41 protein-coding genes (1 of these 41 running past the window's edge) are annotated in these 57,671 nt (G+C 72.4%); 20 read left to right on the forward strand and 21 right to left on the reverse strand.

What is annotated here, in order from left to right; all coding sequences use genetic code 11:
* Positions 1 to 706, reverse strand: a 706-nt coding sequence (locus tag ACIBAF_RS13755) for an RNA-guided endonuclease InsQ/TnpB family protein (RefSeq protein WP_399463382.1), incomplete at its 3' end; no start/stop codon positions are given.
* A gap of 27 nt (positions 707 to 733) precedes the next feature.
* Between ACIBAF_RS13755 and tnpA the strand changes: the two genes are divergently transcribed.
* Positions 734 to 1,195, forward strand: a complete 462-nt coding sequence (tnpA, locus tag ACIBAF_RS13760; protein WP_399463383.1) for an IS200/IS605 family transposase — start codon at positions 734 to 736, stop codon at positions 1,193 to 1,195.
* 137 nt (positions 1,196 to 1,332) lie between these two features.
* On the forward strand, positions 1,333 to 3,087 hold the full coding sequence (locus tag ACIBAF_RS13765; RefSeq protein WP_399463384.1) for an ABC transporter ATP-binding protein: 1,755 nt from the start codon (positions 1,333 to 1,335) through the stop codon (positions 3,085 to 3,087).
* Between the two features lie 73 nt (positions 3,088 to 3,160).
* Here the strand turns inward: ACIBAF_RS13765 and ACIBAF_RS13770 are convergent, their stop codons facing one another.
* A complete protein-coding gene (locus tag ACIBAF_RS13770) occupies positions 3,161 to 3,451 on the reverse strand; it encodes a hypothetical protein (RefSeq protein ID WP_399463385.1) in 291 nt (96 codons plus the stop codon).
* Positions 3,452 to 3,621: 170 nt separating this feature from the next.
* Between ACIBAF_RS13770 and ACIBAF_RS13775 the strand changes: the two genes are divergently transcribed.
* Positions 3,622 to 3,987, forward strand: coding sequence for a nuclear transport factor 2 family protein (locus ACIBAF_RS13775; protein ID WP_399463387.1), 366 nt, complete (start codon positions 3,622 to 3,624; stop codon positions 3,985 to 3,987).
* Positions 3,988 to 4,250: 263 nt separating this feature from the next.
* On the opposite strand, the gene ACIBAF_RS13780 is transcribed toward ACIBAF_RS13775, so the two are convergent.
* Positions 4,251 to 6,221: an RICIN domain-containing protein gene (locus ACIBAF_RS13780; RefSeq protein ID WP_399463388.1), complete on the reverse strand. Its 1,971-nt coding sequence runs from the start codon at positions 6,219 to 6,221 to the stop codon at positions 4,251 to 4,253.
* A gap of 228 nt (positions 6,222 to 6,449) precedes the next feature.
* On the opposite strand from ACIBAF_RS13780, the gene ACIBAF_RS13785 reads away from it, so the two are divergent.
* Positions 6,450 to 7,715 (forward strand): glycosyltransferase, encoded by a 1,266-nt coding sequence (locus ACIBAF_RS13785; protein WP_399463597.1) that lies wholly within the window; start codon positions 6,450 to 6,452, stop codon positions 7,713 to 7,715.
* Between the two features lie 36 nt (positions 7,716 to 7,751).
* On the opposite strand, the gene ACIBAF_RS13790 is transcribed toward ACIBAF_RS13785, so the two are convergent.
* Positions 7,752 to 8,426: a TetR/AcrR family transcriptional regulator gene (locus tag ACIBAF_RS13790; protein ID WP_399463390.1), complete on the reverse strand. Its 675-nt coding sequence runs from the start codon at positions 8,424 to 8,426 to the stop codon at positions 7,752 to 7,754.
* Between the two features lie 183 nt (positions 8,427 to 8,609).
* Here ACIBAF_RS13790 and ACIBAF_RS13795 point away from each other — a divergent pair, with 183 nt between their 5' ends.
* Positions 8,610 to 9,872 carry a YncE family protein gene (locus ACIBAF_RS13795; protein ID WP_399463391.1) on the forward strand — a complete coding sequence of 421 codons (1,263 nt, stop codon included), beginning with the start codon at positions 8,610 to 8,612 and terminating at the stop codon, positions 9,870 to 9,872.
* Between the two features lie 7 nt (positions 9,873 to 9,879).
* Here the strand turns inward: ACIBAF_RS13795 and ACIBAF_RS13800 are convergent, their stop codons facing one another.
* The 4 genes from ACIBAF_RS13800 to ACIBAF_RS13815 all read right to left on the reverse strand — a co-directional run bounded on the left by ACIBAF_RS13800 (position 9,880) and on the right by ACIBAF_RS13815 (position 15,838).
* Entirely contained in the window at positions 9,880 to 11,088 is a 1,209-nt protein-coding gene (locus tag ACIBAF_RS13800) for a glycosyltransferase (protein ID WP_399463392.1), read from the reverse strand.
* Positions 11,085 to 11,870: a MerR family transcriptional regulator gene (locus ACIBAF_RS13805; protein ID WP_399463393.1), complete on the reverse strand. Its 786-nt coding sequence runs from the start codon at positions 11,868 to 11,870 to the stop codon at positions 11,085 to 11,087. Before ACIBAF_RS13805 ends, ACIBAF_RS13800 begins: the two co-directional genes overlap by 4 nt.
* A 66-nt stretch (positions 11,871 to 11,936) precedes the next feature.
* Positions 11,937 to 13,802 (reverse strand): endoglycosylceramidase, encoded by a 1,866-nt coding sequence (locus ACIBAF_RS13810; protein WP_399463394.1) that lies wholly within the window; start codon positions 13,800 to 13,802, stop codon positions 11,937 to 11,939.
* 74 nt (positions 13,803 to 13,876) lie between these two features.
* Positions 13,877 to 15,838 (reverse strand): GTP-binding protein, encoded by a 1,962-nt coding sequence (locus tag ACIBAF_RS13815; RefSeq protein ID WP_399463395.1) that lies wholly within the window; start codon positions 15,836 to 15,838, stop codon positions 13,877 to 13,879.
* Between the two features lie 158 nt (positions 15,839 to 15,996).
* Between ACIBAF_RS13815 and ACIBAF_RS13820 the strand changes: the two genes are divergently transcribed.
* On the forward strand, positions 15,997 to 17,121 hold the full coding sequence (locus tag ACIBAF_RS13820) for an XdhC family protein (protein ID WP_399463396.1): 1,125 nt from the start codon (positions 15,997 to 15,999) through the stop codon (positions 17,119 to 17,121).
* Here ACIBAF_RS13820 and ACIBAF_RS13825 read toward each other — a convergent pair.
* Complete coding sequence (locus tag ACIBAF_RS13825) at positions 17,100 to 18,023, reverse strand: aminoglycoside phosphotransferase family protein (RefSeq protein WP_399463397.1); 924 nt, start codon at positions 18,021 to 18,023, stop codon at positions 17,100 to 17,102. The genes ACIBAF_RS13820 and ACIBAF_RS13825 overlap by 22 nt on opposite strands.
* Before the next feature lie 249 nt (positions 18,024 to 18,272).
* On the reverse strand, positions 18,273 to 18,773 hold the full coding sequence (locus tag ACIBAF_RS13830; protein WP_399463398.1) for a metallophosphoesterase family protein: 501 nt from the start codon (positions 18,771 to 18,773) through the stop codon (positions 18,273 to 18,275).
* Positions 18,774 to 18,940: 167 nt separating this feature from the next.
* Between ACIBAF_RS13830 and ACIBAF_RS13835 the strand changes: the two genes are divergently transcribed.
* Positions 18,941 to 20,875 (forward strand): glycosyltransferase family 2 protein, encoded by a 1,935-nt coding sequence (locus tag ACIBAF_RS13835; protein WP_399463399.1) that lies wholly within the window; start codon positions 18,941 to 18,943, stop codon positions 20,873 to 20,875.
* Positions 20,876 to 20,890: 15 nt separating this feature from the next.
* Here the strand turns inward: ACIBAF_RS13835 and ACIBAF_RS13840 are convergent, their stop codons facing one another.
* On the reverse strand, positions 20,891 to 23,362 hold the full coding sequence (locus ACIBAF_RS13840) for a SpoIIE family protein phosphatase (RefSeq protein WP_399463400.1): 2,472 nt from the start codon (positions 23,360 to 23,362) through the stop codon (positions 20,891 to 20,893).
* Positions 23,363 to 23,671: 309 nt separating this feature from the next.
* Here ACIBAF_RS13840 and ACIBAF_RS13845 point away from each other — a divergent pair, with 309 nt between their 5' ends.
* Positions 23,672 to 25,816, forward strand: a complete 2,145-nt coding sequence (locus ACIBAF_RS13845) for a SpoIIE family protein phosphatase (RefSeq protein WP_399463401.1) — start codon at positions 23,672 to 23,674, stop codon at positions 25,814 to 25,816.
* Positions 25,817 to 26,186: 370 nt separating this feature from the next.
* Here ACIBAF_RS13845 and ACIBAF_RS13850 read toward each other — a convergent pair whose 3' ends face one another.
* Positions 26,187 to 27,734 carry a S1 family peptidase gene (locus ACIBAF_RS13850; RefSeq protein ID WP_399463402.1) on the reverse strand — a complete coding sequence of 516 codons (1,548 nt, stop codon included), beginning with the start codon at positions 27,732 to 27,734 and terminating at the stop codon, positions 26,187 to 26,189.
* 189 nt (positions 27,735 to 27,923) lie between these two features.
* On the opposite strand from ACIBAF_RS13850, the gene ACIBAF_RS13855 reads away from it, so the two are divergent.
* From ACIBAF_RS13855 to ACIBAF_RS13875, 5 genes are all read left to right on the forward strand, one after another.
* Positions 27,924 to 28,337, forward strand: a complete 414-nt coding sequence (locus ACIBAF_RS13855) for a PaaI family thioesterase (protein ID WP_399463403.1) — start codon at positions 27,924 to 27,926, stop codon at positions 28,335 to 28,337.
* Between the two features lie 476 nt (positions 28,338 to 28,813).
* Positions 28,814 to 29,029 carry a hypothetical protein gene (locus ACIBAF_RS13860; protein ID WP_079657910.1) on the forward strand — a complete coding sequence of 72 codons (216 nt, stop codon included), beginning with the start codon at positions 28,814 to 28,816 and terminating at the stop codon, positions 29,027 to 29,029.
* Positions 29,030 to 29,116: 87 nt separating this feature from the next.
* Complete coding sequence (locus tag ACIBAF_RS13865) at positions 29,117 to 29,923, forward strand: HlyD family efflux transporter periplasmic adaptor subunit (RefSeq protein WP_399463405.1); 807 nt, start codon at positions 29,117 to 29,119, stop codon at positions 29,921 to 29,923.
* Entirely contained in the window at positions 29,920 to 32,142 is a 2,223-nt protein-coding gene (locus tag ACIBAF_RS13870; RefSeq protein ID WP_399463598.1) for an NHLP family bacteriocin export ABC transporter peptidase/permease/ATPase subunit, read from the forward strand. Before ACIBAF_RS13865 ends, ACIBAF_RS13870 begins: the two co-directional genes overlap by 4 nt.
* 1 nt (position 32,143) lies before the next feature.
* Positions 32,144 to 34,960 (forward strand): NHLP bacteriocin export ABC transporter permease/ATPase subunit, encoded by a 2,817-nt coding sequence (locus ACIBAF_RS13875; protein WP_399463406.1) that lies wholly within the window; start codon positions 32,144 to 32,146, stop codon positions 34,958 to 34,960.
* A 5-nt stretch (positions 34,961 to 34,965) separates the two neighbouring features.
* On the opposite strand, the gene ACIBAF_RS13880 is transcribed toward ACIBAF_RS13875, so the two are convergent.
* Positions 34,966 to 35,517 carry an SRPBCC family protein gene (locus ACIBAF_RS13880; protein WP_399463407.1) on the reverse strand — a complete coding sequence of 184 codons (552 nt, stop codon included), beginning with the start codon at positions 35,515 to 35,517 and terminating at the stop codon, positions 34,966 to 34,968.
* A gap of 166 nt (positions 35,518 to 35,683) precedes the next feature.
* On the opposite strand from ACIBAF_RS13880, the gene ACIBAF_RS13885 reads away from it, so the two are divergent.
* Both ACIBAF_RS13885 and ACIBAF_RS13890 read left to right on the forward strand, forming a co-directional pair.
* Positions 35,684 to 37,186, forward strand: coding sequence for an MFS transporter (locus ACIBAF_RS13885; protein ID WP_399463408.1), 1,503 nt, complete (start codon positions 35,684 to 35,686; stop codon positions 37,184 to 37,186).
* 145 nt (positions 37,187 to 37,331) lie between these two features.
* On the forward strand, positions 37,332 to 38,333 hold the full coding sequence (locus tag ACIBAF_RS13890; protein WP_399463409.1) for a Ppx/GppA family phosphatase: 1,002 nt from the start codon (positions 37,332 to 37,334) through the stop codon (positions 38,331 to 38,333).
* Between the two features lie 157 nt (positions 38,334 to 38,490).
* Here ACIBAF_RS13890 and ACIBAF_RS13895 read toward each other — a convergent pair whose 3' ends face one another.
* Entirely contained in the window at positions 38,491 to 38,925 is a 435-nt protein-coding gene (locus ACIBAF_RS13895; RefSeq protein ID WP_399463410.1) for a protease inhibitor, read from the reverse strand.
* Positions 38,926 to 39,271: 346 nt separating this feature from the next.
* On the opposite strand from ACIBAF_RS13895, the gene ACIBAF_RS13900 reads away from it, so the two are divergent.
* The gene (locus tag ACIBAF_RS13900) at positions 39,272 to 39,859 is read left to right on the forward strand and encodes a hypothetical protein (protein ID WP_399463411.1); all 588 of its coding nucleotides are present in this window, start codon (positions 39,272 to 39,274) and stop codon (positions 39,857 to 39,859) included.
* A gap of 127 nt (positions 39,860 to 39,986) precedes the next feature.
* Positions 39,987 to 41,162, forward strand: coding sequence for a lactate 2-monooxygenase (locus ACIBAF_RS13905; RefSeq protein ID WP_399463412.1), 1,176 nt, complete (start codon positions 39,987 to 39,989; stop codon positions 41,160 to 41,162).
* 737 nt (positions 41,163 to 41,899) lie between these two features.
* Here ACIBAF_RS13905 and ACIBAF_RS13910 read toward each other — a convergent pair.
* The 4 genes from ACIBAF_RS13910 to ACIBAF_RS13925 all read right to left on the reverse strand — a co-directional run bounded on the left by ACIBAF_RS13910 (position 41,900) and on the right by ACIBAF_RS13925 (position 46,900).
* Positions 41,900 to 43,534: an RICIN domain-containing protein gene (locus ACIBAF_RS13910; RefSeq protein WP_399463413.1), complete on the reverse strand. Its 1,635-nt coding sequence runs from the start codon at positions 43,532 to 43,534 to the stop codon at positions 41,900 to 41,902.
* 376 nt (positions 43,535 to 43,910) lie between these two features.
* The gene (locus ACIBAF_RS13915; RefSeq protein ID WP_319674145.1) at positions 43,911 to 44,288 is read right to left on the reverse strand and encodes a toxin Doc; all 378 of its coding nucleotides are present in this window, start codon (positions 44,286 to 44,288) and stop codon (positions 43,911 to 43,913) included.
* 3 nt (positions 44,289 to 44,291) lie between these two features.
* Positions 44,292 to 44,537, reverse strand: coding sequence for a hypothetical protein (locus ACIBAF_RS13920; RefSeq protein WP_399463414.1), 246 nt, complete (start codon positions 44,535 to 44,537; stop codon positions 44,292 to 44,294).
* Between the two features lie 122 nt (positions 44,538 to 44,659).
* Entirely contained in the window at positions 44,660 to 46,900 is a 2,241-nt protein-coding gene (locus tag ACIBAF_RS13925; protein WP_399463415.1) for a glycoside hydrolase family 9 protein, read from the reverse strand.
* Between the two features lie 224 nt (positions 46,901 to 47,124).
* Between ACIBAF_RS13925 and ACIBAF_RS13930 the strand changes: the two genes are divergently transcribed.
* Positions 47,125 to 47,691, forward strand: a complete 567-nt coding sequence (locus tag ACIBAF_RS13930) for a cysteine hydrolase family protein (protein ID WP_399463416.1) — start codon at positions 47,125 to 47,127, stop codon at positions 47,689 to 47,691.
* Positions 47,692 to 47,772: 81 nt separating this feature from the next.
* Here the strand turns inward: ACIBAF_RS13930 and ACIBAF_RS13935 are convergent, their stop codons facing one another.
* Positions 47,773 to 50,859, reverse strand: a complete 3,087-nt coding sequence (locus ACIBAF_RS13935; protein WP_399463417.1) for a glycoside hydrolase family 2 TIM barrel-domain containing protein — start codon at positions 50,857 to 50,859, stop codon at positions 47,773 to 47,775.
* A gap of 287 nt (positions 50,860 to 51,146) precedes the next feature.
* On the opposite strand from ACIBAF_RS13935, the gene ACIBAF_RS13940 reads away from it, so the two are divergent.
* Positions 51,147 to 53,519, forward strand: coding sequence for a SpoIIE family protein phosphatase (locus ACIBAF_RS13940; RefSeq protein WP_399463418.1), 2,373 nt, complete (start codon positions 51,147 to 51,149; stop codon positions 53,517 to 53,519).
* A 71-nt stretch (positions 53,520 to 53,590) separates the two neighbouring features.
* Positions 53,591 to 54,889 (forward strand): SLC13 family permease, encoded by a 1,299-nt coding sequence (locus ACIBAF_RS13945; protein ID WP_399463419.1) that lies wholly within the window; start codon positions 53,591 to 53,593, stop codon positions 54,887 to 54,889.
* Positions 54,890 to 54,901: 12 nt separating this feature from the next.
* On the opposite strand, the gene ACIBAF_RS13950 is transcribed toward ACIBAF_RS13945, so the two are convergent.
* Positions 54,902 to 56,905, reverse strand: a complete 2,004-nt coding sequence (locus tag ACIBAF_RS13950; RefSeq protein WP_399463599.1) for a ricin-type beta-trefoil lectin domain protein — start codon at positions 56,903 to 56,905, stop codon at positions 54,902 to 54,904.
* 317 nt (positions 56,906 to 57,222) lie between these two features.
* Positions 57,223 to 57,671 carry the 3' portion of a helix-turn-helix domain-containing protein gene (locus tag ACIBAF_RS13955; RefSeq protein WP_399463420.1) on the reverse strand. The gene runs 445 nt beyond the window's last position, so the window shows 449 of its 894 coding nt (coding positions 446-894); its start codon lies off the right edge, out of view; the stop codon is at positions 57,223 to 57,225.

Raw genomic sequence — 57,671 nt, forward strand, 5'->3', positions numbered from 1 at the left:
GGTTCTTCGATCCCTTGGCCTTGCGGGACAGCTCCCGCTGAAGGCGCCTGAGCTTCTTCTCGGCCCGGCGCAGGAAGCGCGGGCTGTCGATCTTCTGGCCGTCGGACAGGACGGCGAAGGCGGACAGCCCGAGGTCGATGCCGGCGTCGGTCTCCGCCTCGGGGAGGACGTCCGGCTCGGTGTCGACGACGAAGCTGAGGAGGTACCGACCGGAGCTGTCCTTGGTGACGGTCACGGAAGTCGGGGCGGCCGGAAGCCGGCGCGACCACTTGACCTTGAGGTTGCCGACCTTGGCCGCGTACACCGTGCCGTCGCCTCGGAGGGAGAAGGCGTTGGCGTTGAGGCGGATCGACTGGCGGGTGTCCTTCTTCGGCTTGTAGCGGGGAGGGCCGATCTTGCGGCCCTTCCGCTTGCCCAGAAGCGAGTCGAAGAAGTTCTTGCAGGCAGTGTCGAGGTCCCGCAGGGGCTGTTGCAGGACGACCGCGGAGACGTCGGCGAGCCAGGCGCGTTCCTCGGTGCGCTTGGCCTGGGTGATGCGAAGCCGGGACAGTTCGGCCGACTTCACATAGGGCTGCCCCGCCGCGTGCGCTTGCTTTCGGTCGCGCAGGCAGTCGTTCCACACCACGCGGGCGCACCCGAACGCTCTCGCCAGCGCACGGCGCTGGGAGGCGTCAGGGTAGGCCCGGTAGTTGTAGCGGAGCTGCATGGCCAAGATCTTACTACGATTGGTCTCATGGATGGGCAGAACGACTACAGGCGTGGCAGACACGTGGTTTCGGCGATGCACGTGCACTTGGTCTTCGTGACGAAGTACCGGTGCGGCGTGTTCGACGATGAGATGCTGACGCGCTGCGAAGAGATCATGCGCAAGGTGTGCGAGGACTTCGAAGCGGAGCTGAAGGAGTTCAACGGCGAACGCGATCACGTTCACCTCCTGGTCGACTACCCGCCCAAGGTCGCCGTCTCCAAGCTGGTCAACAGCCTCAAGGGCGTCTCCGCGCGGCGGATACGGCAGGAGTTCACCGGAAGGATCAACCGCGCCCTCATGCACGGACACCTGTGGTCGCCCTCCTACTTCTCCGCGTCGTGCGGCGGTGCGCCGTTGGCGATCGTCCGCCAGTACATCGAGCAGCAGAAACGTCCACTCCAAGGTGCACGTCAGAGCAGTCTTGAGATGCATTCATCCCCGGCGTGAACGCCGGGGCTTTCTGCAAGGAAACCGGTAAGGGCACCGGCGGCAGGCCCGACACGTGCCCTGAACACGTGCCCGCGGCCGCACCCCGCCTGCGCCGACGTAGCCTGAGGGCTCCGACCCGACCTCCGAGGAGCCTCGTGACCATCGCAGAGACCGCCGGCGGCCGGCCGAGCTGGCGACTGTTGCTCGACTATGTGCGGCCACACCGCTGGGCCCTGCTGGCGGGTGCGGCGCTCTCGCTGGTCACCGGCGCCACCGGGCTGCTGCTGCCGCTCGTGGCACGAGGGTTGATCGACGACCTGGGTCACGACCGTGCGATAACCGGGGCGTTGCTCGCGCTGACGGCGCTGGTCGTCGCCAACTCGGCGCTGGGCGCGCTGGGTTCATACGTGCTGCGGCGCACGGCGGAGTCGGTGGTGCTCGGCGCCCGGCGGGCGCTGTCCTCGTATCTGCTGCGGCTGCGGATCACGGCCGTGGACCGCAGCGAGCCCGGCGACCTGATGGCCCGCATCACCTCCGACACGACGCTGCTGCGCGAGGTCACCACCGACTCGCTGGTGGGTATCGGCACCGGCGGTCTGACACTGGTCGCCACGGTCGTCATGATGGGCCTGGTGGATCCCGTGCTGCTGGGGGTCACGCTGGCCGTGATCCTGGGCGCGGGGACCGTCCTCGGGGTGATCGTGCCGCGCATCAACCGGGCGAGCCGGCGCGCGCAGGACGCGGTCGGGGTGATGGGGGCCTCGCTGGAGCGGGTGCTGGGCGCGCTGCGCACGGTGAAGGCTTCGGGCGCCGAGCACCGTGAGGAGGCGACGCTGCACTCGGCGGCAGAGGAGTCCTGGCGGCAGAGCGTGCGCGCCGCCAAGTGGTCGGCGGCCGCGGGCAACACGGCGGGCCTGGCGATGCAGACCGCCTTCATCACCGTCCTCGCGGTGGGCGGGGCGCGGGTCTCGACGGGCGCGATCGAGGTCGGCACGCTGGTGGCGTTCCTCCTGTACGTCTTCTATCTGATGTCGCCGATCCAGCAGGTCGTCGGCGCGATCACCCAGTACCAGACGGGTTCCGCCGCCCTGAGCCGCATCCAGGAGGCCCTGCACCTGCCCGCCGAGCCGGCGTCCCGCCCCGCCCCCCTCCCCTCCCCCAGCGCCGAACCGGCCGCGCTCGCCTTCGCCGACGTCCGCTTCCGGTACGCCGACGACCTGCCGTACGTCCACCACGGGGTGACGTTCGACGTGCCGGCCCGGGGCATGACCGCGTTCGTCGGGCCCTCGGGCGCCGGCAAGACCACGGTGTTCTCGCTGATCGAGCGGTTCTACGACCCCGAGGCCGGCACGATCACCCTCGACGGCCGCGACCTCGGCGACTGGGAGCTGTCCCAGCTGCGCTCCTGCATCGGCTATGTGGAGCAGGACGCCCCCGTGCTGTCGGGCTCGCTGCGCGACAACCTGCTGCTGGGGAACGCGGAGGCCGACGACGACACGGTGCGCCGCGTGCTGAAGACGACCCGTCTCGACGGGCTGGTCGCTCGGCTGCCACAGGGGCTGGACACGCTGGTCGGGCATCGCGGGACGAAGCTGTCCGGCGGCGAGCGGCAGCGCGTGGCCATCGCCCGCGCGCTGCTGCGCCGTCCGCGGCTGCTCCTGCTCGACGAGGCGACGTCCCAGCTGGACGCGGTGAACGAGGCGGCGCTGCGGGACACCGTCGCGGACGTCGCCCGGACGACCACCGTCCTCGTCGTCGCGCACCGGTTGTCGACGGTCACGATGGCCGACCGGATCGTCGTCATGGACGCGGGCCGGGTCCGCGCGGTGGGCACGCACCGAGAGCTGGTGGCGGGCGACCCGCTCTACGCGGAGCTGGCGGCGACCCAGTTCCTCGCGACGGTGGAGTGACCCGGAGGCCCAGACGCGTGTGGGGGCCGTCCGGACGTCCGGACGGCCCCCAGCGGGTGGAGGGGTACGACGCTCAGCCCTGGATGCCGGGCAGCAGCCCGGTGACAGGGGCGACGAGGTCGGTCACCTGGTGCAGCTCGTTCAGCTTGTCGAGCTGGGTCACCTTGTTGAGCTCGCCCAACTGGCGCGAGGCCGGCGGAAGGTCGGCGCGGTGCTCCACGGGAATCTGGTTCGCGGCAAGCGAGTCCGGCGTGGTCATCGGGTTGAACCGGCCGGTGTGCGGGGCTTCGGCCGCGTTCGCCAGGGCCGCTGCGAGGCCCGTGACCCCGGCGGCGAGAGCGGCGATGCGTCGAGTGGAGATCATGCCCTCAGCAACGCCGGGGCGGGCCGCCGGACACGGGTGGGCGGCCGTGCTCACCCGACAGGTGGAGCGGACGGGCTGCGCTTGCCGAGCCCGGCGTGCCGGAGGAGTCTCGAAGGGAGGGCCCGGCGTTCCGTCCTCCCCATCGACCGCGGCCCTTCGAGGAGGTCACCATGGGCACCACGGCAGGCTCCGCATTCAACACCGAGACCCTGCGCAGGGGCGTGGAAGGACAGTCCGCGGCGGCGCTGCTGTCGCTCTACGCCGACGACGCCGAACTGCGCGTCATCGACCACAACACCCAGCCCAGCAGTCCCAAGGTGCTGCACGGCCGGGACGAGATCGCCCTGATGCTCGAGGACGTCTACGGCAGGGACATGACCCACAAGCTGGAGGAGTGCATCGTCCAGGGCGATCGCGCCGCCTACAGCGAGTCCTGCCGGTACGCGGACGGCGTGCGCGTGCTCGCCGAGTCGATGATCACCCTGCGGGACGGCAAGATCGTCGAGCAGACGCTGATCCAGGCATGGGACGAGTAGGAAGAAGGACCACCGGGGTCCGGGTCACCTCCCGGATGACCTGGACCTTCTCGGTCCGGGCAGGGTCGGGCCGGTCGCGTCCGGCTCGCTCTGCGCTGTGGGCGCCGGCGCTCGCAGCAGGGGGACGGGCGTCCGTCGCCCTGCTGCGGACCGCGCTGAGAGCAGCGCGGTCCCGCCCGCGTCCGCCGACGCCGCGTGCCGTGCGCACGCGGCGCGGTCGACGCCGGTGAGCCGCAGGGTCGTCTGCCCTGCGGCTCACAGCGTCAGGTCAGGGTCCACTTCTGGTTGTCGGCGGTACCGCAGGTCCACAGGACGATCGGGGTGCGGTTGGCCGTGCCCGCCCCGTTGGCGTCGAGGCACAGGCCTGCGTTGACGTTGGTGATCGTGCCGTCGCTGTTGACGTTCCACTTCTGGTTGTTCTGGCCGTTGCAGTCCCAGATCACGACCTTGGTGCCGTTGGCGGTGCCCTGGTTGTAGGCGTCCAGGCACTTGTTGCCGTACACCACGAGTTCCTTGCGGGAGGTGTACGTCCAGGCCTGGTTGGAGCCGCCGTTGCAGTCCCAGAGCTCGGCCTGGGTGCCGTTGGCGATGGTGTTGTTGTACATGTCCAGGCAGCGTCCGGACTGCTTGCCGACGACCAGGGTGCCGTTCATGCCGGGCAGTGGTTTGACCGTGATGTCGGCGAGGGTCGGCGCGTTCGTGAACGTGAGGGTGTTGGTCGACCCCTTCGACAGGGCGACCTGGAGGCTGATCGTGCCCTGCGCGGAGCCCGTGGGCGGGAAGGAGACGGTCGTCGCCGTCTGGCCGTTGACCTTGAGGGTCGCGCTGCGGGCGGTGGCGGCGGTGTTGGTGTAGGCGACGTCGACGACCTTCAGGCCGGTGTTCCCGGCGACCACGCCGGAGAAGCTCGACGTGCCGGTGTACGTGCTGCCCGACGCCTCGGCGCCGCCGGTGACGGTGAGCATGACGGAGCCGCCCGCCGGGACGTTCGCTGTGTAGCTCGTGCCGAACGAGCCGACGTCGGCGCGCGCCCACAGGTCACGGACGGTCGCGGAGGCGTTGGTCAGACCCAGGTCGGACCAGCGGGCGGTGATGTTCGCGGCGGCGGAGGTGCGGTTGAGCAGGACGACGGCCCGCTTGCCGGTGCCGGCGAGGACCTTGCCGTACACCTGGAGGCCGCTGCTGTCCTCGGCGACCTTGACGCCCTGGAGGCCGCGGGGGTCCTGGTCGACGGCGACGACCTCGGGGTTCTTGAGGATGTTCGCGGTCTCGGTCGTCATCGTGCTCAGGTCGTTGCCGGCGAGGAGCGGGGCGCCGGAGACGGCCCACAGGTTCATGTGGGTGCGGTTCTGGGCGGCGGTGAAGCCGTTCATGCCGACCATCAGCATGTCCGGGTCGTTGTAGTAGCCGGTGTGCTGGGCGGTGGGGTGCACGTTGCGGTCGAAGTTGGTCAGCAGGTTGGTCATGGACGGCTTGTTGCCGAACAGGATGATGTCGTCGTTGGTGCGCCACATCGCGCCCTGCCCCGGGGCCCAGTTCCAGGGGTTCTGCCGGCCCCAGTTGCACAGCGACAGGGTCATCGGGCGGCCGGTGGCGGCCGTGGCCTTGGCGATGGCGTCGCTGATCGACTGGTACGTCGTCGCCGCGTCGAGGCCTTCGGCGTCACCGCCGCACCAGTCGACCTTCACGAAGTCGAAGCCCCAGGTGGAGAACTGGGTCATGTCCTGCTCGTAGTGGCCCTCGCTGCCGCTGCCCGGGGCGGCGGGGCGGCCGGTCGGGAAGTAGTAGCCGCAGCCGTCCTTGCCCGCGTCGGTGTAGATGCCGGCCTTCAGACCCTTGCTGTGGATGTAGTCGGCGATGGCGCTCATGCCGCCGGGCCACTCGGACTGGTCGACGGTGATGTTGCCCGCGCTGTCGCGAGTGCCCTGCCACCAGCCCTCGTCGATGTTGATGTACTTGTACCCGGCCGCCGGCAGGCCCGCGGCGACGAACGCGTCGACCTGCTGCTTGATGACGTTGTAGTCGATCTTCGCGGCGAAGCTGTTCCAGGAGGCCCAGCCCATCGGGGCGGCGGGCACGGCGATCTGACGCGAGGTCGCGGCCTCGGCGGCGCCGGGCTGGGCGAACAGCAGGGCCGCGGTCGCGGTCAGCAGCAGGGCGAGCACGCGTGCGGCGGCGGATCTGCAGGCGGATCTGCAGCGCCGGACGAGGCTGGGGCGGGGTGGGGGAAGCATGCGGCGGCTCCGGAATTCGAACTTCGAAATATCGAACAAGGGTCGGCGAACCGAACGTATTGCGCGCCGAAAGTAGAGCCGCCCGAGAGGGAAGTCAACGGCTGCGACAGAAGTGATGTGACCGGTCACGAAAGACGGCTGCCACAGACGAAGTGGCGGCTTTCGTGGGGTCGTTCACCCACGACCGGGCTCAGCGCCGCCATACTGTCCGTCGTGCGAGTGGCGATCATGACGGCGGGATCCCGGGGCGACGTGGCCCCCTTCACCGGGCTGGGGCACGGCCTCGTGCGGGCGGGACACGAGGTCACCCTGGTCACACACGCCCGGTTCGCGCCTCTGGTGGCGGGCTCGGGGGTGGGCTTTCACGCGCTGCCGGTCGATCCGCGGGCCGAGCTGGAGTCCGAGCGGGGCCGGGGTCTGCACCGCAGCACCACCGGCCCGGGCAAGTTGCTGCGCGTGGCCCGGATGGCGCGGGCACTGGTCGGGCAGATGACCGACGACATCCTGACCGCCGCCCGCACGAGCGACGTGCTGCTGCTCTCCGCCTCGGTGGCGCCCCTGGGACACACCATCGCCGAGGGCCTGTCCCTGCCGAGCCTCGGTCTCTACCTCCAACCCGTGGCCCCCACACGGGAGTTCGCGCCGCCGATGCTGGGCGGCGGCTCCTGGGGCGCGGTCGGCAACCGGCTCGCCGGGCACGGTGTCGGGGTGGCCGTCGAGCAGATCTTCGCCCCCGTCCTGCCGACGGTGCGGGCCCGGCTGGGGCTGCCCGCCGCACGCCGTCCCGGCACCGGGCTGCGGGCGCGGCAACGGCCCGGCTGGCCGGTCCTGCACGGCTTCAGCCCGCTGGTGGTGCCCCGGCCCCGGGACTGGCGCACCGAGCTCGACGTCACCGGCTACTGGTGGCCGTACGACCGGGAGAGCCGGCTCCCGCCTGCACTGCGGGAGTTCCTCGACGCCGGGGCGCCGCCGGTCTTCGTCGGACTGGGCAGTGCGACCGTGCCCGACCCACGGCGGCTGAGCGGCGAGATCGTGCGGGCGCTGCGGCGGGCGGGCCTGCGCGGGGTGATCCAGCGCGGCTGGGCGGGCCTCGCGGCCGACGGCGACGACATGCTGACGGTCGACGATGTGCCGCACGCGCTGCTCTTCCCGGAGACGGCCGCGGTGGTCCACCACTGCGGTGCGGGCACCACGGCGGCCGGCGTACGGGCCGGGGTGCCCGCCGTGCCGGTGCCGATCCAGTTCGACGAGACCTTCTGGGCCGACCGCCTGGTCGCCCTCGGGGTGGCCCCGACCTCGCTGCCACTGCGCCGACTGACCGCCGACGCCCTCACCGCAGCGCTCGTGCGGGCCACCCGCGAGCCCGAGTACCGCGAGCGCGCGCGGAAGCTGGGGGGACGGGTGCGCGGGGAGGACGGCGTGGGGCGGGTGGTGGAGGCGGTGGCCCGCCTGTCGTCCGACCGCCCCGGCCCCATCGGCCAGGGCGGATCCTAGGCCGTCGTGAGCCAGGCGGGACTTTGCGGACGGGACTTAAAGATCAAGCCAGGGCTCCTCGGGCGTCCACCCCGGTGGGCGCAGTATCCCCAGCAGTTGGCGGACCAGTTCGTCGACGACCTCGTCCAGGGTCGCGTCCACCCACCCCGCGCTCCAGTCGTGGAGGAGGCCGTTGACGCTGCCGATGAAGGCCGTCGCCGCGAGCCGGTAGTCGCGGGGGGCCGCCTCGCCGCGGGCGGCGGCCGCGGTCGCCTCGGCGCAGATGAGGTCGACCCAGCTGGCGCGGCGGGCCAGGCGCTGTTCCTCCAGTCGGGGGCTGACGCCGACGATCTCGACGAAGGTGATCCGGATGCGGCACGGGTCCGCCGTGACGTTGGCCGCGTAGGCGCGGAAGATCGCCGTGACACGGTCGACGAGCGGCTGGCCCTCCGCGACGGCGAAGGCGGTTATGACCGCCTCCTCGGCCCAGGCGTTGACCTGGAGGTGCAGCGCCGCCAGGACGTCCTCCAGGGTGCGGAACTCCTCGTAGAACTGACGGGTCGACAGACCGGCCGCCTCGCTGAGCGAGGCGACCGTGGTGCCGCGGTAGCCGGGCGCGCCCCCGAACAACTGCAGTGCCGCGTCCAGAAACCTCCCGCGCCGCTCGGCCTGCCGCTGCTCGGCGGTCTTGCCGCCGTATCTGCCGGTCGGCGCTCTGAGCCTGCCCGTCACTGACCCTCCCTCGTCGCTCCGTGCTCCCCCGCCGCCAATTTTGTCGTGTACGGACTCTTGTGGCGAAGGGCACCCCTTCCTTACTTTCCAGTAAGTCAACTTTGAACGCACCCGTGTTCAGATTCGGTCGGGGCGCTTTGCCCTGCCTTGTCCTTTCCGCCACCCCCAGAGGAGAGAGCAGCCATGCCTGCCTTCAGAACCAGGCACCTTTGCTCCGTAGCCGCCGCCCTCGTCCTGACCGTCACCGCTCCCGCGACCGCCGCCACCGCCACGGCTGCCTCCGACGCCTCGACCGCCGCCGCCCTGCGCGAGGTGCTCTTCGTCGGCAACAACTGGGAAGGCACCGCGGACGTCATCAAGTCCAGCGGGGACTTCGCCAAGGTCGGCCGGATCAACGTGATCCCCGACAAGGCCGCCCGGATGGCGGAGATCAACGCCGACCCGATCAAGTGGATCTACTTCCAGGCCATCCGCAACGGCGTCGGCGAGGGCCACGACCAGTTCGTCGACGACATGTACACCACGCCCGACGGCGCCTCGGTAGTCGTCTCCCGACCGAGTTTCGCCGACGTCGTCTCCATCGACCTGGCCACCGGGAAGATCAACTGGCGTTTCGCCGTGTCCGGTTACCGCTCGGACCACATGGCCGTCTCACCGGACGGCAAGCGGGTCGCGGTCTCCGCGTCGATCTCGAACACCGTGCACGTCCTGGACATCGTCACCGGCAAGCAGGTCGGCTCGTTCAAGACCGGCGACAAGCCGCACGAGAACATCTTCACCAAGGACGGCAAGTACATCTACAACATGTCGATCGGCGACGTGAACACCTCGATGGACGCGCCGTGGCAGGACTTCACCAAGGGCGACCGGCGCATCACCGTCGTCGACGCGAACACCTACCAGCAGGTCAAGATCATCGACATGCGGCAGCGGCTGGACGCCATCGGCCTCAAGGACTACTCGGACGCGGTGCGCCCGGCGGTCTTCTCACCGGACGAGTCCAAGCTGTACTTCCAGGTCTCGTTCTTCAACGGCTTCTTCGAGTACGACCTCGCCACGGACAAGATCACCCGGACGAAGACCCTGCCGAAGAACCCGGCGACCAGCGACGACCGCACCACGTTCGTCAACGACTCACGCCACCACGGCCTGTCGATGAGCCCCGACGGCAGCAAGCTGTGCGTCGCGGGCACGATGGACGACTACGCGACGGTCGTCAACCGCACCACCCTCCAGGAGGGCCCGCTGGTCACCGCCTCGAAGCCCTACTGGGCCACGGTCAGCGGCGACGGCAAGGACTGCGTGATCTCCGAGAGCGGCGCCGACCAGGTCACCGCGATCGACTTCGCCACCGGGCAGAAGGTCGTGTCGGTGCCGGTGGGCGACCACCCGCAGCGCGTCCGGCTGGGCCACGTCGCCGCCGACTGGACGGGCACCGGCAGCTGACGCTCCCTCAACCAGCCTGCCGCTCCACCGCCTTGAGCACCGCGCCCGCTCCGTCCTCCGTCGCCAGACGCTTCGCGGCGGCCTGGGCGGAGCGGGCGTATGCGGGGTCGCGGACGGCTCGGTCGAGGGCGTCGGCGAGCAGTTCGGCGGTGAGGGACCGGAACGGCAGGGGTGCGGTGGCGGCGCCGAGCACCGCCAGCCGCCGCGCCCAGAACGGCTGGTCCGCCGTCACCGGCACCGGTACCGCGGGCGCCCCGGCGCGCAGTCCTGCCGCCGCGGTGCCCGCTCCGGCGTGGTGGACCACCGCGGCCGTCCGGGGGAACAGCAGCGCGTGGGGCACGTCCCCGACGGTCAGGACGTCGTCGCCGGCGGCGGTCAGCCCGGCGCTGCCGGTCTGCAGGATGCCGCGCAGACCGGCGGCGCGCAGGGCCCGTACGGCGATCTCGCTCAGCCGCTCCCCGTGACCGGCGGCCATGCTGCCGAAGCCGACGAACACGGGCGGCGGACCTGCCGTGAGGAAGTCCTCCACCTCGGGTGGCAGCCGCTCGGCCGGATCGACGTACGGCCACCAGGTTCCGGCCACCTCCAGGCCCGGGCGCCAGTCGCGGGGGCGCGGCACGAGGGCGGTGCTGAAGCCGTGCAGCACCGGCCAGTCGGCCCGGTCCTGACGGCGGCGGGTCGCGGCGGGCGTCAGCGCGGGCAGCTCCAGGCGGTGGCGCAGTGCGGTGACGGCCTGGGTGTAGAGGCGGTCGGCCATGCGCAGGGCGAAGCGGCCGGCGGCGCGGTTGGCGGGGCGGCCCAGGGAGCGGGCGCCGGTGACGACCGGCGGGAAGTCGCCGGTGGGGGCGGTGGGCTGGAGGTAGACGCCCAGGCCGGCCACGCCGGTCGCCTCGGTGAGGTGCCAGCCGAGCGGGGCGGTGGTGGTGGACAGCAGCAGCAGCTCCGGACCGCTCTCGGTCACGACGTCGGCGAAGCCCTGCCCCAGCTCGGTGACGAACGCGGCGGCGGTGCGCATGAGCGCGCGCCGGCCGTCCGCCTCCCCCTCCGGACGGCCTGGCAGGCCCCGGAACTCCAGCCCGGCCGCGCGTACCAGCGGCGCGTGGGACTCGGTGGCGGCGAGGGTGACATCGTGTCCGGCGCCGCTCAGGTGCGCGCCCAGGCCGGTGTACGGGGCGATGTCGCCGCGGGATCCGGCGGCGGCGATCAGGATTCTCAAGGGTTCTCCTCGGCAGCGGTGCGGGCCGCGTTGGCATGGACGGCCTTGCACAGGTAGGCGGCGAGGCCGGGCCGTTGCTGCGGCGGGGGCACGACGAGGGCGAAGGCGCGCGGGTCGGCGGCGAAGTCGTCGGCGACGCGCCGGTGCATGGCGGGCGGGCAGTCGGTGAACCACCGGGCGACATGGCGGCGGTGTTCCTCGGCCAGGTCCATGGCCCGCTCACCGTCGGCCGGCTCCTGCGCGTCGAAGGCGTCGAGCAGTTCGGCGCGCCAGTCGGCGGCCTCGGCCATCAGCCTGCGCCAGTCCTCCTTGGTGTGGGCGGCGGCCCGGGCCATCGCCGCGCGCTGCCCCGCCGAGTCGGCCCACTTCAGCCGGGCCTCGGTGGCGTAGCTGAGGTCGAAGGCGATGTCCCCGAAGACCTCGAACCGTTCCTCGGGCGTGAGCCGCACCCCGGTCTGCTGGACCTCGATCGCCCGCTCGGCGACCTCCGCCAGCCGCTGCAGCCGGGCGATCTCCTCCTCCAGCTTGCGCTGCCGGGCCCGTAGCCGCTCCAGGGCGTTCGCGTGCGGGTCGGCGAGGATGGCGGCGATCTCGTCGAGGGAGAAGCCGAGTTCGCGGTAGAAGAGGATCTGCTGGAGCCGGGCCAGATCGGCGTCGTCGTAGAGCCGGTATCCGGCCCGGCTGCGACCGCCGGGCTTCAGCAGTCCCGTCCGGTCGTAGTGATGCAGCGTGCGCACCGTCACTCCGGCGAAGGCCGCGACCTGTCTCACGGAGTACGTCATCCACCTGCCCTTGCGTCGAGGTCAAGCCTCAACCCTGACGCAGGGGAAGGGTCAAGCGGCGGGCGGCTACCCCACCTTCTGCGCCACCCACGCCGACAGTTCCGTGCGGGCGGCGGCCAGCAGGGTCGCGGAGGGGGCGGTGGCGCCGTTGGTGACCAGGGCGTAGTGCACGGCGCCCGAGTCGGGGGCGCTGAGCAGCAGGCGTCGGCTGCCGGCGCCGCCCGGCTCCGCGGCCGCGGCGATCTTCGTGGTCGCCGTGTACGCGGGCGGCCCGTACACCGTGCCCAGGTCGGAGACGACGGTGGTGGTCGCGGTCGGGAAGGAGGCGGGCAGGTGCATTTCGGTGGGGGCCGTGCCGCCGTTCGAGCGCCACACCAGCAGCCCGTACTGGCCGGAGCCGACGAGCTGTGCCGTGTTGGGCAGGGTGCTGGGGACCGGGTTCCAGGTGAGGGTGGTGGAGCCGTCGCGGGAGCGGTCCTCGTAGGTGAAGGCGACGGTGGCGCCGGAGGTGGCGCTCGGGTAGATCCGGTCGAGGAGACGGGCGTCCTGACGGAGGGTCGCCGTGCCGCTGCCGTCGAGGCGTACGGCGGAGAGGTCCTCGTCGTTCCAGGCGTCGCCGGAGGTCTGCACCTTGTCGGCGTTGCCGTTCATCAGCTCGTGGTGACGGCCGTTGTAGATGTCCCACTGCCACTGCGAGCCGGACAGGACCGGACCGGAGACGGCCGGGGTGCTCCACCAGTTGGCGCCCTTCACCCGGGAGTCGAGGGCCTGGTACATCGCCTTCAGGACGGTCGGAGCCTTGCCGGCGGTCGAGCCGTTCAGCGGGTGCCCGAACTCGCTGACGATCGCCGTCGTGCCGAGCGCCGAGGCGCGGTCACGGACGTTGCCGAAGTCGGTCACGTACTGGCCGTTCTCCGCGTTGCCCCACATCAGGATCCCGGAGATGGCCTTCTGGTCGTAGAAGTGGGTGTTGAAGACGTAGCGGGAGCCGAGCGTGCCCGCGTCGAGGAGGCCGCCCTCCTCCTTGCTGACGTTGCCGTTCCAGAAGAGGTTCGGCTCGACGAAGGCGGGCTTGTCGGTCCAGCCGGCCGCGTCCATCCGGGCCCGGAACTTCACGTAGAACGGCCACAGCACGTCGCGTTCCCAGGTGCGGCTGTTCTGGCCGGAGTCGTAGCTGCCGGCGTAGGGCTCGTTGTAGGGGTCGAAGCCCAGGACGCCGGTGAACTCCTCGGCGGTGAGGTTCGCCTTGACGTACGCCATGGTCTTCTGGGCGGTGGCCAGGAAGTAGTCCTGGAGGCCGTGGTCGTTGTGCCAGAAGTCGTACTGGGCGGCCTTCACCGCGCCGTTCTGGGTGATGTTCTGCCCCCACGTGAAGCAGATCCCGCAGGACTCGCTGGGGTAGCCGCCGAGTGCCACCGCCCATGCGGGGGCGCCGTCGCCGGTGTACCAGCTGCCCGAGTTGAACAGGTGGCGGGAGTACAGGTCCTGGTGGAAGTCGGGGTACACCCGGATGCCGGCGTCGAGGAAAGCCCGCATCTGCTCGGTGGCGGCGGCGAGGTAGGCGGTGTCGACCTGGCCCTTCACCGGTTCGGCGTAGGCCCAGGAGAGCAGGAAGCGGACGGAGTTGCCGCCGCCGAGGGCGCGCAGGGCCGTCGCCGACTTCTTGGCGTCGGCGACGGAGGCGAAGGGCAGGCCCTTGTTCTCCGCGAGTTTGGTCTCGCCGGAGACGTTGTAGCCGCGCAGCACGACCTCGCGGCCGTTGCCGTCGACGAAGCGGCCGCCCGACACGGTGAGCGCCGTGCCGTCGAAGGAGAGGGAGTCGGGGAGCGTGGCGGCGGCGGTGGCGGTCGGAGAGCCCGCCACCGTCAGGAAGCCACAGAGTCCGCAAAGGACTACCAGAACAGCGAGCAGACGAGCCCGGACATTCGGCATGTCCACTACAGTCCGGTGATTTCCGGACACCGTCAATACCTTCTGACCCTCCAGTAAGTTCATTCCCCGTCAGCTCAGTTGGACACCCGGCTCGTCACGTTCAACAGATACTCCTTGCGGTTGAGCGGGTTGTGGTCCGTGCGCGGCCGCTGGGGCGGGGCGCCGTGGGCGACGGGCGCGTAGTGGTCGAAGCCGCTCTCCCACTCGCCCTCACCCCGCGTCAGCCCCGGAATCCGCTGTTCGAGGCCGTGCACCCGCGCGGCCGGCACCACCCCTTCCAGCACGCACCGCGCGCCCCTGGTGTCCGTCGTGCGCGGTACGGCACGCAGCGCGGCGAGCACGGGCAGCAGCGCGCCCAGGGTGTCCGCCGGGGCCTCGACGCGGAAGCGGTGCATCGGCTCGTACACCTGCGTCCCCGCCCGGCGCAGTGCCTCGGTCAGGACCAGCGGGGTCAGGCCGCGGAAGTCGTGCCCGGTGCTGGACATGCTCTTGTCGAAGCCCTGGTGGGCATGGCTCTGGCGGGGCCAGTAGCCGGAGTGGGTCATGGTGACGGCGCAGTCGGTGACCTGCCAGCCGTGCAGTCCCTGGCCGAGGGTCTCGCGGACGGTGTCCTCGACCGCCTTGAAGAACGCGTACGGCATCGCGCCCAGCTCCACCTCCAGGCCGAAGGTCACGCCGCAGCCGGGCGGGGCCGGCTCGACGCGCAGACCGACGGTGGCGAGGAACGGGTTCGCGTCCTTCTTGATGAACTCGGCCGCCGCCCCGGCGCCGGCCGGGCGCTCGACGCACAGCGGTGTCGTCTCGCGGAACGTGACGTGGAGGCCGTACTCGTCGTCAAGGGTCGCCTGTACGACCTCCTTCTGCACCTCCCCGTACAGCGACACGGACGTCTCCTGGCGGACCTCGTCGTGCCGCAGGCCGATCAGCGGGTCCTGTTCGGCCAGCCGGGTGAGGGCGACGTGCAGGGAACGCCGGTCGGTCCCGGGACCGGGCACCACGACCGTCTCCAGGGTCGGCGGTGCGAAGAAGTGGCCGTGTTCCCTGCGGGGTGCGCCGAGGCTGTCGCCGACGCGGACGTCGGCGAGCCCCCACAGCCGGGCGATCCGGCCCGCGGACACCGCCTCCTGCCGTACGTCCGTGCCCTGGTCGAAGACGCTGATCGCGGTGACCTTGGCCGCGCCGGCTCCGTACGGGACCTCGTCGCGGGTGCGCAGGGCGCCGGAGAACAGGCGGGCGTAGGCGATCTTCTCGCCCGCCGGGCCCCGCTCCACCTTGAACACCGTGCCGGAGAGCGGCCCTTCGGGATCGCCGTCGGCGGCGGGCAGCAACTCCCGGATCCCGGCGATCAGTTCGGGCACCCCGGCACCGGTCGCGGCGGAGCCGAAGTGGACCGGGTGGACGAGGACGTCGCGGGTCTGGGCGAGCAGGGCGGCGCGCACGCGCTCCAGTGTGACGGCGGCGTCGACGTACGCCGACAGGAGGTCGTCGTCGTGCTCGGTGAGGACGTCGAGCTCGCGCACCGGCCCGGGGCGGAAGGCGGCCTCGGGCGTGCCCAGTCCCGTGACGGCGCCCATCGGGACGACCGGCGCGGACAGCCGCTCGGTCAGTTCCCGCAGGACGCCCTCGTCGCGTGCGCCGCGCCGGTCGATCTTGTTGACGAAGACGAGGGTGGGGATGCGCAGCCGGCGCAGGGTCCGCATCAGGATCCTGGTCTGCGCCTGGACGCCCTCCACGGCCGAGACGACGAGCACGGCCCCGTCGAGCACCCCGAGGACCCGCTCCACCTCGGCGATGAAGTCCGGGTGACCGGGGGTGTCGATCAGGTTGACGGTGACGTCGTCGACCCGGAACGAGACGACGGCCGACTTGATGGTGATCCCACGCCGGCGCTCCAGCGCGAGGGTGTCGGTGCGGGTGCTGCCCGCATCGACGCTGCCGAGCTCGTCGATGACGCCGACCGAATGCAGCAGCCTCTCGGTGAGGCTGGTCTTACCGGCGTCGACATGGGCGAGGATCCCGAGGTTGAGCAAGCGCACGACGTGTCATGTCCTTTGAAATGGGGGTCATTCCTTCCTGGGGGGACATGAACGAAGTTCGCATCTCTGCTCCTGTTTCCTGCGGTGGATCTTCCGGGGCGGTACCCGCGCAGTGCAGCAGAACGGCGGGCGGAGCGGCAACGGATTAACGTTCAAACATGCACGAGATTCTCCCGGCGCTGAACGGGTGGTACGCCTCCGGTGTGCCGTTCGGGCTCGCCACCGTGGTCGCCGTCAGCCGCAGCGCGCCGCGCGATCCGGGCGCGGCGATGGCGGTGGGGCCGGGCGACGAGGTCGTGGGCAGTGTGTCCGGGGGCTGTGTGGAGGGCGCGGTGTTCGAGCTGGCTCAGCAGGTCGTGGCCGATGGGAGCGCCCGGCTGGAGACCTTCGGGTACAGCGCCGAGGACGCGTTCGCCGTCGGGCTGACCTGCGGCGGCGAGATCACCGTGCTCGTGCGTCCCGTGACGCCCGCCCTCGACCCGTCGTTCGGGGCGGTCGCGGCCTCGGTCGCCGCGGGCGAGCCGGTGACGGTGGCCACGGTCACCGACGGCCCGGCCCCCCGCGGGGCAGCCCTCGCGGTCTGGCCGGAGCGGACCTCCGGCACGCTGGGCTCGCAGGGCCTGGACGCGGCGGTCACGGCCGACGCACGCGGTGAGCTCGCCCTCGGCGTCACCGGCGTCCGGCACTACGGGCCGCGCGGCCAGCGGCGGGAGGACGCCGTCTCGGTGTTTCTGCACTCCTTCGCGCCGCCGCCGCGCATGCTGGTGTTCGGCGCGATCGACTACGCGGCCGCCGTCGCCCGGATCGGCGACTTCCTCGGCTACCGGGTCACGGTGTGCGACGCCCGCCCGGTCTTCGCCACCCCGAAGCGGTTCTGGCCGGGCGTGGAGGTGGTCGTGGACTGGCCGCACCGGTATCTGCGCGGCACGGACACCGACGGACGCACGGTGATCTGCGTGCTGACCCACGACCCGAAGTTCGACGTGCCGCTGCTGGAGGTGGCGTTGCGCCGGCCGGCCGCCTACATCGGGGCGATGGGCAGCCGCCGCACCCATGACCAGCGCCGCGCGCGACTCGTCGAGGCCGGGCTCACCGACCGCGAGCTGTCCCGGCTGCGCTCACCGGTCGGACTGGACCTGGGGGCCCGTACGCCCGAGGAGGTCGCCGTGTCGGTGGCCGCCGAGATCGTCGCGCTGCGCTGGGGCGGCAGCGGTGCTCCGCTGACGGCGACGGCCGGGGCGATCCACGGTGCGCCGGGAGGTCAGGCCCCGTCCGCCCGGTAGTCCGCGATGATCTGCTCCAGGTGGTGCAGGGCCGCGGTGACGCGGGCCGGGTGGTCGCGGAAGAACGGGTCGTCGGGGACCGGCAGCGACCCGGCGAGGGCCCAGCCCCGGGCGCGTGCCCAGGTGGCGTCGTCGGCGCCGACCGCCTCGCGGAACACCGGGCGGGCCTCGGCGGGCAGGAACTTCCACGCGGGCTGCAGGTCCACCGCCGGGTCGGCCACGGCGAGCGTGCCGAAGTCGATGACCGCGCCGAGCCGCCCGTCGCGCAGCAGCAGGTTGCCCGCGTCGAGGTCGCCGTGGACCCACACCGGCGGTTTGTGCCAGGCGGGCGCGGCGAGCGCCGCCTCCCACACCTGCGTGAGCGCGCCGGCGTCGGCCAGACGGGCCTTCTTGAGCGCCTCGATCTTCGGTCGCACCCGTGCCTCGTGGGCAATCGAGTCGCGGTCGTCGCCCAGCGGCACGCCCCGGAAGGCGTTGCTCTGCTGCGGGCCGGGTCCGCCGGTGGGGTCGGCGTCCTGGAGGGCGCTGAGGAAGCCGGCCAGGTCGAGGGCGGTGCGCACCGGGTCGGCCAGCGCCTCGGGAGTGGCCGTCTCCCCGTCCAGCCAGCGGTACACCGACCACGGGTGGGGGTAGCCCTCGCCGGGGGCGCCCTGGGCGACCGGCTCCGGCACGGGCAGCGGCAGGAGCGGCGCGAGGCGGGGCAGCCAGCGCTGCTCCCGGGTGACCTGCCCGGTCCAGTGCGCGTAGCGCGGGAGCCGTACGGACAGCTCGTCGCCGAGCCGGAAGGTGGCGTTGTCCATGCCGGACTTCGGGACGGGGGTGACGGGAAGGTGGGCCCAGTGCGGGAACTGCGCGGTGAGCAGACGGCGTACGAGCGTGGTGTCGATCAGCACGCCCTCCATGACAGCGGCACACGACGGCGGCGTCCACCGAATTCGGCGTCCGTCGGATGCGGTGGGCAAGGGAGGTGTGAGGCGCGCGCAAAGGGGTACGCGCCCACAACGGACAGGCATGCATGTCCTCTGTCCTTCGTCTCGCGAAGGAAGGAGGTCCGTTGAAGAAACGCACACTCGCAAGTCCCGGGCCGCCTCCGGCCGCATCTGCCGGGGCGGCCCGGCTCTGCGTGCGCGTCCTGAGCCGCGACGTCGCGTTCAGCGCGGCGGGAGCCGGTGCAGGACGATGTCCGTGAGCCGGCCGTCGGCCGCGACGGCCGTCAGGTACGTGCAGTGCGGTTGACGACGGCGGTCCGTCGGGGAGCCCGGGTTGAGCAGACGCGGTCCGCCGGGGGCGGTGGTGTCCCAGGGGATGTGGCTGTGGCCGAAGACCAGGACGTCCAGGTCGGGGAAGCGGGCTGCGCAGCGGGCCTCCCGGCCCTGGGCGGGGCCCGTCTCGTGGACGACGCCGAACCGCAGCCCGCCCAGTTCGGCGTACGCCACCTCGGGCAGCCGGGCGCGCAGGCCGGGCCCGTCGTTGTTGCCGTACACGCCGACGAGTCGCCGGCTGCGGCTCTCCAGCAGGTCCAGGGTGGCCGTGTCGATCCAGTCCCCGGCGTGGATCACCACGTCCGCGTGCGGGAGCTCGTCGAGCAGGGGGGCGGGGAGCGCCTTGGCGCGCTGGGGGAGGTGGGTGTCGGACATCAGGAGAAGGCGCACGCCGTCAGCCTACAAAGGCGATCAGAGGGCAAAGGCGACCAGAGGACGAAATAAGCAACTCGGGCGAATCAGGATAGGTGGGGCGTCGGCGGCGGAGTTAGCATCGGGCCACACGCACCCGCCGTCCCGCGCACGGCAAGCGATCCAGCAAGGGGGCCAGGAGCCCGATGCCGGTCAAGGTCAGCGTCATCGTCCCCGTCTACAACCCCGGTCCCGCCATCGAGACGTGCATCGCCTCGCTGTTGAGGCAGTCGCTCCCGCCGGACGCGTACGAGGTGATCTTCGTCGACGACGGCTCCACCGACGCCACCCCGGCCCGCCTCGACGCGCTGGCCGCCGAGGACCCCCGGGTCCGTGTCGTCCACCAGGAGAACTCCGGCTGGGCGGGCAAGCCGCGCAACGTCGGCATCGACGCTTCCCGGGGCGAGTACGTGATGTTCGTCGACGACGACGACCACCTCGGCGACGAGGCCCTGGAGCGGATGTACGCCTACGGCGTCGCCCACGACGCGGACGTGGTCGTGGGCAAGATGGCCGGCAAGGGGCGCGCGGTGCCGGTGGAGCTGTTCCGCACGAACCGCGGGCACGCCCGTGTCGAGGACACCCCGCTCATCGACAGCCTCACCCCGCACAAGATGGTCCGCCGGGCCTTCCTGGACCGCACGGGCCTGCGCTTCCCCGAGGGCCGGCGGCGGCTGGAGGACCACGTCTTCGTCACCGAGGCCTATCTGCGCGCCGGCAACGTCTCGGTGCTGAGCGACTACGTCTGCTACTACCACGTGCGGCGGGACGACGCCTCGAACCTGAGCCTGCAGCGGTTCGACCCGGCGGGGTACTTCAAGAACCTGCGGGAGGCCCTCGACGTCGTCGAGCGGTACACCGAACCGGGCCCGCTGCGCGACGGGCTGTTCCGGCGCTGGCTGCGCGTGGAGATGGTCGAGCGGCTGCGCGGACGACGCTTCCTGGACCTGCCCGAGGACTACCGCAAGGACCTGTTCGAGGAGATCCACGCGATCGTCGTCGAGCGGTTCGGGCCGGGCGTGGCGGCGCCGCTGCAGCCGACCCAGCGGGTCGTCGCCGCACTGGCCGCCGAAGGGCGCTACGACGACGTCGTCGCGTTCGCCGAGTGGGAGGCGGGCGTCGGGCTCGCCGTCGACCCGGAGAGCGTCGCCTGGCACGACGGCGTGCTGCGGATCGACTTCGCCGCCGAGCTCACCCACGACGGCGGACCGATGACGTTCCCGTCGGCCGGAGGCTCACCGCAGTGGCCGCCGCGGGACGTCGCCGAGGCGGTGCGGTGGCTGGGCACGGACACCCTGGGCCGCTTCGACCGGGCCGTGCCCGACCTGCTGCTGCGGGAGCGGGCCAGTGCCGCGCAGTACTTCCAGCCGGTGCAGGTGGTCCGGGAGACGGTTCCGGCCGCCGGGGACGGCAGTCGGGTGCGGCTCGTGCTGCGGGCGACGGCCACCGTGGATCCCGCCACCGCGGTGAGCGGCGGCCCGCCCGGCGAGGGCCTGTGGGACGCGTGGGTGCGCATGGGCCTCGGCGGCTGGACCAAGGAGCTGCGGCTGGGCCCGGCGCCCCGTCACGGCCGTCCCACGCCGCCCGCCGGGGTCGTCGCGGGCCGGGTGGTGCTGCCGTACTGGACCGACCGGCACGCGAGCCTCGCACTGGACGTCGGTCATGCGAGCGCGCGGCTGGGCCTCGGCCGGGTCGCCGCCGAGGACGTCACCCTCGCCGGGGACCGCCTCCGGGTGGTGCTGCCCCTCTACGTGCCCGAGGCCGTCGACGTGCTGCTGCGGCTGACGGGGGTGAAGCGCGGCGGCTCCCGGGAGGTCTTCGGGACGCTGTCGCCGGGCGGGCGGCTGGAGGTCGCCCTGCCGGGCGGCGACCCGGTGGGCCGGACCTGGCTGACGACGGTGTGCCTCACCCCGCAGGAGGACGGAGCGCGCTTCCACCCGCTGCCCTTCGCCCTGCACGTCGCCTCGGACGGTCTCCTCGTGGTGCCGTCGCCCCAGCCCGGCGGGGCGCGGCGCCTGGCCCGCAGGGTGCGACGCGCGCTGTACCGGGCGCTCGGAAGGATCACCGCGCGCGGGAGATGACGGCATGCGGCCGGCTCACCGCTCCAGCAGCAGTTCGCTCCACACCTGTTTGCCGCCGCTGACCGGCACCGTCCCCCAGGCCTCGGACACGGCCTCCACGAGGAGGATGCCGCGCCCGCCGGTGGCCTCCCAGCCGAGGTCGGTCGGCTTGACGGGGGTGCGGGGCGAGACGTCGGTCACGGCGACCCGCAGCCGCTGGTTGATCAGCGTGATGTCGAGGCGGACCTGGCCGCCGGTGTGCACCAGGGCGTTGGTGACGAGCTCGGAGACGACGAGCAGGGCGCTGTCCATGAGGGCGTCGGTGACGCCCCAGGCGCGCAGGGTGCGCCGGGTGAAGCGGCGGGCGTGCCGGGACGCCTCCGGCACGCGCCACACCGTCCAGCCGTCGCGCAGCGGTTTGACGGCCATGCCGTCGTAGCGGACGAGGAGCAGGGCGATGTCGTCGCCGCGATGGGCGTTGCCGAGCAGGGCGTCGGCGACGAGGCCGAGGTGGGCGGGGTCGGCGACCGACAGTTCGTGGGCGAGGCGGTCGAGGCCGGTGGTGATGTCCAGGTCGGCGGACTCCACGAGGCCGTCCGTGGTCAGCGCGAGGACGGCGCCGGGCAGCAGCCGCAACGGGGTCATCGGGAACTCGGCCTGCGTCACGACGCCGAGCGGCGGGCCGCCGTCCGTCTCGACGATGTCGGTGGAGCCGTCCGGGTGACGCAGGACGGGCGGCGGGTGCCCGGCCCGTACGCACCAGGCGGTGCCCTCCTCCATGCCGACGTCGACATAGCAGCAGGTCACGAAGAGGTCGGTCTCCAGTTCCAGCAGGAGCCGGTTGGCGTGGGCGACGACCACGTCCGGCGGGTGGCCCTCGGCCGCGTAGGCGCGCAGGGCCGTGCGCATCTGGCCCATGAGGGTGGCGGCGCCCGCGCTGTGGCCCTGGACGTCGCCGATGACGAGGGCCACATGGTGGTCGGGCAGCGGGATCACGTCGTACCAGTCGCCGCCGAGCTCCAGCCCCGCGGTGGCGGGCAGGTAGCGGGCGACGGCGGTCGCGCCCGGGAGCGGGGGCAGACGGCGCGGGAGCAGTTGGCGTTGGAGCATGCCGACGAGTTCGTGCTCGGCGTCGAAGGCGTGGGCCCGCATGAGGGCCTCGCCGGCGAGTCCGGCGGAGGCGGTGAGCAGGGCGCGCTCGTCGGGGCCGAAGTCGTGCGGTTCGTCCCAGCCGATCAGACAGGCGCCGGCCGTGCGGCCGCCGGCGGCCAGCGGCAGCACGGCGAGGCCGCCGGGGCCCACCTCGGCGAGGGCCGGTTCCAGTGCGGTGCCGGCGGGCCAGATCCGGGCCCGGCCCTCGCGCAGGGCGGCGGCGAGGGAGGGCATGGTCCGTACCGGCGCGTCGGGCCACTCCGAGCGCCACTCCAGCTGCCACAGCTCGGGCCAGGACTCGGGTTCGGGCGGGTCGAGGACGGTGACCACGAGCCGCTCGTTCTCCAGTTCGGCGAGCGCGATCCGGTCGGCCCGCAGCGGCCCCCGCAGGGCGGCGACGACGGCCTGGCCGACGTCGCGGACGGTGCCGGCGGTGGCGAGCGCCGCGGCCAGCCGCTGCACGCGGGCGACGTCGGTGACCTCGTCGCGCAGGGTGGAGACGTCGGCGACGGTGCCGAGGAGCCGCGCCGGGCGGCCGTCGCCGCCGGGCAGCAGACGGCCGCGCAGTCTGAGCCAGCGCGGCGGCCCGGCGGGCTGGAGCACCCGGAACTCCAGCTCGCGGTCGCCGACCGACAGGTGGTCGGCCTCGACGACGGACATCAGCGAGGGCAGGTCCTCGGGGACGGTGAGCCCGAGGAGGGTCTCCACCCGGCCGTCGAACTCCTCCCGGGGCAGGCCGAACAGCTCCAGGATGTCGTCGGCGACGGCGACGCGGCCGGTGTCCATGGCCAGGTTGAAGGCGCCCGCGCGCGGCGCCTCGCCCTCGGCGGGGACGGCCGGGGCGGCGGCCGGGACGGGGAGGGCGACGGCCTCGGCGACGAGCTCCAGGCAGCTGCGGTCGTCGGCGTCGAAGCCGCCGGGGCGCTCGCTGACGGCCAGCAGACAGCCGGCCGCGGAGGGGCTTTGCGGGCCCTCGCCGACGGGCACGGCGGCCAGATGGACGTCCCGGGCGGGCATCCGCCGTGACTCCGCGCAGTCGGCGAGCTCTCCGGGGCCCCGCCACACCGGCCGCCCGGTGCGGTGGGCGTCGGCGGCCGGCGAGCGCCCGGCGAGCGGATAGCTCTCCCGCAGCCCGTACAGCGTGCGGGGGACTCCGGCGGACTCCGCCAGACAGAGCGACTCGCCGTCCTCGCCGGGCGTGTAGACGGCGGCGAGGGACGCGCCCGCGAAGACGAGTGCCTGTTCGAGCGTGCGTCGCACCCGTTCGGGTGAGGCGGGATCGGCCGTGATCGTCTTGAGGGCGATCTCGGCGCGCACGGGTCCCGTTCTGCGCTCTGCGGACCCCTCACTGACCACGTCCGCAATTACAGCGCCTACGCGCCCGCCGCGCAGCCCCTGTGTCCGATCCGTGGAGGCCGACGCCCGAAAGAGCCGACCATGTTCGGCTGAGGTCGCGCGCTGCCGGCGATCGACTGTGCACGGGAATTCGGCTCGCCGTGCGCGTCGCGCCGCCAGGGGGGAGATTTGGAGCCTGGGACCCGCGCGGCGCCGGGCGAGGGCGCGTCCTGCGGATCGGCGCGAGCCGGGGCTGGGGCGTCCGGCCGATGGCAGGTCGCCCCGCGGCCCAGGGGCGACCCGGGAGACACGCCTTGGGAGGTGGTCGCCGTGCCCGAGCAGACGTCCGGTCACGCTCCGGCGACCGCGACGGCGCCGGTCGGCCGGCCGCTGCTCTCACTGGCGCTGACGTCGATGATGGACGCCGTCGGGGCGCACTCCGGCGCCGTGTACCTGCGTCCGGGCGACGAACCGATGCTGGAGATGGCGGTGATGGCCGGGCTGCCCCGGGCGTTCGCCGCGCCGTGGGAGCGGGTGGGGCTGAACGCGCCGATCCCGGTCGCCGAGGCGGTGCGTGAGCGGCGGCTGGTGTGGGTGAGCGGGGAGGAGGACATGGCCCGCAACTACCCGCGGATCGCCGTCGTCCTGCCGTATCCCTTCGCGCTGGCCGCGCTGCCGGTGGCGACGGGGTCCCGGGTGTACGGCGCGGTCTTCGTCACCTGGCCCGGCTCCCATCCGGCGGAGCTGTCGGACCGGGAACGTCAGGAGCTGACGACGGCCTGCGAGCGGCTCGCGCTCAGGCTGGAGCGCGCCGCGGCGCAGCACCGCTCGGTGCGCGCGGAGTCGGATCTGCTGGACGCGGGGCCGCTGGGCGGCGTCTCCGACACGCTCGGCTCGCTGGAGGCGGCCCGGATGGTGGCCAGGCTGCCGTACGGGATGTGCTCGCTGGACCTGAGCGGGCGGGTGGGCTTCGCCAACGCCGCCGCGTCCGAGCTGCTCGGCGTCCCAGTGAGCGGGCTGCTCGGCACGCAGCTGTGGGCGGCCGTGCCATGGCTGAACGATCCCGTGTACGAGGAGCGCTACCGGGCCGCGCTGATCAGTCAGGACGCCACCTCGTTCGTGGCGCTGCGCCCGCCCTCCGAGTGGCTGTCGTTCCGGCTGTATCCGAGCACCACGGGGCTCAGCCTGCGGATCAGCCGGGCCCGGTCGGTGACGCAGATGAGCGCGTCCGAACCCCGCTCCGGGGACGCGCCGACCCGGCTCGTGTCGATGTCGCAGGCGCTGAGTCTGGCCGGGGCGCTCACCGAGACGGTGAGCGTGCAGGACGTGGTGCAGCTGGTCGCGGACGAGATCGCGCCGGCGGTGGGCAGCCAGGCGCTGGCGCTGCTCGGCGCGCGGGCGGGCCGGCTGCACGTGCTCGGGCACCACGGGTACCCCGACCCGCACACCGTGGAACGGTTCGACGGGATGCCGCTGACCGACCCGACGCCGGGCGCGCGTGCCGTCGCGCACGGCGTCCCGGCGTTCTTCGACTCCCGGCAGCAGCTGGAGCATCTCTACCCGGCCCGGCAGAGCACTGCGGACGGCTTCGCCGCCTGGGCCTTTCTGCCGCTGATCGCCTCCGGCCGCCCGGTGGGCGCCTGTGTGCTGGCCTACGCGGAGCCGCATCCGTTCTCCACGCACGAGCGCGCGGTGCTGACCAGCCTCGCCGGGCTGATCGCGCAGGCCCTGGACCGGGCGCTGCTGTACGACGTGAAACACCGGTTGGCGCACGGGCTGCAGGCGGCGCTGCTGCCGCCCTCGCTGCCGTCGCTGCCCGGCATCGAGGCGACCGCCCGCTATCTGCCCGCGACGCGGGGCATGGAGATCGGCGGCGACTTCTACGACCTGGTGCCCTCGCAGCCGCTGCCGGCGGCCGTGATCGGGGACGTGCAGGGCCACAACGTGACCGCGGCCGGGCTGATGGGGCAGATCCGGACCGCCGTGCGCGCGTACACGACGGTCGGGCAGGAGCCCGCTGAGGTCATGCGCAGCACCAACCGGCTGCTGATCGACCTCGGTACCGAGCTGTTCGCCAGCTGCCTGTACCTGCGGCTGGACCCGGCCCGTGGGCGGGCGGTGATGGCCCGGGCCGGGCATCCCCCGCCGTTGCTGCGCCGGGCGGACGGCCGGGTGCGCGTCCTGGACCTCGCGGGCGGTCCGCTGCTGGGGATCGACGCCTCGGCGACGTATCCGACGACCGAGGTCGAGCTCGCCCCCGGCTGTGTCCTCGCCCTCTACACGGACGGGCTCGTCGAGACGCCGGGGGTGGACATCGAGGAAGCGGTGGCCGACCTGGGGCGACGGCTCGGTGAGGCCGGGCGCCGTCCGCTGGAGGAGCTGGCCGACGAGCTGGTGGGGCACTACGCGGCGGCGGAGGAGCGGATCGACGACGTGGCGCTGCTGTTGCTGCGGGCGCGAGAGGACGACGGCTGACGGGGCGTCGCCGCCCTCGTGTGAGCGGGAGCGGAAGCGGAAGCGGGAGCAAGAGCGGAAGCGGGAGCGGAAGCGGGAGCGGAAGCGGGAGCGGAAGCGGGAGCGGAAGCGGGAGCAAGAGCGGGAGCGGAAGCGGGAGCGGAAGCGGAAGCGGAAGCGGAAGCGGAAGCGGGAGCGGAAGCGGGAGCGGAAGCGGGAGCGGAAGCGGAAGCGGAAGCGGAAGCGGAAGCGGGAGCAGGAGCAGGAGCGGAAGCGGGAGCGGGAGCGGAAGCGGAAGCGGAAGCGGGCGCGGGAGCGGGAGCGGGAGCGGGAGACGCGGACGGTCCGACCCCCGCCGGAGGGTCGGACCGTCTCAAGGGGTGATGCGGTGTCAGTGCGACTCGTTCAGCCCCGAGCCGTCCTGCAGGCCGCTGCCGTTCTGGTCCTGGCCGCCGTTGGCGTTCTGGTCCTGACCGTTGCCGGTCGCATCCTGACCGCCGTTGGCCGCCTGGCCGCCGTCAGCGGCCTGGTCCTGACCGCCGTTGGCGTTCTGGTCCTGACCGTTGCCGTTCTGGTCCTGGCCGCCGTTGGCGTTCTGGTCCTGACCGCCGTTGGCCGCCGCGCCGCCGCCCTGAATGGCTTCGCCGGTCTTGTCGTCGATGCCGTCACCGTTCTCGTCCACGGCGCCCGCACCGGCACCCGCGCCGCCGCCCTGAATGGCTTCGCCCGTGTTGTCGTCGATGCCGTCACCGTTCTCGTCCACAGCACCGGCGCCGGCACCCGCGTCGCCGCCACCGGCCCCGGCGCCCGCACCGGCGCCGTCGCCGAGGGTCGCGCCGACCGCGGTCAGGGCGGTGGTCACCGGCTGGAAGAAGGTCTCGCCGCCGGCGGTGCAGTCGCCGCTGCCGCCCGAGGTCAGGCCGATCGCCTGGCCGTCCTGGGTGAACAGCGAGCCGCCGCTGTCGCCGGGCTCGGCGCAGACGTCCGTCTGGATGAGGCCGGTGACGGTGCCCTCGGGGTAGTTCACCGTGGCGTCGAGGGCGAGGACCTGACCGTCGTTGAGACCGGTGGTGCTGCCCATCCGGAAGACCTGCGTGCCCACCGTCGCGTCGGCGGCCTGGCTGATCGCGACGGTCTGCTGGCCGGTGTTGACCTCGCTGGGCGCCTGCGTGTTGGGGTCGTCGTACTTCACAAGCGCGAAGTCGCCGTCGCCGGGGAAGGTGGCCTGGTCGACCGTGGCGATCGGCTGGCCGTTCTCGGAGTCGGACCACTGCTTCTCCGCGACCCCGCAGTGACCGGCCGTCAGGAAGGCCGGGGAGCCGTCGCCCGCGGTCACGTTGAAGCCGAGGGAGCAGCGCGCTCCGCCGCCGAATATCGCGTCGCCGCCGGAGACCAGGGGCTTGAGGGCGCCGGCCGACTTCTTGATCGTGGCCATGCCCGAGCCGAGGGTCTTCACGGTCGACTCGATCTTGTCCCACTTGTTGCCGGTGACCGTGGAGTCGGCGGTGACGAGGATCTTGTTCGTCTTGGGGTCGACGGCCCAGGAGGTGCCCGGGATGGTCGCCTCGGTCTTCAACGTCTGTGCGGCCGCCTTGAGTTCGGCCGTGCTGTTCTCCACCTCGCGGACCTTGGCGCCCGCCTTCTTCGCCTGCACGACGACGTTGTTCTCGTCACCGGAGACGTTCACGACGTTGACGACCAGCTGCTTGCCGTCGGTGTCGTAGTAGGAACCGGCGAAGGCGTCGCCGAGCAGCTTCTCGAGCTGGGAGGCGAGGTCCGAGGCGTCGCCCGCCTTCAGGGTCTTCACCGAGGCGGCGTTGTTCGAGCCGCCGTCCTGGGAGGCGTTGGCCTGGGGAAGGAGGATGGCCGCCGCTCCGAGCGCCGCCACACCGCCAGCCGCGACGATGGCCTTGCGCTTCGTAACTCGCTTGTGACTCAAAAAACTCGACCTCCTGGGGGACGGGGTCTGGCTGCCGGGGTTCGGCAGCTCCGTACAGCGGCGCCTGGTTGGCCATCAGTACGCAGGGGTCGCGTGGTGCGTTCAATCGCGATTGCCAACTTTCTTTGCTGAACCCTGAATCGGCCATGACCTGCGTCCGACGTCGCGGCCCTGGGAACAATCGCCCATATGACGATGACGACCGCCGAAGCCGACAAGATCCTTTCCGACAACTTCGCGCCCTGGGTGCTGGCTCTGGGCCTGTCCGTGCAGGCCCTGGGCGAGGACCGGGCGATTCTGCGTCTCCCCTGGTCACAGCAGCTGGCACGGGAGGGCGGAGCGCTCTCGGGGCAGGCGTTGATGGCCGCCGCGGACACCGCCGCCGTGATCGCCGTGTCGTCCGCCCGCGGGGCCTACGGACCGATGACGACGGTCCAGCAGTCGACCTCGTTCCAGCGCGCGGTGGCCGATTCGGATGTCCTGATCCAAGCGGTGCTGACGAAGCTCGGCCGCCGGATGGCTTTCGCGGACATCACCATGACGGCCGAGCGGACGGGCGAACTGGCCGCCCGGGCCGGCACGGTCTACGCCCTGCTGGGCTGAAACACTCCGAGCCCATTGCGGATCGACACCGTTCGTGGTCGGCCGGCGACGATCCGTTCCGATCGGAGAGCGGAATCCCTGCTTCAGAGAATCTGCACATCGACTGCCCAAGCGGGTCACCGGAAGCAGGGGTTCTGCACAACTCGTCGGCGCCGGCCACGCCATTGAGGCGGGAGTGTCGGATTCGCCGCGAGGGGGCGCGACGCTCATCCGAGCGAAACCCGGCCGTGGTGTGAAGAAGTCGCCGACAAGCCGTGGGCGCACCTGCACGCTTTAACGTTCCTGTGACGCAAGTTCCCAGGTGGGACGGGGGATTGATTGGCTGCGCCGGCCGTAAACCTGCTTTGATCCATCGCACCGCAGGGGCCGCACGGCTTCCGGAAACGGGTGCCCGGCACCGGCGGTCGCGGCCGTCATCTGTCCCCAGAGGGGGCCGCTCCCCCTTATGAGATATCCATGTGAAGGGAAGTTCCACCATGAACTCCACCCCCCAGGTTGAGACCGTCGAGATCTCCGACGCCGAGCTGGACAACGTCTCCGGCGGTCTGTCCCTGAACGCCCTCGGCACCGTCACGGGCCTGGTGGACGGCGTCGCCCCGGTCTCCGGCCTGGTCGACACGGTCGTCGGCACCGTCGAGGGTGTCACCGGCCTGAACACGGCCCCGGTCACCAACCTGGTCGCCGGTCTCTGATCGCGTCCTTGTGACCCCCTGTGAGTCCCGGAGCCGTCACCCGGCTCCGGGACTCATCGGTGTCCTGAAACTCCCGAGGTAAGCCCCGTGCAGTTCCGCCAACAGGCTCTCGCCAAGCTCCAGTCGCCGGAGGAGCTCGACCTGCCGGTGCGTTTCGCGCGCCCCCAGGGCTGGCTGGTGCTGTCCGTGACCGTGGTCGTCATGGCGGCCGCGTCCGTGTGGGCGGTGACCGGCTCGGTCGCCTCCACGGTGAGCGCGCCCGCCGTCCTCACCCACGGCGAGGGCAGCTACATCCTGCAGAGCCCCGCCGCGGGCCAGGTCACCGCCGTCCTCGCGAAGGAGGGCCAGCGGCTGCCCGCGAACTCCCCCGTGCTGAAGGTGCGCACGGCCGAGGGCGACGCCGTGGTGCGCACGGTCGCCGCGGGCCGGATCACCGCGCTCGCCGCCGCCATCGGGCAGATCATCTCCACCGGCGCGAACGTCGCCGCCGTGGAGAAGGTCGCGGGCGCCGACGACCCGCTGTACGCCACGGTGTACGTCCCGGCGGAGAACGCGGCCTCCATACCGCAGGACGCGGCCGTCGACCTGACCGTGCAGACCGTGCCCTCGCAGGAGTACGGCGTGCTGCGCGGCCATGTGAAGTCGGTGGACCGCACGGCCCAGTCGGCTCAGCAGATCGCCGCGTTCCTCGGCGACAGCCAGCTGGGCGGGCAGTTCACCAAGGAAGGCCGCCCGGTGGCGGTGCTGGTGAAGCTGGACAAGTCGGCGGGCACGAAGAGCGGCTACAGGTGGTCGTCCGCGGACGGACCGCCGTACCCGCTCACCTCCATGACCATGGCCACCGGTTCGATCCGGCTCGCCGACCAGCGTCCCGTCGATTGGCTGCTCCCGTGACCGCCGCCGAGCAGACCCGCAGCCGACGGCGCGCCGCGCCGCCCCGGCGCACGGTCCCCAAGAGCAGCGTGAAGACCGTCCGCACGCCCACCGTGCTCCAGATGGAGGCCGTGGAGTGCGGGGCCGCCTCGCTCGCCATGGTCCTCGGCCACTACGGCCGGCACATCCCGCTGGAGGAGCTGCGCATCGCGTGCGGCGTCTCCCGCGACGGCTCGCGCGCCAGCAACCTGCTGAAGGCGGCCCGCAGTTACGGCCTGACGGCCAAGGGCATGCAGATGGACCTGGCCGCCCTCGCCGGGGTCGGCACACCCGCGATCCTGTTCTGGGAGTTCAACCACTACGTCGTCTACGAGGGCCTCGGGCGGCGCTTCGGTCGCCGGGGCGTGTTCATCAACGATCCCGGCAAGGGCCGACGGTTCGTGCCGATGGAGGACTTCGACGGCAGCTTCACCGGTGTCGTGCTGGTGCTGGAGCCGGGCGAGGACTTCGAGCGGGGCGGGCGCAAGCCGGGTGTGCTGGGCGCGATGCCGGCCCGGCTGCGCGGCACCGCGGGCACCATGCCGGCTGCCGTGCTGGCGAGCCTGCTGCTGGTTCTGGTGGGCGCGGCGGTACCCGCCCTCAGCCGGACCTACATCGACATGTTCCTGATCGGCCGGCAGACCTCCCTGCTGACCGTGCTGTTCGCGTCGATGGGCGCCTGCGTGGCCCTCACGGTCGCCCTGACCTGGCTCCAGCAGGCCAACCTCCACCACGGCCGGATCATCTCGTCCACGCTCTCCAGCGCCCGCTTCCTGCGCCATCTGCTGCGGCTGCCGGTGACCTTCTTCTCCCAGCGCAGCCCGGCCGACCTGGTCCAGCGCCTGCAGTCGAACGACGCGGTCGCCGAGACCCTGGCCCGCGACCTGGCGTCGGCGGGCGTGGACGCGGTGGTCGTCGTCCTCTACGCGATCCTCCTCTACACCTACGATCCGCAGCTGACGTACGTCGGCATCGGCGTGGCCCTGCTCAACATCGTCGCCATGCGGATCGTCATCCGCTTGCGCGCGACCCGGACGGCGAAGCTGCGCGCGGACAACGCGCGGCTGACCAACACGGCGTACACGGGGCTGCAGTTGATCGAGACGATGAAGGCGACCGGCGGTGAGGACGGCTACTTCCGCAAGTGGGCGGGGCAGCACGCCACCACGCTGGAGGAGCAGCAGCGGCTGGGCGTGCCGAGCGCCTGGCTGGGCGTGGTCGCGCCGACGCTCGCCTCGCTCAACAGCGCGCTGATCCTGTGGATCGGCGGCATGCGGGCGATCGAGGGCCATATCTCCGTGGGCCTGCTGGTCGCGTTCCAGGCGCTGGTCACCCGCTTCACCGCGCCCCTGACCCGGCTCAACGGCGTCGCGGGCCGGATCCAGGACTTCGCGGCGGACGTGGCCCGGCTCAAGGACGTGGAGAACTTCCGCGCCGACCCGCTCTACGACCGCCGTTCCGGCGCCGACTCCACGCGCCGGCTGCAGGGTCACGTCGAGCTGGAGAACATCACCTTCGGCTACAGCCCGCTGGACAAGCCGCTGCTGACCGGATTCGACCTGACCGTCGGCCCCGGGCAGCAGGTGGCGCTGGTCGGCGGCTCCGGCAGCGGCAAGTCCACGGTGTCGAGGCTGATCTCCGGCCTGTACACGCCCTGGGAGGGCGTGATCCGCATCGACGGGCAGCGGCTGGAGGACATCGCGCGCGGGGCGCTCGCCTCCTCCGTCTCCTTCGTCGACCAGGAGGTGTTCCTGTTCGAGGGCTCGGTCCGCGACAACGTGGCCCTGTGGGACCCGTCGATCCCGGACGACGCCGTCGTCGACGCACTGCGGGACGCGGCGCTCTACGACGTCGTCATGCGGCGGCCCGGCGGCATCCGCAGCAAGGTCGAGCAGGACGGCCGCAACTTCTCCGGCGGACAGCGGCAACGCCTGGAGATCGCCCGGGCGTTGGTGCGCCGGCCCAGCATCCTCGTGCTGGACGAGGTGACCAGCGCGCTGGACGCGGAGACCGAGCAGGCAGTGATGGACAACCTGCGCAAGCGCGGCTGCGCCTGCGTGGTCATCGCCCACCGGCTCAGCACGGTGCGCGACAGCGACGAGATCGTCGTGCTCCAGCACGGCACGGTCGTGGAGCGCGGGCGGCACGAGGAACTGGTGGCGCGCGGCGGTTCGTACGCGGCCCTGGTCAGGGAGCGTTGAGATGACGGCCGTACCCGAGGGCGACGTCGTTCTCGCCGCGCTGGGGCAGATGGGCTCGCGGATCGACTGCGCGGGCTTCAGCCGCCTCGACCTGGAAGGCCCGCAGGTGCTGTGGCTGGTCGCGTCCGGCGCGCTGGACCTGTTCGCGGTGGACGCCGAACAGCAGGGCCACTGGCACCACTTGGGCCGCCTGGAGGCGGGCTCCCTGCTGCTGGGTCCGGTCGCCGGTCCTCAACACACCCTCGTCGCCCGCCCGTTGCGCGACTGCGTAATGCACCGCATCGGCCTGCGCGAGCTGTACCAGCCCGCGAGCACCCAGACGTGGTCCTACGACGAGTACGGCAACCCCCAGTACGTGCCGCCGACTTCGAGCCCCCTGGAGTACGCGCTCGCCCTCGGCGTCGGACGCGGTCTGTCGATCCTCTTCCAGGCGCCGATGGCCACCGAGCGGGCGGCGGAAGTCACTGACGACGACGTGTTCTGGATGCAGGTGCCGCCGGGCAGCGTCCAGTACGGCCAGTTGTACGGCGCGGAGGCGGCCGCCGACCTGTTGATGGACCCCGCGGTGTGGCAGTCCATGGTCGACCAGCAGTACCGGCTGCTGACCACGCTGGACCGCTGGATCGAGCAGCTGGAACGCACCCACGAGACGCGTACGGCCGCCGGGATCAAGGCGGGTGAGGCGGTCCGCGCTCAGGCCGACCGGACGCTGCTGGCGTCGATCGGCAAGAAGTCGGGGCAGCGCACGACGGCCGCCGACGCCGACGCGACCTTCGCCGCCTGCAGGCTGGTCGCCCGGGCCGCCGGGATCACCCTCGCCGAGCCCTCGCAGATGGGCGCCGACAGCGACCGGCTGGACCCGGTCGAGCGGGTCGCGCTCGCCTCCCGGGTGCGCGCCCGGGCCGTCCGCCTCGACGGCCGCTGGTGGCGGGACGACGTGGGCCCGCTGGTCGGCCACCGGGCCCTGTCCGGCGCGCCGGTCGCCCTGCTGTGGCGGCGCGGCGGTTACGTCGCCGTCCATCCCGCGACCGGGCGGGAGACACCGGTCGAGAAGGCCAACGCGGAGGAGTTCGAGCCGCGGGCCGTCATGTTCTACCGCCCGCTGCCGGAACGCACGTCGGGCCCGCTCGGCCTGCTGCGGTTCAGCATGCGGGGCACCGGCGGGGACCTGACGAACCTGCTGCTCAGCGGGTTGGTGACGGTGGCGATCGGGGCGCTGGTGCCGATCGCCACCGGCAAGGTGCTCGGCGAGTTCGTGCCGAGGGCCCAGCAGGGGCTGATCGTGCAGGTGTGTCTGGCCGTGATGGTCAGCAGCGTGGTCGCGGCGGCGTTCATGCTGCTGCAGAACCTGACCATCCTGCGTCTGGAGGGCCGGATCGAGGCGACGCTCCAACCGGCCGTGTGGGACCGGCTGCTGAGGCTGCCGACGAAGTTCTTCGCGGAACGCTCCACGGGCGAGCTGGCGAGTGCCGCCATGGGCATCAGCGCGATCCGCCGGCTGCTGGCGGGACTCGGGCCGTCGGTCGCGCAGTCCGTCACCGTCGGCGCGATGAACCTGGGGCTGCTGCTCTGGTACAGCGTGCCGATGGCGTTGGCCGCGATCGGCATGCTGGTCGTCATCGCGTCCGTGTTCCTGGCGCTGGGCCTGTGGCAGGTGCGCTGGCAGCGGCGGCTCGTGGTGCTCTCCAACAAGCTCAACAACCAGGCGTTCCAGACCCTGCGCGGACTGCCGAAGCTGCGGGTGGCGGCGGCCGAGAACTACGCGTACGCGGCCTGGGCGGCGCAGTTCGCGCGCAGCCGGGAACTCCAGCAGCGCCTCGGCCGGATCAAGAACCTCAACACGGTGCTGGGCTCGGTGTACCTGCCGCTGTGCTCGCTGCTGATGTTCATGCTGCTGGCCGGTCCGGCTCGCGGTGCGCTGTCGGCGGCGGACTTCCTCACCTTCAACACGTCGATGACGATGCTGCTCACCTCGATCACCTCGCTGACCGGCGCGTTCGTGTCGGCGGTGGCCGCGCTGCCGCTGTTCGAGGAGATCCGGCCGGTGCTGGAGGCCACGCCCGAGGTCCGCACGGGGAACACCCGGCCGGGCCCGCTGACCGGCGCGCTCGAGGCCCGCCGCCTGTCCTTCCGCTACTCCGACGACGGTCCCCTCGTCCTGGACGACGTCTCCTTCGAGGTGCGGCCGGGCGAGTTCGTGGCGATCGTCGGCCCGAGCGGCTGCGGCAAGTCGACGCTTCTGAGGCTTCTCATCGGCTTCGACAAGCCGGTCTCGGGCAGTGTGCTGTACGACGGCCAGGACCTCGCGGCCCTCGACCAGTCGGCGGTGCGCCGGCAGTGCGGGGTGGTGCTCCAGCACGCCCAGCCGTTCACCGGCTCCCTGCTGGACGTCATCTGCGGCACCGAGGCCTACACGCCCGAGGAGGCGATGGCGGCCGCCGAGCTGGCGGGGCTCGCGGAGGACATCAAGCGCATGCCGATGGGGCTGCACACGATCGTCTCGGGCAGCGGGTCGGTCTCGGGCGGCCAGCGTCAGCGCCTGATGATCGCCCAGGCGCTGATCCGCCGGCCGCGCATCCTGTTCTTCGACGAGGCGACCAGCGCCCTCGACAACGAGACGCAGCGCACGGTCATCGAGAGCACCCGCAAGCTGAACGCCACCCGGGTCGTCATCGCCCACCGCCTGTCGACGGTGATGGACGCCGACCGGGTCGTCGTCATGGAGAACGGCAAGGTGGCCCAGCAGGGTCCGCCCGCCCAGCTCCTCGCGGACACGAGCGGACGGCTCCACGAGCTGGTGCGGCGGCAGTTGGCCTAGGGGCCTCAGTCGGTGTCGGTGTCGGTGTCGTTTTCGGGGTGGGGGTCGGTGTCGACGTCAGGGACGGGTGCGCCGTGGGGAAAGCCCGCCTCGACGTAGGCGCGGTAGTACGCCTCCCAGGAGCCGGTCTCGCCGGCGGCGGCGTCGGCCCTGGCGTCCAAGGCGGTCAGGCACACTTCCCAGCCGGCGGCGTTGCGGGCGGCGGTGTCCGCGCTCTGCAGTACGTCCGTGAGGGTGAGGCGGGTGCGGTCGCCGGGCACGGCCTCCAGGTCGAAGCGGAGTTCGTCGCCGCCCCACGCGTAGGACAGTCGGCGGGGCGCGTCCACGGCGAGCACCCGGCCGGTGGACTCCGGCATGTTCGGGTCGCCGCTGAACCGGATCGTGCCGCCGGGACGCAGCTCGATCTCGACGCGGGACGGGAACCAGTGGGCCAGTTCGCCGGGGTCGGTGACGAGTTGCCAGACCCGGTCGGCCGGATGGCCGTAAGTGCGGGTGAAGCGGACGGCGGGGCGGCCGTCGTCCAGGGTCAGATACGTGCCGGTCGGATCGGTCGGCATGGCGGATCAGTCCTTTCTCGTCAGGAGCTTCATAGGGGCGGCGCGGATGTCCGGAGGCTCTCACTAACGAAACTTTGCCGTTTCGCGGAAACTCGGCTAGCCTCCATGTGTACGAAACCGTTTCGTTTACGTATTCTTTGCCTTCACGTCCCTGGAGTGGTTCCCCATGTCCTCGAAGACCTTGACGGACGGCACCCGCACGGGCGCCGAACAGCCGCCGTCCGCAGCATCCGCCAAGAAATGGTGGATCCTCGCGGTCGTCGCGCTGGCCCAGCTGATGGTGGTGCTGGACGCCACCATCGTGAACATCGCCCTGCCCTCCGCGCAGGCCGACCTCGGCTTCTCCGACGGCAACCGGCAGTGGATCGTCACCGCGTACGCGCTGGCCTTCGCCTCCCTGCTGCTGCTCGGCGGCCGGATAGCCGACCTCTTCGGCCGTAAGACGGCCTTCCTGGTCGGCGTCGTCGGCTTCGCCGCCGTCTCCGCACTCGGCGGCGCCGCGACCAACTTCGAGATGCTCGTCACGGCCCGCGCGCTGCAGGGCGCCTTCGGCGCGCTCCTCGCACCGGCCGCGCTCTCCCTGCTCAACACCACGTTCACCGACGCCAAGGAGCGCGCCCGGGCGTTCAGCGTCTACGGCGCCATCGCCGGCGCCGGCGGTGCGGTGGGCCTGCTGCTCGGCGGCATCCTGACCGACGCGCTCGACTGGCGCTGGACGCTGTACGTCAACGTGGCCATCGCCGTCGTCGCCTTCGCGGGCGGCTGGCTGCTGCTGTCCAACCACCGCGACGCCGAGAACTCCAAGCTGGACGTGCCCGGCACCATCCTGGTCGCCGCCGGTCTGTTCTCCCTGGTGTACGGCTTCTCCAACGCCGAGACGCACGACTGGGACTCGGCGCAGACCTGGGGCTTCCTGATCGTGGGCGGGGTGCTGCTGGTGGCCTTCGCCTGGTGGCAGACGCGTGCCGCGCACCCGCTGCTGCCCCTGCGCATCCTGCTCGACCGCAACCGCGCGGCCTCCTTCTTCGCCGTGCTGATCTCCGGCGCGGGCATGTTCGGCGTCTTCCTCTTCCTCACCTACTACCTGCAGCTCAACCTCGGCTTCAGCCCGACGAAGACGGGTGTGGCGTTCCTGCCGATGGTCGGGGCGCTCATGGTCGCGGCGCAGGTCGGCACGACGGCCCTGGTCCCGCGGCTCGGCCCGAAGGCGGTCATCCCGCTGGGCTTCGCGATCGCAGCGGGCGGCATGGCCTGGCTGACCGGGATCGGCGTCGGCTCCCACTACCTGAGCGCGGTGCTGCCGCAGCTGGTGATCACCGGTATCGGCCTCGGCCTGGTCATGCCGCCCGCCATGCAGATGGCCACCGGCGGGGTCGCCGCCGAGGACGCGGGCGTGGCCTCCGCCACCGTCAACGCCATGCAGCAGGTGGGCGGTTCGATCGGCACGGCCCTGCTGAACACCCTCGCCGCCAGCGCCGCGACCGACTACCTCGCCGGGAAGGACCCGACGAACAAGCTGGTCCAGGCGCAGGCGACCATCGAGAGCTACACCACCGCCTTCTGGTGGTCGGCCGGCTTCTTCGCCGCGGGCGCGCTCATCGCGTTCCTGCTCTTCCGGCGCGGGGTGCCGCAGCAGGACGCGGACGCGGCGCCGGTGATCCACATGTGACGGACCCTCGTTCGGAGCCGCACCAGGGAGAGGGGCCGCCGTCCGCGAGGGACGGCGGTCCCTCTGCGTCGCGCGGGGAAGTTGAGACCGGGCGCCCGAAACAGGGTGCGCGGCTGGAGGTTTACGCCTGGGTACTCGACGGTCCATGAGAATCAGCGTGCTGGATGTGGGGTCGAACACCGTGCGGCTGGTGGTGGCGGACGCTGCGGGCGGGGTGCCGCTGCCGGTGCACACGGCGAAGTGGCGGCTGAGGCTGTCCGAGCAGGTCGCGCCCGGTGACCCCATCCCCGACGAGGCCGTGGAACGGCTCGTCCGAGCGGTCGCCGCGGCGGCCAGGACCGCGGACCGGTGGGGTGCGGCGGGCCCGCTGGCCTTCGCGACCGCCGTGGTGCGCGCCGCCCCCAACCGCAGCGAGGTGCTGCGCGCGGTCCGGGCCCGGACCGGCGTCGCGCTGAGCACCCTGCCGGGCGAGGTGGAGGCCGAGCTGACGTTCCTCGGCGCCCGCCGCTGGATGGGCTGGCGGTCGGGACCGCTCGCCCTGCTGGACATCGGGGGCGGCTCCTTCGAAGTGGCCTTCGGCCGGGGCCGGCTGCCGGACTTCGTCGCCTCGCTGCCGCTCGGCGCGGGCCGCCTCACCCACGACTTCTTCGCGGACCACGACCCGCCGCCCCCGGATCTCGTCCGCGCGGTGCGGCGCAGGGTCCGCCACCAGCTCAGGGACGTGGCCGCCCGGATCCGCTGGGAGGGTCCGCGCACGGCGGTGGCCACCTCCCGCACCTTTCAGCAGCTGGGCCGGCTGTGCGGGGCACCGCCCGGACGGCACGGCCCCTTCATGGACCGCACCCTGCGCCGCCGCGACCTGGGCGAGGCCGTCGACACGCTGGCCGCGCTGTCCACCGCCGAACGCGCCCGGTTGCCCGGCATCTCCGCGCCGCGCGCCGCACAGAGCCTGGCCGGCGCGGTGGTCGGGCACACGGCGATGAAGCTGACCGGGCTGACCGCGGTCACCGTCTGCCCGTGGGCGATCCGCGAGGGCGTCATGCTGCGCCACCTGGAGGACGGGCCGTCCTGGTGGGCGGACCTCACCCGGCTCCCCGACGAGGACGCGCCCCCGGATCCGCTCCCCCTGCGCCTGGCGAAACACTGACGCGTGCGGGGAACGCATGAGCCCGGAGGCCGGCGGGCGGCCCCACTCCGCCCGTCCGGCCTCCGGGTGCGGGATCGCGGCGGTCCCGTGTCAGGGGCTCGCACTCCCCACTTCACGAGCCTCACTCGGCGTCCACGGGGGCCACGCGATCCCGGTCTCAGAAGGTGAAGAGGCTGCTCCCGGCAGCGTTCTTCACGCAGGCGTTGGCGAAGGTGCGCTCGTAGGAGACGCGCTTGCCCCGCCAGACGCCGTCGACGGTGACGACCACCGGGTCGTACTGCTTGGTGCACCTGGCGTCACCCGGGGCCGCCAGGACGTCGAAGTCGCCGTCGGCGGCGCGCAGTTCGGCGCAGGCGAGGGCGGCGGCGGGGTGGGTGCCGGAGGGGGTCGGCGCGCAGCTCAGGGTCACGGCCCTGGCCGCGTCGACGGTGGCGGCGCTGTCTCCGTGGCCCACGGTCAGCACGAGGGCCGACGGGGCGTAGAGGGAGGTGGGCGCTGCGGCCGGGGCGGCGAGCGCGGATCCGGTGAGGGATCCGCAGACGGTGGCGGCCGTGAGGCCGAGGGTCGCTGCCCAGCGCGCGGTGTTCCGCATTGTGTGCATCCTTCCGCTCGATTCGGGGGTGTGCCGGTCCTGCTCGGTCGGTGCCGGACGCGGCGAGCGCGAGTCTGCCGAGTCCGCCGCCGAATATCACCTCGACCCCATGGGTTTCAGTAACCTTGCGTATTGAAGCAGTGGCGTGAAGTCACGGAATTCGAACGTTCCAACGCCGAAAGCAAGCGCTTCATGATCCCTTCGGTCCGCTCGGTGACCGGTTTTCATAGCTTCGTTAATCGGCCTGAAACATTCCGCTCCGACCCTCGGCCCGCCCCCGTTCCGCTCTCGGCGGACTCCTCGGCGACCCCTTGCGTTCATCTGCCTGCGGAGTAATGGTGATTACATGATTACGCCAGAGCAGAGAGAGAAGCTCAGGGGCTGGTTCGCGGGCCGGCTGCCCGACGACCTCTTCGAGGAGCTGACCGAGGTGACGGTCGACCGCGAGGAGATCACCGTGATCGGGCGCATCCCCGCACCCCGACTGAGCGAGGACGCCCCGGCCGCCGAGCGGGAGGCCGCCGTCGCCGCCCGGATCCAGGAGTTCCGGGAGCGCACCCGAGAGAACCGGATGGCCGTGGCCCGCGACGCCGAGCACCGCTTCCGGCGGAAGGTGTCCTGGGGTGTGGTGTGCGACGGGGAGCGCGCCCTGTTCACCCATGTCGCCGCGCCGGTCATGACCCGGCTGCGGCAGCCCGAGCGCCAGGTCCTCGACACGCTGATCGCCGCGGGCGTGGCCCGCAGCCGCAGCGACGCCCTCGCCTGGTGCGTCCGGCTGGTCCAGCGGCACACCGACGACTGGCTCACCGAACTGCGGGACTCCCTCGAGCACGTCCAACGGGTACGGGCCCAGGGACCGGACGCGGAGCCGGACACCGCCCACGACGACAAGGAGGCGGCGGATCCGTCCCCTCATGACACGGAAGAAGGATGATTCGTCCAGCCGCAGTCGGCGGTGGACGACCACGACAGGCCCCCACCGCCCCTGTGCCTACCCGCCGGTATGGTCGCCCTGCTACGCACGCTCGACCACGGGACGACGAGAGAGGCGGCACGGACGGATGGCCAAGCACTGGGCGGACTTCCAGTACGAGATCTACCTCAACGGGATGACGGGCGCGGTCCCCCGGCTGCCCACCGACCTGACCCGGCTGGAGGAGCTCACCGAGCAGCGGCTCGGGCCGGGTCCGGTCGGCTACGTGGCGGGCAGCGCGGGGAACGGCAGCACGGCGCGGGCGAACCGCGCGGCCCTGGAGCGCCGCCGGATCGTGCCGCGCATGCTGCGGGACGTGCACGAGCGCGATCTGTCGGTCGAGGCGCTGGGCCGGTCGCTGCCCGCGCCCCTGGCCCTGGCGCCCGTCGGCGTGCTGTCGATCATGCACCCGGAGGCGGAGTCCGCGGCGGCCCGGGCCGCGGCCGCACAGGGCGTGCCGTACATCCTGTCGTCGGCGTCCAGCACCCCGATCGAGCAGGTGGCCGAGGCGATGGGCGACGCCGAGCGCTGGTTCCAGCTGTACTGGTCCAAGGACCGGGAGGTGACCCGGAGTCTCCTCGGCCGGGCGAGGGCGAGCGGATACACCGTGCTCGTCGTCACCCTGGACACCCCGCTGCTGGCATGGCGGCCGCGCGACCTCGACCAGGCCTACCTGCCGTTCCTGCACGGCGTCGGCACCGCCAACTACTTCACCGACCCGGCCTTCCGTGCGGGCCTGGCCAAGCCGGTGCACGAGGACCCCAACGCGGCCGTCCTGCACTTCATCAGCCTGTTCGCGGACCCCGGAAAGACCTGGCCGGACCTCGCGTTCCTGCGGGAGAACTGGGACGGACCGATCGTCCTCAAGGGCGTCCTGCACCCGGACGACGCCCGGCTCGCCGCCGACGCCGGGATGGACGGGGTGGTGGTCTCCAACCACGGGGGCCGGCAGGTGGCCGGTTCGGTCGCCGCCGCCGACGCGCTGCCCGGGGTGGCCCGGGCGGTCGGCGACCGGCTGACCGTGCTGTTCGACAGCGGGGTGCGCACCGGCGACGACGTCTTCAAGGCGCTCGCCCTCGGCGCGCGGGCGGTCCTGCTGGGCCGGCCCTACGTCTACGGGCTGGGCCTGGACGGACAGTCAGGCGTCGAGCACGTGATCCGCTGTCTGCTCGCCGAGTTCGACCTCACCCTCGCCCTGTCCGGCCACGCCACCCCGGCGACCGTCGGCCCGGCGGACCTCGCCGAGAACGCCGAACAGCCCTGACGGGGCCTGCCGGCCGGACACCGGTCGGTCGGACACCCCGCACACGACCCCTGACCGGGCTTGCCAGCCAAGCACCGGTCAGTCAGGCACCCCGCACCGAAGCCGGCCGCCACCCCGCACGACAACCCATCAACCCCTGACCAGGCCTACCAGCCAGGCACCCGTCAGTCAGACACCCCGCACCGAAGCCGGCCGCCACCCCGCACGACAACCCATCAACCCCTGACCAGGCCTACCAGCCAGGCACCCGTCAGTCAGACACCCCGCACCGAAGCCGACCGCCACCCCGCACGACAACCCATCAACCCCTGACCAGGCCTACCAGCCAGGCACCCGCCGGTCAGACACCCATCACGGAGGCCGGCCGCCACCCCGCACGACGACCGATCGGGCCCCGGACGGGGCTGCCAACCAGGCACCGGTCGGTCAGACACCCCACACCGAAGCCGGCCGCACCCCGCACGACGACCGATCGGCCTGGCGGGGCCTGCCAGCCGGGTGCCGGTCAGTCGGGTGCCCCGCGCGGAGGCCGGTTGTCGCGTCCTGTGTGGCCATCGCTCGTTGGGACACCGACGCGCCGATCGGACGTCGTGTGAGGGTCGATGCCTGCCTTGCGGATCAGTTGGGCCCCCGCGGGCCCTGGCCGCGCTCCCCCAGGGCCCGCGACCGCGTTGCCGTTGGGCGACCGGCTCGCCGGCGGCCCGTGGGGCAGCGCGCCCCGCCTACGAAGGCGGCCCTCAGGCCGCTCCGTCCGAGAGGTCGACCGGCTGGGCCGACGGAGGTGCGTCCGTGCCGGTGACCGCGAGGGAACCGGGGGTGGCGGAGGCGACGTCGGTCAGCCAGCGCTGGCCGGTGGAGTGGTCGCGGACCTTGACGACGACGTCGGCGCCCGGCTCCGCACCGGCCGTCGCGAGGGCGAGCGCGTCGTCCCAGCGGGGCAGCAACTCGCCCTGCACGGTGAGGTCGTAGCGGACGTCGTCGCCCCGGGCGTTCTCGGCGTCCGCGCACGCGCCGAGGATGACCACGCCGGCGTCCGCGTGGGAGTCCACGCACAGCTCGGGGTGGGCCGCGCTGCGCAGCTGCCCGTCGTCGTTGTAGGACCACTGCTGCGTCCCGTCGGACGAGCAGTCCGCGAGTTCGACGGCGGCGCCCGCCTTGGCCTCGCCCCGGATGTCCAGGCACAGGTCGGCCGCGGCGTTGCGCAGCCTCGTCTGCCGTGGTGCGCTGGGCAGTTGGGCGGTGCCCGGGGCCGTGGGCGAGGCGGTGGCGGCCTGCGAGTCGGTGCCGGGGGCGCTGCCGCTGGTGGAGGCGGCCGGGTCGGCGCCGCCGCTGTCCGACCACATGCCGGCCGCGAGCAGGGTGGTCAGCAGGCCGGCCGAGGCCAGTCCGACGCCGGTGAACAGGGCGCGCGGCGACCGCGCCGCGCCGGACTCCCGGCGGCGGGGCGAGGGGATGCGCGAGAGCAGGTTGCCGCGTCGGCCGCGGGTGCCGCCGCCGCGGTGCCGGGCGGAGCCCTTGAGGCGCACGGTCTGCTGCTTGCTGCGGCCGGGCCGGGTGTCGTGGTAGCGGCGGGCCCCCCAGCCGAGCACCGCCTCGGCGAGCAGCACACCGAGGCCGTTCTCGAAGTGGCCGAGCTGTTCGGCGGCGGAACGGCAGTACCGGCAGGCGTCGAGGTGCTGGCGCACGTCGGGCAGCAGGTCGCCGCCGCGGCGGATGGGGCCGTCGAGGAGCCGGTTGTAGAACCGACAGTCCTTGTTCGGCGCGAGTTCCCGATGGGCGCGTACGACGCCCTCGCGGAGCTTGTCGCGGGCCTGTTCGAGGGCGGCGGACACGGTGTCGGTGTCCATGCCGAGCAGCCCGGCGGCGACGGTGATCTGCTCGGCCTCGACCTCCACGTGCCACAGGACGCAGCGGGCGACCGCGGGCAGGCCCTGGAACGAGCGTTCCGCCAGCACCCGGTTCTCCGGCGTCATGGACTTCGCGCTGCGCATGCCCCGGGCCCCGGCCGGCTTGCGCAGCACCGGCAGAACGCCGGACAGCCCCTCGTCGGCGGACCACAGCCGGGCCATGTCCCGCACGGTCACCAGCAGTCGGGGACGCAGCGCGGTTCCCGGCTCGCCCAGCTTGAGCCGGTCGAAGACCTGGTGGAAAGCGGCCGCGGTGATCATGGACGCGACGCTTGAGGAGGAGGCGAGACAGATGACCGCGTACTCGTGCACCGGTCGCCAGTGCCGGGCGATCAGCAGGGCGGTGGACTGGGCGACTTCGCTGTCCGCGCCGCCGCGTATCCCGGCGGCGAGGGACTCGTCGGATTCTCCTGGGCCCCCGCCCGGCGGAGGATAGGGCGGAAGAGGAGGCTGAGCGGTGGACACTGAGCGAATTCCTTTGGTACGTACCTGTTCGGTGCGGCGGGGAGCGCGAATTCGCCTCCGCCGACGAACGCAGGGGACCCGGCCATGACCCCCCACACGGGTGGTTCACCTTTGCACAACTTAGTCGCGCACAACAAGGCGGCTGCTGAAGCTGCCCTTTGTTGAAAGAGTGTCGATAAGCGACGCCGTGCGCCCCGTGTGAAAAACGCGCACCGAGCAGAACGCCGCGCACGCTCCCGACCCACCGGGACGCGTAGTTGGCTGGAACCCGGCCACTCCTCGGAGGCCCCGCGCAGGACGGCGGCACTCCTGCGCGAAACGGCCGCCGGCCCTGATCCTCCCGCCCTCGGCCGGCGGCCCGCCGCTCCGTGAGCGGCTATATCTGCCAGGACCGCAGCCGGTCCGCCGCGCCGTAGACGTCGGTCTTGCCGTCGATCAGGTCCCGGGCGAGGTCGACGAGCGCTCCGTAGGGCGGATCGATGCCGACCCCGCTGGTGAACATGTACGCCACCGCCGTCGCGCAGGCGAACCGGGCGTTGGCCGAGGGCAGGGGCTTGAGCAGGGTGAGCGTGTGCAGCAGCGCGGCCGCCCGCCAGGCGGGGTCGGAGTCCACGCCGAGCTTGGGCGGATCGACCCGGTGCCGGGCGACCGCGGCGACCAGCGCCGAGAAGTCGTTGACGGTGGGCTGCTCGGGCAGGACCTCTTCGTGGCGCTGGAGCAGCCAGGGCACGTCGATATGGATGACGGCTGTCATCGGTCAGGCGACCCGCCCCTCGCCCTTGGCGGAGCGTTCGTCATCGGGGAAGGCGGCCGCGAACTCGTCGGCATGGGACGCGAAGAACGTGCGGAACGCCTCCGCGCCCTCCTGGAGCGCCCGGTGCCGGGCGATGTCGGCCGCGGCGGCCTCCCGTACGAGTGCCTTCATCGACGTGCCGCGTTCCTTGGCGATCTGTCGCAGGTCCTCCAGCTCACGATCGCTGAATTCCACATTGAGGGCTGGCATGCCCTTCACGGTACCGCGCGGGTACTTACTCGTAAATATCCCCAGGTCAAACTGATGACCACGCGGTACCGGAGGGTGTCCGACCCTTATCCGACCCTGCACGATCCTGACCGGATTCGCGTCTATCCCTGATCCGCCGCGAAGGACGCCATGCGGGTCAGCGCGGCGTTCCAGTTGATCGCGGTCTCGTTGGTCGACCAGGACTGGATGTCGTCGATGTAGCAGAACTGACCCACGCACCCCTGGAGCTTGCTCTGCGCATAGGGGTCCTGAATGCTCGAGTTCGCGCCGCCCGCGAGGGTTCCCGCCGGCGGTCGCGGAAGGCTCGGGTCGAGCTGGTGGGCGTACCAACGGCTGTGCTGCTGATGGGAGTCGACCTCCCCGTAACCGGTGACGTACGACAGGTTGAGCGCATTGCGTCCGAGGATGTAGTCCATGCTCTGGACGGCCGCGTCACGGTACTTCGAGGCGCCGGTGATGTCGTAGGCGGTGGCGATGACCACGGCGTTGTTGAGGACCTGGTGGCTGGAGCCCCAGTCGTAGCGGTTGCCGTCGGGCGCGTAGGGCATGCCGTACGGCTGTGAGGCGAGCGTGGCGAGGTACGTGTCGGCGCCCCGCACCACCGAACGGCGCACCTTGTCGCGGCCGGGGAGCTTGTTCGGGACGGTCGCGAGGTCGAGGCGCCCCGCGGCGGCCGTGCGGGACCAGTCGAAGCCGTAGGGGACGAAGAGGTCGGCGGTGTGCACCGGGGAGGCGAGCACATGGTCGGCGAACTGCTTCTCCCCCGTGGTGAGATACAGCTCGGCGGCCGCCCAGTAGAACTCGTCGGTCGCGTCGTCGTCGTTGTAGGCGCCGCCGCCGGTGCCGTCATTCGGGTCGGCGTAGACCTTCGGATGGGCGAGGGCCGCGGCGAAGGCCTTGCGCGCGGCCGTCAGCGCCTTCGCCGCGAACGCCTTGTCGTAGGGCCGGTACAGGCGGGCCGCCTGGGCGGCCGTCGCGGCCAGGTTGAGGGTCGCGGTGGTGGTCGGCGGGTGCAGTTCGCGCTGCTGGGGGTCGTCGCTCGGCAGCAGCGGCAGGCCCGTCCACTGGGCGTCGTGGACCTTGTGGTGGGCCATGCCCGCGAGGGGCTGCCCGTCCGGCACCTGCATCCTCAGCAGGAAGTCGAGCTCCCAGCGGGCCTCGTCGAGGATGTCGGGCGCCTTGTTGCCGCTCTCGGGGAGGGCGAGGGCGCCGTCGCCGAGCCGGGACGGGTGGCCGGTGCGGGCGAGGAGGGAGCGCTCGTAGGTGCTCAGCAGCTCCCAGGTGGCGATGCCGCCGTTGACGACGTACTTGCCGTGGTCGCCGGCGTCGTACCAGCCGCCGGTGACGTCGAGGCTGTAGTCGCACACACCCGGCTGACAGGGGACGGCGGAGTCGCCCTTGTTTGGGGCCACGCCGACATGGCCGGCCGCCCTGCCGTAGCCGGGGCGGAGGTCGTCGCGGATCGCGATGCCGCTGCGCTGCGTGTAGTAGTACTTCACCGCGTCCAGACTCAGCCGCTCGTAGGCGGCGTCGCCGATGTCGAAGGGGCGGCTGGTCTCGCCGTCGGCGACCAGCGTGAAGCCCGCGCCGCGCGTGCGGTAGGCGCCGAAGTCTATGGAGTGGACGCGCTGCCCGGAGGAGACGTCGAGGCCGCGCGGCACGCTCCAGCCGTGCGCGACCGTCGTCCCGGCGCTGTTCTTCAGCTGCCAGGGCAGTTTCGCGGCGGCGTCGGTGACCAGGGTGGCGTTCTTCGGCCCGGCGGGCAGATAGGCGACCTGGTTGACGCGCACGCGTGGCCCGGTGTCGGGCTCGTACACCTCCGGTGGCACCCCGCCCAGCAGCGACACGTCGTCCAGACAGAACCGCCAGGGCTCGGCGCTCCCGCCGACCTGGAAGGCGACCTGCCCCTGGGCGCTGTCGACCGGCGAGGTGAACGTGTAGGAGTACGACTCCCCCGACCCGCTCAGCACCGGGGTCGCCTCGTACCAGGTGTCGTACGGGGACGCTCCGAGGCCCACGATCGCCCGCACCACATGCCCCTCGGGCACCCCGGAGGCGCTGAAGGAGAAGCGGTACGACGACCCCTTCACCAGGGTGATCGCGTCCTGGCCGACGGCGGAGTCCCAGCGGTTGACGGTGCCGCCCGGCACGTCCGCGCACAGCTTGCCGTCGCTGAGGCCGGCGGTGACGTTGCTGGTCCACCACGGGTCGGCGGTCGTCTCGAAGCCGCCGTTCCTGACCTGCTCGACCTCGTCGGCCCCGGCCTGCTGCACGGGCAGCGCGGTGAGCGCCGCGCCCAGCAGGGCCGCGAGGGACAGCAGGGCGGTTCTGCGTCGTTTCACGTCCAGGCTCCTCGGGGAGGTGCGGGACGCGTCCCACGAGGTGCGTATGGGAGCGCTCCCAGGGAGGGGTCGCAGGACATGCTTGTTGGAGTCATGACACCCCGTCAACGGTACGGACGAGATGAACGCGAGATGAGGGCCAGATGCGTCTCGGGGCCGTTGTCAGTGGTGGGTTCTAGGGTGGGTCGTCCGTGGACCAACAGGTCGACTCACAGGAGGAATTCATGACGAGCCTGCCCGACCGGCCCCTCACCGCCCTGCTCGTCATCGACGTCCAGAAGGGCGTGGTGGCGGGCGCGCCCCGGCGCGAGGAGGTGATCGCGAACATCGACACCCTGGTCGGCGCCGCACGCGCGCAGGATGTGCCGGTGATCTGGGTGCAGCACTCCGACGACGACCTCGAGCACGGCAGCGAGGACTGGGAGTACGTCGAGGAGTTGGTCCGCCTCGACGCCGAGCCCCTCGTCCACAAGCACTACCAGGACTCCTTCGAGGAGACCGAGTTGGAGACCGTGCTGGCCGCGCGCGGGGTGGGCCGGGTCGTCGTCACGGGGGCGCAGACCGACGCGTGCATCCGCTCCACGCTGCACGGCGCCTTCGTGCGCGGGTACGACGTGACGCTGGTCGCCGACGCGCACACCACGGAGGACCTCACCTCGTACGGCGCCCCCGCTCCGGAGCAGGTCATAGCCCACACCAACCTGTACTGGGCCGGGCAGAGCGCACCCGGCCGCAGCGCGGGCACGGTGGACACGGCGAAGGTGACGTTCGACGCGGCCGACGCGGGCTGAGGCAGGGCCGCCGGGAAGCGGCGCCCGGACGCGGTGACGCCCGGGCGCCGAAGGATCCGAGGCGGCCCTCCGGTCAGCCGCTCATGCCTCCAACCTGCTGATGCGGACCGCCCCTTGGACCGTGCCGGGTGCACCGCTGGTCAGTTTCAGCCGCAGCCTGGAGCCGCGGACCGGGTCGAAGGTGAGCGCCGTCGGCGCGTCCGAGGCGGTGGCCCAGTCGACGGTCACCCCCGTGACCGGCACATACCGCTTGCCGTCCCAGACCTCGGCCTCGATCGACGCGGGCAGGCTGTGCGCGGCGTCGACGGTGAAGGACACCTCCGCCCGGTCGAAGTCCCGGGTGCGCCCGTAGTCGACCGACACCCAGTCCCTCGGCCGAGCCCCGCTGAAGGCGGGCAGCAGGGCGGTGGCGGCCTTGGCGAAGGCGTTGGACCAGCCGGTGGCCGGGTCGCCGTCCAGCAGCGCGGCGGGCAGGGTGTCCGGTCGGCCGGAGTAACTGGCGTCCGCATGGGGGTAGGCCACGGGCTCCGGGTGCTCGGGGGCGAAGGCCGCGGCCGGGGTGGTCGCCGCCGAGCGGGCGTGCGTGGTGCGCACGGTGGCCGTGCCCTTGCGCAGGCCGTCCACGCGGGCGGTCACCTTCAGGGCGCCCGCCTCGGCGCCGGAGCGCACGATGGCGAGGGCCTTGCCGTGGAAGGCGGTGCGGGTACTGGCCTGGTAGCGCTCGGCGCTCTCCTCCCGCCCGTTGTCGAGTCCGGCGAGGGAACCGCCGGTCACCTGGAAGGAGATGAGGTGCTCGGCGTCGGGCACGACGGTCCCCCGCGCGTCGACCACGTCGGCGGTGACGAAGAGCAGGGAACGCCCGTCCGCGGGAAGGGACTTGCGGTCCGCGGTGAGCCGTACGGCGTGCGGGGCGCCGGCCGTGCGCAGCACGTCGGTGGCGACCGTCCTGCCGCCGCGGCGGGCCACCGCCTTCAACTCGCCCGGCGCGTACGGCACCTTCCACGTCAGGTGCAGCTTGCCCGCGCTGCCGTTCGGGCTGGTGTAGCTGCCGGGGTAGGGGCCGGTGGTGAAGGTCTTGTCGTCGCCGGGGGCCTCGGTGGTCTCCAGGTAGGTGCGGCCGTCGAGGGTCTTCTTCGTGTCGAACTTCCGTACGCCCAGGGACTTTCCGTTGAGGTACAGCTCCACCGTGTCGACGTTGGAGTACGCCCACACCTCGACCGTGTCGCCGGCCTCGTGGTTCCAGGTCATCGGCGCCAGATGCACCATCGGCTCCTCGACCCACTGGCTGCGGAAGAGGTGGTACATGTCCTTCGGGAAGCCGGCCGTGTCGACCGCGCCGAAGAAGGAGGCCTTCACCGGGAAGACGTTGTACGGCGTGGGCTCGCCGATGTAGTCGATGCCGGACCACAGGAACTGGCCCATGAACCACTTCCGGTCGCGGTCCTTCTTGTGCCCGTACTCGCCGCTCATCGTCCAGGAGGCGAGGTTGTTGTCGTACGAGGAGGTCGCCCGCTTGCCGGGGGTGTGGTTCTCGCCGGTGTTGAGGTGCTCGGGCTCCTGGTAGGCGCCGCGGGTCGAGGTCTCCGAGGAGGACTCCGACTCGAAGAGGAACAGGTGCGGGTAGGTGGCGTGCAGGGCGTCCACGGACTTGGCGGTGTTGTAGTTCAGGCCCAGGCCGTCCAGCTTGGCGAGCATCAGGTCGGCGGCGGAGCCCTTGGCGGGCGGGGTGCGGTACTTGTCCGAGCCGATGATGAGCGGCCGGGTGTCGTCCACCGCGCGGATCGCGGCGATGATCCGGTCCGCCATGGCGAGACCGGCGGTGGAGGTGGAGTCGGTGATCTCGTTGCCGATGGACCACAGCAGGACGGCGGGCGAGTTGCGGGCCGCGAGCACCATCTCGGTGGCGTCCCGCTCGCACCACTCGTCGAAGAACCGCCCGTAGTCGTACCGGGTCTTGCCGGTCTTCCAGCAGTCGAAGGCCTCCACCAGCATCACGATGCCCAGGTCCTCGCAGACCCGGATCATCTCCGGGGAGGGCGGGTTGTGGGAGGTGCGGAAGGCGTTGACGCCCATCGACTTCATGATCGTCATCTGGCGGCGGACAGCGTCGACGCTGACCGCGGCCCCGAGGGCGCCCAGGTCGTGGTGGAGGTCGACGCCCTTGATCTTGGTGTACGTGCCGTTGAGGTGGAAGCCCTCGTCGGGGTCGAAGCGGAAGGTGCGGATGCCGAAGGGCGTGCGGTAGGTGTCGGTGCGCTCTCCGGCGACGCGTAGTTCGGTCTCCAGCGTGTAGCGGTGCGGGGTCGCGAAGTCCCACCGCTGCGGATCGGTCACCGTGAGTTCGTGGGTCTCGGCGGCCCGGTCGGCGACGGCGACCGTGGAGGACGTACGGGCGACGGTGCGGCCGTTCGGGGCGAGGATCCGGGAGACGACCTCGACGTCGGCGCCCGTACCGGACGCGTTCACCACGGTGGTCTCGACCCGGACGACGGCCCGTTCGTCGGTGATCTCGGGGGTGGTGACGTATGTGCCCCAGCGGGCGACGTGCACCGGTTCGGTGACGACCAGGCGGGCCTCGCGGTAGATGCCGCTGCCGGAGTACCAGCGGCTGCTCGGGAGCCGGTTCTGCACCTTCACCGCGAGCACGTTCTCGGTGACGCCGTCGGTGTGCAGCAGGTCGGTCAGGTCGAAGGCGAAGCCGGTGTAGCCGTAGGGGTGGCGGCCGGCCTCGACGCCGTTGCAGTAGACGGAGGAGTCCATGTAGACGCCGTCGAACTCGACCGAGATCCGCTGGCCGGCCCGGGCGGGCGGCAGGGTGAAGGCGAGGCGGTACCAGCCGAGGCCCCCGGGAAAGAAGCCGGTGCCGCTGGTCGTGCCGTTCTGTGTGGTCGGGGTCTGCTCGATGCTCCAGTCGTGCGGCACCGCGACCTCGCGCCAGGCAGAGTCGTCGTAGCCGGGTGCGGCGGCGTCCGCGTACTGCCCGGTGGGGTCGGTGATCCCGCCCGGGTTGACCAGCGCGAAGCGCCAGCCGTCGCGCAGCGCGACCGTGCGGCGGCCGAAGGCGCTCGTGGCGGCCTCGGCGGCCTGAGCCGCGGGCGTGCCGAGGAGTGCTCCGGCGGCCGGTGCGGCCGTGGAGGCGAGAAGGACCGATCTGCGAGTGACCGTCATGGTCGGCTCTCCCTCATCAGGAACCAGAAGTACTCACAACTGATCGTTAACAAACAGAATCTGACGACGGGCCACTCATGCCCGTCAAGGGTGCGGAGGCGTCCTCCCGCCTCATGCGCCCCCCGGGGCTTCCTGCACGACATAGGCCGGTTTTGCCCCTTGACCTCGGCGGGACAACGCTGTCTCGTCGGGCCGTGGGGGTTCCGGTCCATGCAGGAGACGGACGCACTAGGCTGGACGGAAATGTCGTGTCCGTTCACTGTGAGTGTCCGCGATGGAGTGGCCAGATGAGCCCGGAGTATCCGTTCGACGAGGCCGCGACGGCCCGGGCTGTGGTCGATGACGCCGGCACGCTCGTCGGATGGAACAAGGGCGCGCAGACCCTGTTGGGCTGGTCCTCGGCCGATGTCGTGGGCCGGCCCGCCGCGGAACTCCTCGTCGACGGAGCGATCGTCCCCACCGGCCCCCGCTGGGACGGAACGGTCACTTTGCGCCACCGTGACGACCGTCCGGTACGGGTGTGGCTGCTCGCCCACCACGCCGAGTCCCGGGACGACGACCCGGGGCAGTGGCTCGTCGTCACCCCGCTGGCCGGAGGCGGCCCCGGCTCCCCCGACGACCCTTTGGCCACCGCGGCGCTGGTCCAGTCGCCCTGTGCCGTGGCGGTCTACGACGAACGCCTGCGGCTCAGCCACATCAACGAGGCGATGGGCGAGGTGATCGGACTGCCCGAGGAGCGGATCCGGGGGCTGCGGCTCTCCGAGATCGGCGGCCGACCGCAGAGTGCGGAGCTGGAACAGCACATGCTGCGCGTGCTCGCCAGCGGCCGGGCGCAGGACGTGCAGATGTACACGAAGACCGGCGGCGAGGCCCGGGCGCACGCCTGGCTGGCCCGGATGGCGCCGGTCACCGACGCCGCCGGCCGGGTGCGGGGCGTGTGTCTGGCCGCCCACGACTTCACCGACAACTACCTCGCCCGTGAGCGGCTGCAGCTGGTCAACGAGGCGAGCGTGCGCATCGGCAGCACCCTCGACGTCACCCGGACGGCCCAGGAGCTGGCGGAGGTCTGCGTGCCGGCGCTCGCCGACTTCGTCAGCATCGACCTGCTCGACCCGCGGGACGGCGGCGACCCCCCGAGCCGGTTCGACCCGCCGCTGAGCCTGCGACGGGCCGCGCACCACTCGGTGAACCCCGGCAGCCCGGAGGCGGTGGCCAAGCCCGGAGAGGCGCAGGACTATCCGACCGGGTCGCCGCAGGCCGACTCGCTGGTCGCCGGGCACACCGTCCTCGGCTCCCTGGCGGACGGCGGTCTGGACGCGTGGCTCGCCTGGGACCCGAGACGCGCCTCCCGGGTGCGGGAGCTCGGCATCCACTCCACGATGTCCGTGCCGATCCAGGCGAGAGGTGTGACGCTCGGCGTCGCCGTCCTCACCCGGTTCAGCCGACCGGACCCGTTCACGGCGGACGACGTGCTGCTGGCCGAGGAGGTCACCGCCCGGGCCGCCGTCTGCATCGACAACGCCCGCCGGTACTCCCGGGAGCGTGAGACGGCCCTCGCGCTGCAGCGCAGCCTGCTCCCGCGCACCCTGCCGCGCACCGCCGCCGTCGACGCAGCCTCCCGCTATCTGCCGGCTGCCCGGGCCGGGGTGGGCGGCGACTGGTTCGACGTGATCCCGCTGTCCGGGATGCGGGTCGCCATGGTCGTGGGGGACGTCGTCGGGCACGGCGTCCAGGCCTCGGCCACCATGGGCCGGCTGCGCACCGCCGTGCGCACCCTCGCCGACATCGACCTCGCCCCCGACGAACTGCTCACCCACCTCGACGACCTGGTCGTCCGGCTGTCGGAGGAGGCGGGTGTCGAGGGCAACCCGGGCGAGGTCGGGGCGACCTGCCTGTACGCGGTGTACGACCCGGTGTCGCGACGCTGCACCCTGGCGCGGGCCGGGCATCCCCCGCCCGTGCTGCTGCGGCCGGGCGGGGCGCCCGACCGGGTCGAGCTGCCCGCCGGTCCCCCGCTGGGCCTGGGCGGGCTGCCGTTCGAGTCGGCGGAGCTGGAACTCGCCGAGGGCAGTGTCCTCGCCTTCCACACCGACGGCCTGATCGAGTCCCGCGAGCGGGACGTGGACGCCGGTCACCAGCTGCTGAGCCAGGCCCTGGCGGCGTACTCGGACTCCCTGGACGAGACCTGCGACCGGATCCTGCACGCCCTGCTCCCGCCGGGCGGCGCCACCGCCGACGACGTGGCGCTGCTCCTCGCGCGCACCCGGGGCCTGCCCGCCTCCCAGGTCGCGACCTGGGACATCCCCGCCGACCCGTCGCTGGTCGCGCCGATCCGCAGACAGGTCGTCCGCCAGCTGGGCGACTGGGAGCTGAGCGATGCGTCGTTCACGACCGAGCTGGTGGTGAGCGAGCTGGTCACCAACGCCATCCGGTACGGCTCCCACCCGATCCGGCTGCGGCTGATCCACGACGCGGCGACGCTGATCTGCGAGGTGTCCGACAACAGCCACACCGCCCCGCACCTGCGCCGGGCGAAGACCTGGGACGAGGGCGGGCGGGGCCTGCTCCTGGTCGCCCAGCTCACCCAGCGCTGGGGCAGTCGGCACACCCCCGACGGCAAGACGATCTGGGCGGAGCTGAGCCTGTTCGACGAGGAGTGACCCGGCCGGCAGCCGCTTGACGGGTGTTTTACCCGCGCGTGTTTTCATGGACGGACACCCGGACCAGTTCGATGGGCGGGCACCACCGCACCCGCCCGCTCCGGAGATCTCCCCTGAACACCCCGCTCGCCGAAACGCTGTCCGTCGCCCTGCTCGCCGCCGCTCTGGGATGGGCCGTACTGCGTCCCGCCGGGCGGTCGGAGGCCGTCGTCGCCGTGCCGGCAGCGGCCGTGGCGGTCGCCCTCGGGGCGGTCTCGCCGGAGCATGCGCTGACGGAGGCCGAGCGGCTCGGGCCGGTCGTCGGCTTCCTCGCGGCGGTGCTGGTGCTGGCCCACCTGTGCGACGTCGAAGGGCTGTTCACGGCGTGCGGGGCGTGGATGGCCCGCCGTGCCGCGGGGCGCCCGCGACGCCTGCTGGTCGCCGTGTTCGTGCTGGCCTCGGTGGTCACGGCCGTGCTCAGTCTGGACGCGACCGTGGTGCTGCTGACGCCGGTGGTGTTCGCCACCGCCGCCCGCATGGGGGTCCGCGCCAAACCCCACGTCTACGCGACCGCGCACCTGTCGAACACGGCCTCGCTGCTGCTGCCGGTCTCCAACCTCACCAACCTGCTGGCGTTCGAGGCGAGCGGGCTGAGCTTCAGCCGGTTCGCCGCGCTGATGGCGCTGCCCTGGGTGGTCGCAGTCGGCGCCGAGTACCTGGTCTTCCGGCGCTTCTTCACCGCCGACCTGCCCGCCGCCGAACCCGCCCCCGACGCGGGCCCGGCGCCCGAGCTGCCGCTGTTCGCGCTGGTCACCGTCGCCTGCACGCTCGCCGGGTTCGTGGTGGCCTCGGCGGTCGGGATCGAACCGGCCTGGGCGGCGTGCGCGGGAGCCCTGGTGATGGCGGGGCGGGCGCTGGTGCGGCGGCGGGTGACGCCGGTCGCCGTGGTGCGGGCCGCCGCGCCGGGGTTCCTGGCGTTCGTGCTGGCGCTCGGGATCATCGTGCGCGCGGTCGTCGACAACGGGCTCGCCGGCGCGCTGCGGCACGTCCTGCCCGACGGCTCGGGCCTCCTCGTCCTGCTCGCCGTCGCCGCGCTGGCCGCCGTCCTGGCGAACCTGATCAACAACCTGCCCGCGGTGCTGGTCCTGGTGCCGCTCGCCGCCCCGGCCGGGACCGGGGCGGTGCTCGCTGTGCTGCTCGGCGTGAACATCGGCCCGAATCTGACGTACGCCGGATCGCTGGCGACGCTGCTGTGGCGGCGCGTGGTCCAGGCGCGCGAGGAGCAGGTCGGGGTGGGCGAGTTCACCCGCCTCGGCCTGCTCACGGTGCCGGCCGCGCTGGTCCCGGCCGTCGTCGCGCTGTGGGCGTCGCTGCGGATGGTCGGCGTCTGACCGCTCGGGTCGTCAGCGGCGCCCGTAGAAGCCGGAGCCGTAGCCCCCGTAGCCTCCGTAGCCGTAACCGCCGCCGTACCCCGAGCCGCCGTAGCCGTATCCGGTGCCGCCGGAGGAGCCCGGCTGGCCGCCCCACGAGCAGGAGTACCAGTTGGAGGGCGAGCAGGACGTGTTGTTCGAGCCCGGGGAGGAGCTCGTCGGCGGCGTGGCCGTCGCGGACGGCGTCGGGGTCGGGGTCGGCTTCGCGGCCTTGGGCGTGGGAGCCGGTTCCGGGGTGTCGGAGGGGGTGCTGTCGGCGCCCCAGTTGACGAACTGCATCTGAGCGTCGGGCTGCGAGGTGTCGACCACCCAGCGCTGTGCGGCGCTGTCCACCCGGCTCTTCAGGACGAGGGCGCCCGACCCGTCGGTGGCGGCGGGCGCCAGCGCGAGGTTCTGGCCCGAGCGCGGGACGAGCGTGCCCTGGAGCGTGAAGTCGTACCGGACGTTCTTGGGGTCCGGCTGGGCGGCGCCCGCGCAGGGGGCCAGCCGGATCGAGTAGCCGAGGCTGGAGTCGAGGCAGAGGTCGGCGTTGGCGGCGCTGCGCAGCAGCCCGTCGGGTGCGTACGACCACTGCTGGCCGGCCGCGGAGGAGCAGGTGGCGAGTTCGGCCTCGGCGCCGCTGACGGCCTTGGGGCCGACGACGCCGATGCACAGTCCGGAGGCGACGTTGTGCAGCCGGCCGCGCAGGGTGCCCTGGGCGTCCTCGCCGGCGCCGATCCAGGACGGGTCGGAGGCGGCCGCGTCCGTCCCGGGCGCCGGGGTCTTCGCCGGCTCGCTGTTCGCGGCCGGGGCGGTTCCGTCCCCGGAGCCGATGGCGGCCCACACCACGAGCGGCAGGACGACCAGCCCGCTCACCGTCAGGACGGCGGCGGTGAGGTTGCGGCGTCGGGCGGCACGGCGGGCCGCCTTCTGGGCCGAACGGCGCGATCCGGGACGGGAGTCGGCGGCGGGTACGGGCCGGGCGCGGAAGGGACCGCCGGCCCGCGAACCGAGCCGGGAGAACGCGCCCGCTCGCAGTCCGGCGCGGGAGTCCGCGGCGGCGGCGACCGGGCCTCCGGGCGTCGAGGGGACGGGGTTCCCGTCGGTGAAGGCCTCGCCGGCGTAACTGGGGGGCTGCTCCGTGACGGGGTCGGCGCTCTCGCCGTCGCCGGCCACTCTGATCTGCACGTAGGCCGCGGCGGCCCAGCCCAGGACGCCCTCGGCCAGCGCGGCCCCGAGCAGGCCCTCGAACTGCCGCAACTGGTCGGCGGTGTGGGCGCAGTGCCGGCACTGGTCCAGGTGAGCGCGCAGGTCGAGGTCGACGCCGCCGCGGCGGCAGGTGACGTCCAACAGCCGGTGGTAGCGGTGGCACTCGTCGTCGGTGGCGAGTTCGCGGTGCACCTGGAGGCACTCCTCGCGCAGCCGCTCCCGGGCCCGGGCCAGCTCGGCGCGGGCGCCGTCGTCCTCCAGGCCCAGCAGCCCGGCCGGGACCGCCAGCGGCTCGGCCTCGACCTCGGTGTGCCAGAGCAGGCAGCGGGCGGACTGCGGCAGCCGCTGGAACGCCCGGGACAGCATGCGCCGGTGCACGGGCGGCAGCAGCCGGGCGGCCGCGCGGTCGCCGTCCTCGCCGTCGGAGCGCAGTGCGGGATGCAGCAGGTCACGGCGGCCGTCGGCGTCCCACTCGGCGGCGATGCGGCGCACGGTGACCAGCAGATGAGGGCGCCAGGCGGCGGTCGGCCCGTTCTGCCGCAGGGTCTCGCCGAACAGCCGGGTGAAGGCGGCCGTGGTGAGCATGCCGGCCGCGCGCTCACCGTCGGTGCACAGCCGTGCGTAGGCGAACGCGGCCTCCCAGTGCCGGTCCAGCAGCTCGCCGACGGGATGCGGCGCGGGCGTCGCCCCCGTCCACTTCTTCAGCTCCGAGCTCAACTGTTCGTCCGTCGCCTCATAGCGGCGCGCCGAAGGGGAATTCGACAGGCCTGCGTCATTCACGGTCTGCATTCCTTCCGGGGACATGCGGCATAAAGTCCATACCATCCGGTATGCGACCCCGCCCACGAAGCGGGATCGACGGCACAGGATTCGGCGCCTCTGACATCCGTGGGGGACAGCTCTTTTGAAGCGTGGGGGGTGTGGACGGGAGGCGCCTCGCGCGCAGCGGAGAACGTTGTCCGTGCGCCGACAGGCACACCTTCGCACAGCCGGACCAGGAGGAACAAGGGATCTCGCGGTTTCATGCAAGTGTGCGACTCGAATAATTTTGACGAAACGTCAATCGGGCATCGGAGATGTCTTCGAGGTGCCTTTCAAGACGGTAATCACGTGTGCATTCCGTCCCGGTACGCGCCCGGCGGCGTCCCGTAGCGGGCGCGGAAGACACGACTGAAGTGGAACGCGCTCGCGAAGCCCGAAGCCGCGGCGACGCGTTCCACGGGCAGGTCGGTGCCCTCCAACAGCCGTGCGGCGTGGCGCAGTCGCGCCTCGCGCAGGGCCCGCATCGGTGACTGGCCCACCTGCTCGGCGAACAGGTGGGCGAAGCGCGAGGGCGACAGCGCGACCTCCTCGGCGAGCGAGCGGACGGTGTGCGGGGCGCCGGGGTCGCCCGCGATCCGGGCCTGCGCCCGGCGGACGCGGTCGTCGACGCCGGTCGGGGACGGGGAAGTGCCCGCCGAGACGGTGGCCAGCAGGACGGCCTCCTCCAGTGCGCACAGGGCGAGTTCACGGGCGGCGGCGCCCTCGGCCACCACGATCCCGGCGCCCCCGGCCC

Origin of the sequence: Streptomyces sp. NPDC051677, from assembly GCF_044453465.1 — a bacterium.
Taxonomy (GTDB): Bacteria; Actinomycetota; Actinomycetes; order Streptomycetales; family Streptomycetaceae; genus Streptomyces.

What these genes read in the sequence shown, in the direction of transcription:
- tnpA (WP_399463383.1), top strand. Translation starts at nt 734, where the DNA reads ATGGATGGGCAGAACGACTACAGGCGTGGCAGACACGTGGTTTCGGCG.
- ACIBAF_RS13770 (WP_399463385.1), bottom strand. Translation starts at nt 3,451, where the DNA reads ATGATCTCCACTCGACGCATCGCCGCTCTCGCCGCCGGGGTCACGGGC.
- ACIBAF_RS13775 (WP_399463387.1), top strand. Translation starts at nt 3,622, where the DNA reads ATGGGCACCACGGCAGGCTCCGCATTCAACACCGAGACCCTGCGCAGG.
- ACIBAF_RS13780 (WP_399463388.1), bottom strand. Translation starts at nt 6,221, where the DNA reads ATGCTTCCCCCACCCCGCCCCAGCCTCGTCCGGCGCTGCAGATCCGCC.
- ACIBAF_RS13785 (WP_399463597.1), top strand. Translation starts at nt 6,450, where the DNA reads ATGACGGCGGGATCCCGGGGCGACGTGGCCCCCTTCACCGGGCTGGGG.
- ACIBAF_RS13795 (WP_399463391.1), top strand. Translation starts at nt 8,610, where the DNA reads ATGCCTGCCTTCAGAACCAGGCACCTTTGCTCCGTAGCCGCCGCCCTC.
- ACIBAF_RS13805 (WP_399463393.1), bottom strand. Translation starts at nt 11,870, where the DNA reads ATGACGTACTCCGTGAGACAGGTCGCGGCCTTCGCCGGAGTGACGGTG.
- ACIBAF_RS13810 (WP_399463394.1), bottom strand. Translation starts at nt 13,802, where the DNA reads ATGCCGAATGTCCGGGCTCGTCTGCTCGCTGTTCTGGTAGTCCTTTGC.
- ACIBAF_RS13820 (WP_399463396.1), top strand. Translation starts at nt 15,997, where the DNA reads ATGCACGAGATTCTCCCGGCGCTGAACGGGTGGTACGCCTCCGGTGTG.
- ACIBAF_RS13825 (WP_399463397.1), bottom strand. Translation starts at nt 18,023, where the DNA reads ATGGAGGGCGTGCTGATCGACACCACGCTCGTACGCCGTCTGCTCACC.
- ACIBAF_RS13835 (WP_399463399.1), top strand. Translation starts at nt 18,941, where the DNA reads ATGCCGGTCAAGGTCAGCGTCATCGTCCCCGTCTACAACCCCGGTCCC.
- ACIBAF_RS13855 (WP_399463403.1), top strand. Translation starts at nt 27,924, where the DNA reads ATGACGATGACGACCGCCGAAGCCGACAAGATCCTTTCCGACAACTTC.
- ACIBAF_RS13860 (WP_079657910.1), top strand. Translation starts at nt 28,814, where the DNA reads ATGAACTCCACCCCCCAGGTTGAGACCGTCGAGATCTCCGACGCCGAG.
- ACIBAF_RS13875 (WP_399463406.1), top strand. Translation starts at nt 32,144, where the DNA reads ATGACGGCCGTACCCGAGGGCGACGTCGTTCTCGCCGCGCTGGGGCAG.
- ACIBAF_RS13880 (WP_399463407.1), bottom strand. Translation starts at nt 35,517, where the DNA reads ATGCCGACCGATCCGACCGGCACGTATCTGACCCTGGACGACGGCCGC.
- ACIBAF_RS13885 (WP_399463408.1), top strand. Translation starts at nt 35,684, where the DNA reads ATGTCCTCGAAGACCTTGACGGACGGCACCCGCACGGGCGCCGAACAG.
- ACIBAF_RS13890 (WP_399463409.1), top strand. Translation starts at nt 37,332, where the DNA reads ATGAGAATCAGCGTGCTGGATGTGGGGTCGAACACCGTGCGGCTGGTG.
- ACIBAF_RS13895 (WP_399463410.1), bottom strand. Translation starts at nt 38,925, where the DNA reads ATGCGGAACACCGCGCGCTGGGCAGCGACCCTCGGCCTCACGGCCGCC.
- ACIBAF_RS13900 (WP_399463411.1), top strand. Translation starts at nt 39,272, where the DNA reads ATGATTACGCCAGAGCAGAGAGAGAAGCTCAGGGGCTGGTTCGCGGGC.
- ACIBAF_RS13905 (WP_399463412.1), top strand. Translation starts at nt 39,987, where the DNA reads ATGGCCAAGCACTGGGCGGACTTCCAGTACGAGATCTACCTCAACGGG.
- ACIBAF_RS13915 (WP_319674145.1), bottom strand. Translation starts at nt 44,288, where the DNA reads ATGACAGCCGTCATCCATATCGACGTGCCCTGGCTGCTCCAGCGCCAC.
- ACIBAF_RS13920 (WP_399463414.1), bottom strand. Translation starts at nt 44,537, where the DNA reads ATGCCAGCCCTCAATGTGGAATTCAGCGATCGTGAGCTGGAGGACCTG.
- ACIBAF_RS13930 (WP_399463416.1), top strand. Translation starts at nt 47,125, where the DNA reads ATGACGAGCCTGCCCGACCGGCCCCTCACCGCCCTGCTCGTCATCGAC.
- ACIBAF_RS13935 (WP_399463417.1), bottom strand. Translation starts at nt 50,859, where the DNA reads ATGACGGTCACTCGCAGATCGGTCCTTCTCGCCTCCACGGCCGCACCG.
- ACIBAF_RS13940 (WP_399463418.1), top strand. Translation starts at nt 51,147, where the DNA reads ATGAGCCCGGAGTATCCGTTCGACGAGGCCGCGACGGCCCGGGCTGTG.
- ACIBAF_RS13945 (WP_399463419.1), top strand. Translation starts at nt 53,591, where the DNA reads ATGGGCGGGCACCACCGCACCCGCCCGCTCCGGAGATCTCCCCTGAAC.
- ACIBAF_RS13950 (WP_399463599.1), bottom strand. Translation starts at nt 56,905, where the DNA reads ATGCAGACCGTGAATGACGCAGGCCTGTCGAATTCCCCTTCGGCGCGC.